Genomic DNA, 57671 nt, shown 5'->3' with positions numbered 1-57671 from the left:
CTGGGAAGGGGAACTTTCTCGCGACAGGATCCGGATACAAACCACAAATACAAACCGTTTGTGGTACACAAAAAAAACTCCAAAAACAAATGTTCAAATCAAACAAAAACGGACAGGGGCGTCTAAAGACGGCACTCCTGGACAGCCTAAAACTGGGTCTAATCGCCCTCATCGTGGCGGTACCATTCGTGGTGCAACGCCAAGGTTCTGTTGAAGGCGCTCCCTCGTCCACTTTGAACTTTCAAGCACGACTACTGGGCTCCTCTGGGGCTATCGTTCCAGACGGAACTTATAACATTGAATTCAAACTGTATAATGTCGCAACTGATGCGAACAGCCCCAAGGATCAAGGGGCTTGTACTTATGGTAGCGGTACGCCCGATCCGAACTGTCTATGGACAGAGACCAGGACGGGTGGCAACAAAGTTACGGTCAAGAGTGGCTACTTGAGTGTTTACCTGGGAAGTGTCACTGGATTCCCGTCTACTATTAAGTGGAACGAGCAGCACTGGTTGACTATGAATATCGGCGGTGCGGGATCTCCTACCTGGGATGGTGAGATGAGTCCGCGTATCAGATTGACGGCACTTCCGTATGCCTTCCAGGCTAGTGAGCTTGCACAGACAAGTGGAGCAAATAGGGGAACACTAAAGTTTAGCAGCCTGGCGAATAGTCCGCAGATTACACTGCCCGATGCTTCCGGGGAGGTATGTTTGGACAGTGGTAACTGTGGGTATGGGGACGGCGATATTCTAAACGGTGGTCAGGCTGGCCCGATTGTCGTTGGAACAAACGACAACACGAGTTTCTTTCTTGAGACAAACAATGTTAACAGAATAGAAATACAAGGTGATGGGGACGTGGCCTTTGATGCAAATACGCTTTTTGTTGACGCGGTGAATGGACGAGTGGGGATAGGAACGGTCACCCCGGGTGTTATGCTCGAGGTTGCTGGTGATGGAGATTTCAATGGCCACGTTGCCATTGGAGATTTCGCTACCCCTAGTGCTCAGCAGGGACTGATTGTAGCAGAGCTCTTTGCGCCAGGGGACAATTGTACCCCCACCACGAGCTCTTTCGAGTGTGCAGGTATACGCAGTGGTGCTATATCGGTAAATGCGGGCGGTACTAACAAGTCCTTAGCTGGCGTTGTGGGTTCGGTTGCCACGGGTGCAGGCTCATTTACATTAGACAGGGCTGCAGCTCTAGTGGCCTCTAATAGTATTGTTGGTTCGGGGACAAGCATTACTAATCAGTACGGTTTATACGTAGAGAATATGACCTCTGCCGCAACCAACGACTACGGCGTGTACATTCAAGGAGCTGACACCTACGCGCTATTTGTAGATGACGGAGCCACCAGGCTGGATGGCACTCTGGAGGTGGGTACACTTGGGACTACTGATACGGTAACTTACCTGTGTCGCAATAGCTTGAAACAGTTGGCAGTGTGTAATACGACTGGCAACGGTGCGGCCTTTACTCAGGGCGGTAATGCCTTTGGCGCCACGGCTGTACTGGGTACGACCGATGCTCAGGCGCTTAACTTGGTCACGGGCGGAGCTGGCAATATTCGATTGGCTATTAGTAGTACTGGTTCGACTACCGTAACTGGTGGATCGTCGGGTGTGGCACTGACCGTAAATAACGCAACCAGTACGGGGAATATTCTTAACTTGCAAGACAATGGCACGAACGTATTTACGGTGGCCGACGGAGGGGCGGTCACGGCAACCGGAAACATGTCGATCCAGGGTAATACTACTATTGGCGATGCTTCTGGCGATACCTTAACAATTCACACTAGTCAGGTTACTACTCCTAATAACCTCGACTTTGTAGGCAGTGAAAGTGTTTTGTTTATCGGTACCTCTAACCGAAGAGTAGGTATAGGTACAAATGCACCAGGTGCCAAGCTGCACTTAGTGCAAAACGCCGATGGAATAGATGCTGGGCTACGGGTGAAAGATGGGAACAGCAGCCGTGCCATTAACCTGTATTACGATGCGGCAAGTGCGCCATTTGTCAATATAGCCGGTAACTACAAGGTAGGCCATATTGACAACAGTAGCACTGATGGTGGCCAGCTGGCTGCCAGTAGGCTCCTTACCCTAAAGTCGTTTAATGAATCAACACTTGGTGGCATTGCCTTTGATTTGAATGGTAGCGAGATGGCTCGGTTCCATAGTAACGGCAATTTTGGAATCGGTGATGCTACCCCTACCTACGCACTGACTGTGGGTAATGGGGATCTATTCGGGGTCGACAGTCTGGGACGCGTCTTCCTTAATGCTCCTGGTCTGGCTGATAATAACAGTGTAGTGTGTCGCAACAGCGCCAATCAACTAGCTGCATGTAATTCAACATTTGCTACAACAGCTACTGCCTTTGTACAGGGTGGAAACGACTTTGGCGCCAATGCGGTGCTTGGCACGAATGGCGCTGGGCAGACATTGAGTTTCGAGACTGCTGGTACCACTCGACTTACCTTAGATACAAGTGGAAACGCGACTCTTACCGGAAACCTTACGGTGCAGGGAACGGGCACGAGTACTTTCGCGGGCAATTTGGCTGTGGATACTGATGCACTATATGTGAATACTGCTAAGAATCAGGTTGGGATCGGTACTGCAACTACTGACGCCATCGTTCATGCTCGGAACACTGCTCTCACTGGTACTGGTACGATAACCAGTACGGGTGCTACAACTACTGTGACGGGATCTGGTACCGCTTTCACGACCGAACTCACCATAGGTGATACTATCATTGCAAATGGCCAAGCTCGAACGATTCTAACCATACCAAGTAATACATCCTTAACAGTGACCGCTGACTTTAACCCTGATGTGAGTGGTGGATCGAGCTTCACTTACAAAAAATCCCTGTTGCGGCTCGCAGATTCAGGGGGGAGTGATCTTGCAACTATAGATAGCCTAGGTTCGATGGAGCTTATCGCCAGCACCCGTGACTTAACCAATTACGCGGAATCTGCGATTAAGGTTGAAAGTACCATCAATAAGAGTACTCCTGGTAGTTTTTACGCGTTTGATTTTCGCTCGACTATGAATATAAATGTTGATGCATCGGTACTTGGAACCGACTTCCTGTTCCGTGATTGGAGTACACGCAATATAAATACGACAGCCGCTATCTTAACCGACAGTGGTGGACACGCAAGCTTTTCATCGACTCCGGCAGTTAATGGCACTGGTAACTTCAATTCTACAATTGCAAGCATAACGGGCCTCCAGTCAGGATTTGCCCTCAGCAAATCTGGTACGGGAACGCTCACGGCAACTAATGTGTATGGCGCAATAAGCTCTGGTACGGTAAACGCTAACACCATACTGTCAAATCGCTACGGCTTCAAGGTTGATAATGTGGCTGGCGCTGGAACGGTTACGAATCAATACGGTTTGCATATAGGTGATCTGACCAAGGGTGCAACTAGTAATTACGGCATTTACATCCAGGGCGCCAGTACCAACGCAATCTGGGTGGATTCTGGAATAACCCGGCTTGACGGTACGCTTGACGTACAGAGTGGTACCATAACCAATACGGTGGGGGCTCTGTCGGTAACAAGTGCAACTACAACTGCCATGACGTTAGACTCGGGTACGACAGGGGCTGTCAACGTAGGTACAGGTGGAAATGCCAAGTCGGTTACTATCGGTAACAATACCGGTAATACGTCGGTCTCTATCATTTGCGGAACGGGTACTTGCGGCATAGGTAATAATGGCACGGATCATAGTACAACTCTTGGGTCGACTACCGGGACATCGGCTACCACTATTCAAGGCGGAACGGGCGGTGCGATCATTAATACGGGCGGTACGACTCGTGCTACCTTTGATACGAGTAATAATTTATACATGGGTAACGGGGTGACTGCTGCTGCACCTAACGCGTTTGCTATCCGCGGTACAGGTAGCTCGACCACAGCTGTCGCCGGCGGAGCCTTAACGCTTCAGGGCGGCAACGCAACCGTAGGCAACGCTAACGGCGGTAACTTGATTTTGAATGGTGGCACAGGCTTTGGTACAGGGGTTAAAGGACTCGTTGTAATAGATACACCAACCATCAGTACTGCGAGTGCACAGAACTGCTCGAGCAACTGTGCAGTTACCCAGGCTAACGTTGACGGCAATGGTGCGGTATTAATAAACGCGACCAATCCAGGTTTGACAGCTACGCTTGGTGACCCAACCATAACTACGGCAGGCCGCATAATGTACGTGACGAATGTGGGCGCAAATGACTTCACTCTCTCCGTCAACGGCGGGGGTACTGGCAATACCATAGCTATGAAGCCCAATACTACCGCTACTATGATCTGGAATGGTTCAGACTGGACTGCTGCGGGCGCCTCAAGCTCCACCGACCTTCAGTCTGCCTACAACAATACTTTGACCTCTGCGGGTGGAGCCGAGCTGGTGCTGAATGCTCCAGGGGGCAGTGCTGACGGCTTGACGATACGCAACAATGCCACGAGTCCTATCAGCGGTGGAATATTCGAGGTACAATCATCGATCGGAACTAACCTTTTCAGTGTTAATAACTTTGGTACCGAACTTGCGGCTAACGGTGGTTCCGAGACCTTGGGTACCTTTGGAACAAACTGGACGGCTGCTCCGGCTGGTGGCACTGTAACGCGAACGACTACTGCTGGCCAGTTTGTCACCGGCTTGGCGGGCATGCAGGTGGTCACCACCACTACAAATCATGGTGTTCGTAACAACTTGAGCGCAAACCCTGTAGCCGGTACTACCTATCAAGTTTCGTTTACGGCAAAACTATCATCAGGAACATTTACGACTCTAGACGTTCAATACTCTCGAGATGGCGGGACCGATCTGGAACCATGTACGAGCTATAGCACACAGACACTCTCTACCTCTGTGTGGACAAAGATTACTTGCACGATTACCACTGATGGCACAACCGCAATAAACCCCGACCTCATCATCAGGCAAACAGATGGAATTGGTAGGACTTTCTGGATTGATAACCTTAGCTTTATGCGCAATGACGGCACCACCCAACCATCTAATGTACAGATTGGCGGCGGAATTAACGGTGGTCAGGTTACGCTCTTCACGCTTGATCGTTCTACGGCGCCACCTGTGGCGAATGGTGATACAACCTACCTTGGGTCTATGTACTATGACACGACAACCGGACGTATCCAGTGTTACGAATCTGATGGGTGGGGTGCTTGCGGTTCGGCCCCAGACAACATCGTTACCCTGACGCCAGAGTATACCGGTGCCGTACTGAACGGGTCTGGCATCGGTACTATGACGGCTGACTTCTGCGGTAATGGCGGTGGCCTGAGCGCCAATACTAGCTTCTGTGCCTCTGGTGAAGCGCGCAACTACTACCGTTGGACAAGTCCGCAGGCAACCGATCAGACTTATAGTATCTACGTAACGTACAAGCTACCAACAACCTTCAAGACATTTGCGAGTGATAGTACTATTCGACTTACCGCATATAAAGACCATGCCACTAACGCGCAGGCGAGCCTTGAGGTGTACAGAAAGAATGTATCTGGCGGTTCTATTAGCCAGTGCGGTGGTACGACCACTGTAACGACAGGGACGAGCGCCTGGAACACGACAACTTTGGGGGGGGCTGGCGAGACAACATGCGGCTGGGTTGGAGGTGACTACGTTATCTTTAAAGTAAGCACCATGGCCAAAAGTAATGCCAATGTCTACATCGAGAATCTCGACTTTACCTACTACAACCAGTAGCTAGTTCAAAAGATTCTTATTCCTTTAAATCAGGGGTGGTTTAGCGTACAATTATAACCATTAGGAATAAGGGTTTCCAAGAGGGGATGAGGAATATAAAAAGCGCCAAATCCAGACGCCGTCGCTTGGCTAAGCGCGCGCCTAAGCATCTTCGTTTAGGTGTCTGGCTGCATGACCGCAAGGTTTTATCCCGTGCTGGTAGTTTGTCCCTCGCCGTCTTCTTTGCGGGAATGGTGTTTTTGCGGACCATCCAGGTATTTATTGAGTCGGGAAGCTACGAATTATCACCAAAAGCTGCTGCATTAGTCGGCAATCCATATGCACCCCTGGGAGACAGCCTGAAGATTGACGCCAAGCAGGGTACCTACGAATATAACCAAGGCTATAAACCCGGTGAACTTGGTGGGACCAATGGTTCTCCCAGATTTAGTGCGACGTTTAATCTTGATCCCAGTAAAGGTACTACGGTAAGCGACCCCGTTACACGGACCTCTGTTACCTTCAAACCCAAGTTTGGCATGCTCCAGCCGAAGCAAGATCAAAACAGACTGATATATCCACTCACAGCCAAGAACGCTACTAAGGTCGTCTCCCTGAAGACGGTTGGCTTCAAGGAAGATATCATTATCAACAAGTTTCAGGGCGATACGCTGGAGTTCAAGTATGACCTAGAGCTGCCAGATGGAACGGAGTTACGACTGGAGTCAAACGGATCGCTAGCTGTTTATGGGGCTGATTATAACCTGCTGGGTGATGTGAGCGTGGGAAGCGACAGCGATAAGCAATTACTGGACAAGGCTCGACAAAATGCCGTGAAGCGCAATCTGTTATTTACATTTCCAGCACCATATATCAAGGAAGCTGGCGAGCGAGTGGTGAGCGACAAGAAAGCTTGGTTTACGCTGGAGGGGAAGGAACTCACGGTGCATGCTACGGGACTCACGGATGCGACCTATCCGCTCACGATTGACCCGAGCGTCTATATAGAGACCGCAGCTAAGTTGATGAAGGGTAATAACGAAACAAACGTCGACTTTGATATAGACAAAGAGCTCATCCAGAAGAGCCAAACAACTGGTGCGCGCATCGATGCCTGGGAGGAAAACCTGGACATGACGGAAGGCAACTGGGATAGTGGCACAGCCGCGGCAGGTGGATATATCTATCGTGCTGGTGGCAGAACGGGAGTAACAAAGCCTTGGATAGTTAGTAGCCAGTCTTCTACCCAGGCTACGAATAGCGCAACGTTTACGATGAATATGCCCTCTGTCCGCCCGGCGGGTGATCTGTACGTAGCTATGCTTTGCCACGACGGCACCGGATCCCCTACGGCGCCGGCCGGTTGGACCGCCTTTAGCGCCACCGATACAGACGAGTTTGGCGGCTGGTATAGGATTGGTACCGACCAAGGGGGTGGCAATGAGGCGGCCTCGTATAACTGGACCGGCATTACCGAGCAATGGACCGGGGTAATTATGCGAGTGAAAGGCTTTAACTCAGGGGATCCTATTGCGGGTACTCCAGGGACAACTAATACCAGTGGCGCGGTGTCTTTCCCGGCTACAACCCCAGACAATAATGCCACCCTTGTTATCAGGGGAGCGGGCGTTGATGACGACCCGCCTAGTACCAGAGGATGGGTTCCCAGCGCTCATACCAAAATATACTCTGGTACCAGTAGCGCTGATGCGGAGAGTTGTGGCTTTGCGGCTGCCAGCCTTAACGTACCACCGGCTAGCGGTGTCTCTACTGGTGCAGCGGCTACTGCTGATACTTCCATGAACGGCACCTATGGTGCACTCTCGGTGGCTATCAATCCGACTACAGTTACGCCCGCTACCCAGAGTAGCGTTTACTGGGCAAAGTTTAATTCGTCAACACTCGCTATCGAAAGTCCCAACCCTGGCAATGGAGTATGTTCTGAATGGTGTACTAACAGTGCCTATGATCTACCAGAGGCACGTCGAGGATTTTCTATGGTTGCCTACAATGGCTATCTCTATGTCATCGGCGGAATCGATGGCAGCGGTAACCGTGAAGCCACAGTGTTGATTGCAAAGATAGGCGCAAATGGCGAACCCCAACTATGGCATCCGTCCGGAGGTACGGCAGCCTACTGGTACTCAGACACCGGATTGAGCAGTGGCACAGGCAGGTCATACCTTGCCGCAGTAGCGTATAACAACCGCATGTATATCGTTGGTGGGGCGACTGGCGCTGCTGCGACCGGAACGACGACAATGGAGTATGCCGACATCAATCCCACCGGTACACTTGGTAGCTGGTCGAGCGGTACTGCCTTGCCGTCGGCTCGTTATAGGCACACGGCGCACATATATAATGATGTGCTCTATCTGATCGGTGGGGATAGTGGCGGAACCCAACAAAGTACGGTGCACTATAGCAAGCTAAACAGTAATGGCAGTATGAATAGCTGGGTTTCAACCTCTGGCTTTACGACTGCCCGGAGTACCTGGGGCGGCAGCTTCTCGACTATATGGGGCGGCTACATATATATTGCCGGGGGTTGTACGGCTACAACGGGCGCTTCTAACTATTACTGCAACGCCGTGGCTAGTGATACTCAGCTTGCAAGCATCAATGCCGACGGATCACTTTCTGAGTGGGGCAGTATAACCAACCTCCATAACCAGAGAACGGGCTTCAGTCTAGTCGCATGGCAAAACGGACTATACAGGCTAGGGGGCTGTATAACCCAGAATGCCTCTACGGGTGAATGTACAGTGACGCTTGCCGATGTCGATTACGGTGTGATAAATCCAGCCGGAGAGGTTTCAACCGTGAACCTGTCAGCTGCAGCCGGGGCAGGTACTTGTGCCGGAGGCACGCCGTATAACTGTAACCTTCCAGATCCGGGGGACGATCCCGATGAAGGGGGAGAGCTACTCTCTATGAGTGTGATCCTCAACGGATATCTCTATAACATCGGGGGGTGTATTGACCTAGACTGCTCCGGAGTGAGTGATGACCATGGTGATGGTGACGACTCCGATGCCAGTGGTAACATATCGTATGTTGCCATCAATTCGAACGGACAGCTCAGCGCTCCCGGTTCGTGTGCCGGTTCAAGCTATGGGGCTTGGTGTATTGACTCAACAAATAGAGTAAATGGTACAACGGGTGTGGCAGCGGCTGGAGTCACAACCTTTAACGGCCGCATATATATAGTGGGCGGCCTCACCGGAGCTGATACATCTACAAACATCTACCACAACGCCGTCAATGCCGACGGCAGTCTGGATGGTGCCTGGGAATCTGTAGATATGACAACAGCTGGTATCGCAGAGGACGTGGCATATACCTATGTCTACGCACGAGCCAACCCTGGCTCTGCCGGTACTAACCCGGGTAATCTGTTCATCTTCGGTGGTTGTGGAAATGGTATTGGGGCAGGGCTTAGCTGTGAGGCGGTGGCCGGAACGGATAGATATGAAAGCGAGGTCTACAAGTGTAATATCACTACTACCGGAAGTGTGTCAGGCTGCACAACAACTGGACAGTTGCAGATTGATTCCGAGCCAGGAACTGGAGGCAACCAGGGGCTGGGTATTCACTCTGGTACTGTCAACGCAAACTACATCTACCTTATCGGTGGATATAGCGACCTCGAGGCTGACAAAGACGATGTGATGATCGCCAAGTTCGACAATAGTAATAACGTTGTTGATGCCGATGGCGAAACGGTGACCGATAATATATGGGACATCTCGCCGAATAAGCTGTCTGTTGGGCGTCGGCGTGGCTTTAGTTTTGGGTATAACGGACACATTTACTCGGTGGGTGGGTATGACGAAGGTTCCGGAGTTATTCCCTTTATTGAATGGGCCAAAATGAATGTAAGCGATGGAACCATTGATTCCTTCGAGACCTCCACAGTGGTTATTAACCAGAGGTGGGGTCTTAGTATGGCTGTTTCTAATTCGTATGCGTACGTGCTGGGCGGGTGTGACGCAGGAGCAAGCCCCAGTAGCTGTACGAGTTTCGAGCCCGCCGTCCAAACATTCCAGCTGTACAACAACGATAGCGGAGCAGTTAATAACTATACCCTTCAGTCGGATCAAGATTTCTCTACGGTAGCTGACAGAATAGGCTCAGCCGCTGCTGTCCTTGATGGGCGGCTCTATGTGGCCGGTGGCTGCACCGCTGTTGCTTGTGGCACCGTGACGGATGATGTGCAAGTTGCCTCAATCAGTGCTTCTGATGGAACGGTTGGCACCTGGGCTAGTACTACGGACACCACTATGCCTGCGGCTCGAGCTTGGGGTAAGTTAGAGGCGGCCGGAGGTACGCTTTATTATATGGGCGGCCAGGATGGCGCAGGCGATGAGAAGCTAGAGGTCTACTACGGTGTCACTGCCAGTGGTAATGTAGCTTCTTGGTTACAGGCAACCCAGGGTTTGCCGGGGGATAGGACGCAGCATGGCGCTGCGGTATGGAACAACAGATTGTACGTAGTTGGTGGGTTCAACGACAGTGCTGCAGCTACGAGTACCGTGTATGTGAGCCCAGTACTTAACTCAGGGGGCAATATTACATCTGCATGGTCTACGGGCTCCACTGCATTCAACGTGGCCCGAACGGGCGCGGCCGTGACGGCCTATGCCAACAACCTCTATCTATTCGGTGGGTTTGACGGTACGAACTACTTGAGCGATGCCCAGTTTTCTAAGATTGACGGGGCTACTGGAAACGTCGGCAGCTGGACGTATACGACTAGCTTGCCGGGACCACTGAGAGATGGCCAAGCTCTGTCGGCGAATGGGTATATCTATGTTATTGGTGGGAGATCGGCTGCAACCACTTGCGCTCCAAACACGCTTATAACACCAGTAAGTGCTAACACTACTATTCCTACGGGCAATAATCCCACGGGCATCGGGGAATGGTACGAGACTAATGTCAGATACACTGGCGACAGATACGGAGCGGCTGTAGCCATGGATAAGGGGAGGATCTTTACCATGGGAGGAGGCTGTTCGGCGGTTGTTGGCTCGGGCAACCGAAACTACTACTCGACTGCTAAATCGCAGCCACAGGTTGCCATGTATTCAAGAATGATAGATACCGACACTGATGTCTTCCCCAATTCATGGCTGATGAATGGTATCGACAACTCTATAGGTGCTCGCTGGAATATGCGCTATCGCAGTATGCATGACTTGGACGCGGCGCCATACATCAACCCGACCGAAGATTGTGGTACGTCGTTAGCCATGTCCCAAATGACCACCTGGGGGCAGGAGACAGTCTTCGGTAATGTAACATTGGGCAATGTGGAACAGTACATTCCGAAAGAGAGTGGCGGAGGCAATATTAACTGTGCAAGATACTACTACTTCTTTGTGAGCATCGACGCCTCCAAAACTTTCGGATATCCAGAGGATGTAAACAGGGGTCCAACAGTGAACGACATATCGCTCTTCTTTACGAGTGACCCCAGTAAGCGACTGCGTCACGGCAAGACATTCACTGGTGGTGAACAGCAGCCCCTCGACACCCCTTGTAGGAAAGGCAGCGCTGTGGCGGGCGACCCTAACTTTAACTGTCCTCTTCCTTAAGGTGTTAGGATAAGAACACATGGCAAAGAAAGACTTTTGGCTAGACGACCCTGAATGGGAGATATTACGACGCAGGGCGGAGAAGCGTCCTGTGCCAAAGAAGCTAAAGCAACAAGCTCGCCCACAGCCTAAGCTGCGCTTGCCCAGAGAAGAGCCTCGCGCCGAAATTACGAGGCAGGTGGCAGAGAAGCAGGTGGTGGTAAACCTCCAGCTCAGGATGCCTCGGTTCAAGCTGCTGGGGATCAAGCAACGGTTTAGGCAGCTGCGCAAAAGCTGGTTGCTTATGCGTGCTCGAAACAAGCGGGCGGTGATGGCGGGGGTTGCGCTCGTCTGTCTCATGGGTGGATTCGGGGTACTCAACTTGCTGAAGGGGGGTGATCAGGCCGGCCAAGGTGGCGGCCCGGTAGTCACCGCCCAACAACAGGCCGAAACCGATTTTAACCCTCTGGTCCCATTGGAGAATCTTACTGACGCAAACGGCCAACAATCAAGACCTGATTTTAAATACGACAAAGAGAAAAAAGTTCTTGGCTATGTAGCTGAGTTTAACGGCGCTAGCCTGACGATAAGTCAGCAACCGGCTCCGGGTGATTTCAAAAGCAATCCCGCCAAGCTGATGTCCGTGGCTGAGTCTTTCAAGGCCACGACCCACCTAGATACTCAAAAGGGCACCGCCTATATAGCCAGCGACGAAAAGACAAAAGTACAGACTGCTATATTTGCAACAGACGAGGTCCTGGTCTTCGTGCGGTCAAACAAGCCGCTGGATAACGACGAGTGGCAAATGTATATAAACCAGCTGAATCCCTCAGAATAACCACTAGTACTATACGGCTAGTCTTATCCGACATATGGTTGTACCTCTGGCACAAAGAAGTTGAAAGTTTCTGCTGCTCAGGCGTCCATATTGTGCGACATGGCTATTTGGACGTTGATCCATACCGAAGGCGCCTGGTCCGAGACCCGTATAGTATGGTTTTAACAGATTAGAGCGTTTACGGAACCTGCCTGAAATGGTACCCTAAGGTATAGTGATTTGAGGGAAAAACAGAGAGTCATGGGGAAGATTATAGCAGTGCTCAACCAGAAAGGCGGGGTTGGTAAAACCACCACTGCTATTAACTTGGGCGCGTACCTTGCCAAGGCTGGTAAGAAGGTTCTGGTAGTAGATTTTGACCCACAAGGAAATGCTACCAGCGGACTTGGTTTTGCAAAAGAAAATATTGAAACCAGTAGCTATGATATTTTGTTTCGCCCCGGTGAGATTGTGACGGCTATTCAGGAAACCAAAACTCCAAACCTCAGTTTGATCGCGACCAACGCAGGCTTGGCCTCGGCAGAAGTTGAGTTGGTTGATAAGCCCGAGCGCGAGCTGATGTTGCGCAAAGCCCTAGCAAATCTAGACTTTGATTTTGTTTTGATCGATTGTCCACCCGCACTTGGGCTACTGACTGTGAATGCATTGAGTGCGGCCAATGAATTGCTCATTCCGGTTCAGGCAGAATATTATGCGTTGGAGGGACTCAGCCAATTACTCACTGTTATGCAACGTGTTCGCCAGGGGCTGAACACAAAGCTTGAACTTATGGGTGTCGTCGTTACTATGTATGACAGCCGAACAAGTTTATCGGACCAAGTGTACAAAGAGCTGCAGAAGTACTTTGGCGAAAAACTCTTCAAGACAATTATTCCACGAAATGTGCGACTTGCAGAAGCGCCAAGTTATGGCCGACCCGTCTCCGAGCATGATAAATGGTCAAAGGGAGCGCGAGCATACAAACAATTAGCCAAGGAGGTGATGGCAAGATGAGTAAAGGGCTTGGCAAAGGGTTCGATGTACTTATACCTACTGACTTCGATAATGTCATTCTGACCGATGTTAATGACCGGGTACAAAAATTACTCATTGAGGATGTCGAGCCAAACCCGGATCAGCCTCGGCGTAAGTTTGACGAAGAAGCCCTGGCAGGCCTAGCGGCATCTATCAAAAGGCATGGAGTACTGCAGCCTCTAATTGTGTCTCCTAAACAAAAGAATAAGTATGTCATAGTCGCTGGTGAGCGAAGGTGGCGTGCGGCACAGATTGCCGGACTGCGCGATGTTCCAGCAATCGTCAAGGCACGTGAGGAGTTAGAACAACTCGAAGTTGCGTTGATAGAAAACGTTCAGCGTGAAGACTTGGCTCCGCTCGAGCAAGCAGTGTCTATTGAGCGACTGCATCAGCAGTTCAACGTGACGTATCAAGAAATTGCCAATCGACTCGGTAAAGCACTGCCGACTGTTCATAATATTGTGCGACTATTACAACTGCCCAAAGATGCACGCGAAGCACTGCAGAACAACCATATTACTGAAGGACATGCGCGCTCGGTTCTGGCACTAAAAGACGACCCGGCCAAGCAGACGGAACTGCTTACTCTAATAATAAAGAATCATTGGTCGGTGCGACAGGCAGAGCAATTCGTCACGAGCGTAAAAAAAGGTGCAGACTCTGCCAAGCAAGCGGTGCGTGCTACGGTGAGTGAGACGCCAGAGACAAAGAGTCTCGGCAAGACCCTCAAGACAAAGGTAACGGTACGCCGCACAGCCAAGGGTGGGCGACTCGAGATCCACTATAAATCAGATGACGAACTGCAGAATCTGATTGGCCGCCTGAACCATTCCTGAAGCGGCTTTAGAAAACTTTGGCTTTATTGAAGGGGTAAATTCTAGCAGCGAGCTTGCCGACAATATCATTAGATGAGATTGCCCCAAAAGACCGAGAATCAAGGGAGTTTGTGCGGTTGTCGCCACATATAAACACTTCACCTTCACGGACAACAAGATCTACGTTGCCAGGTGTGAGTTTTGGCTCGGTACTATAGCCGACTGTTACATCTGGGTTAAACCCGTCCGGATGCTCCTGGTTGTATACTGTAATGACATTGTTATTAACCACTACACGCTCTCCCGGCAGTGCAATAACACGTTTAATAAGCTGCTTGTCGGACTGATCCCCGGCGTCAGCTATACCTCTCTTGACGAAGACGATGACATCACCCCGGGCTGGTATATAGTGTGAGTTCTTGATACGAGCAAAGGTACGAGATACTTTCCAGACAATCAGTCTGTCTTGATTCTCTAGGGTGTTCTGCATGCTTGGACCATCTACCTCATAAGACTGGAAGACAAAACTGGTCAAGAATATGGCTACCAGAGGGGCGGCAATAAGTATAAGAATGGTAGACAGTGCGCTCTTCCAGTTGTCCTTTTTTTGTGATGAACTAGGACCGCTTGGAGTGGCGCTATACTCAGGGTCTGGGCGCTGTGATATAGTAGAATCTTGCTGCATATTCAGATCTAAACTATAGCTCATTGGCTATATTGCAGCAAATATCGAATGCTACACAGTAACGATCCTAGAGTGCATATAGCTTGGGGTTACATAGTATAAACGTAAGAGGTATACTTAGGTAACGTACATAAAATGGACAATTTTAAACGCTACAATCCTGGATCTAGACGCCCCGGATCTACCGATGGCTTCGTTGGCTCACCAAGAGGTGGCGATCCAACACCTCCGAATTTTCGCCGATCGACCGCCTATCAGCCCAACACAAAAAGGGTGGGTAACTTTAAGGTACCGGACGGCTTTCATACGACCCGAACTGCCGGAGGTGCTGACAAACAGACTCCAGAAATGTCACTCTCTGAACCACGCCACCACGGGAGACAGCCTATGCGCGATACAGCCGGTAATATTCAACTAGACCAACGCAAGAAGTCCCATGCAAAATCGGGTAAAAAGCGCGGGCGACTGCGATCCCTGAACCCCTTCAAGCGCGAGAACTGGAATAAACGACAAGTTCTAAAAACTGCTGGGTTTATGATGGTCCTGGTTCTTATGGTCGGCGGCTATCTAGGCGGAAAGGCCTACCTGAAGGCTCGTCAGATATTCAGAGGTGGTGGTGGCGCTGCGGCGCTGCAAGAAGATGTGGATCCTTCGCGCCTGAAGGGTGAGGGTGATGGACGTGTCAATATATTGATGCTAGGCCGTGGTGGCGTGGGGCATGAGGGCGCTGATCTAACTGACACCATCATTGTGGCCAGTATTGATCCTATCCAAAAAGAAGCAGCGCTTCTTAGTATTCCCCGCGACCTATATGTGAAATCCGGTGGTGGGCACACAAAGATTAACGCCGTCTTTGCCAATGGCAAGAGTAAGTCGCTTGCCAGCACCAGCAGCAATACGCCCAATCGGAATCAGCTAGCCGATGACGCTGGATTCAAGGCAGTCGAAGATGTCGTTGTGGCAAGCATGGGCATTCCTATCCATTACCATGCAATGGTGGATTTTGAAGGCTTCAAGAAGGCGATTGATACTGTAGGGGGCGTCGATGCAACCATCAGCGCTGACAATACCGTCAAAGAGACCATGAGGATCGATGGCAAGACCTATGTGCTAAATGTACAGCAGGGCAATCAGCACTTTGATGGCCTGCGTGCCTTGGCCTATTCGCGCTCTCGTTATACGAGCGCTCGGGGTGACTTTTCGCGCTCGGAGCGGCAACGTTTGATACTGTTGGCGCTCAAAAACAAAGTTTTTAGTCTCGGCACATTTGGAAACCCCCTGAAGATAAATCAGCTCCTCAGTGACTTTGGCAACCATATCCAAGTCAATATGAACACCAATGAAGTTAAGCGTCTGTATGAGATCGGTAACACCGTAGACTCCGGCAAGGTCTCCTCTGTGGGTCTGGCTGATCCACCCAATAACTACGTGACTACGTCTATGGTTAACGGGCTGTCGGTTGTTATCCCGCGAGCAGGCGTAGACAACTACAAAGAGATCCAAGCATATGTAAGGAATCGCCTCAAAGACAGTTACCTGGCAAGCGAAAACGCCAGTGTTGTCGTGCTGAACGGCACAAATATCTCTGGTTTAGCGACCCGTACCTCTGATGACCTGAAGTCGTATGGCTACAACATCACTCAAGCAGCCGATGCGCCCACCCATGACTACCAGAAGACGGTGATCGTAGATCTGCGTAACGGAGCCAAAAAGTACACCAAAAACTACCTGGAAAAACGATTCGGAGTCACCGCAGTTGGCAGCTTGCCCGATCCTAATATTAACCCTGGTACCGCAGACTTTGTTATAATACTGGGTCAGAACGAACAAACCCGTTTGGGAAACTAGATAGACATATATGCTGAGGTATTTTTCGCCCAAAACCCTGAGGCCAAAGAGCGGGTTTTCACATCTCGCTCACCTGGGACTCACGATACTCTTGCCGTTGCTTATTTATATTTTGGTGCGTATTGATTTTGCACTATTAGCCGCCGTGCTGATTATCTTAAGTAAGTGGCGTATGTTTGCGGTGAGGCCTCGTTACTGGCCTGCAAATATTCGTGCTAACGGTGTAGATATTATGGTTGGATTGTCCATAGTGGCATTTATGGCTGCGACCTCTGTTGGTTTGTGGCAGCTGTTGTGGGCGGTTGCATACGGTGGGTGGCTGATATTTCTCAAACCAGGATCTACGACACTTCGCGTGTCATTCCAGGCCACGGTTGCCCAGCTTGTAGGGCTGATGGCGTTGTTCCTGACTTGGGGTGATGCGGCAGCTTATATATTAGTTCTCGTGAGCTGGCTCATCTGCTATCTCTGCGCTCGGCACTTCTTCACCAGTTTTGATGAACCGTATAGTGCGCTCTACGCTCATACCTGGGCATATTTTGCCGCTGCGCTAACCTGGGTGCTGAGCCACTGGTTGCTGTTTTACGGAGTACTATCACAGGTATCCCTCCTACTGACAGTTATTGGGTATGGATTGGCTACGCTATACTACTTGGAGCAGAATGATCGTCTGAGTATTCTACTCAGAAGGCAGTTTGTCTTTATCATGGTGGCTATCGTTGTTATCGTGCTCATCTTCTCTGACTGGGGTGACAAGGCGATCTAGCTTACACTCAGCTAATTATCAGAAAAGGGGGTTATGATGAATATCAATATGAAGCGTCCTAATTTTTCAGTGCTCACTGAGGCCCGAACGAGGGTCGCTGCCCTCGGCACCGTGTTCCTGATCCTTGTAAGTGCTGCCGCCGGGTTTGTTGGTGGCTGGGCCGGGTCGCGGGCCAACCAAAAAGGCAGTTTTGACACCTCGACGAGCAAGCAGATCATCTCGAGCGAGAGCGAGCTTATTAGCAGCATTGCCAAAGACGCCGGACCAAGCGTTGTATCGGTAAATGTAATGGGCAAGGCAAATCGCCAAAGTTTCTTTGGAATACAATCCGTTGAACGGCAAAGTGCAGGCACTGGATTTATCGTAAGTGGTGATGTTATCGTGACGAATCGTCATGTGGTGAGCGATGTTAATGGACAAGTAAGTGTAACGCTCGACGACGGAACGGAGCTGACCGAGGTAGAGGTTATCGGGCGGACAAGCCAAGGCGACCCACTCGATGTTGCCTTTTTACGGGTAAAAGATACCAAAGGCAAGACCCTCAAACCCCTAAAACGAGGCGATTCAAGCAAGATGGAAGTAGGTGGTAAAGTGGTTGCTATTGGGAACGCACTTGGACAGTTCCAAAATAGTGTTACCACGGGCATTATCTCTGGCTACGGACGCAGTGTGGTGGCCGGTGACGAGACGGGCTCGAGCACAGAAACCCTGCAGAACTTATTCCAAACAGACGCTGCAATTAACCAGGGTAACTCCGGTGGGCCGCTGGTGAACGTAAGCGGTGAGGTGATTGGCATCAATACTGCTATAGCTGGCGAAGGGGCGGAGAACATTGGGTTTGCTATCCCTATCAACGATGTATCTGCACTCATAGATAGCGTACTAGCAAAGGGCAAACTGGAGCGTCCTTATATAGGCGTTCGCTATATATCGCTGACCGACGATTACGCATACGAGTTTAGCCTACCCGTCAAAAGAGGCGCATACGTTGCCCCCAATAGTGACGGCGAGACATCTATCTTGCCAGACAGTCCAGCATCAAAAGCTGGCTTGAAAGAAAAAGATGTTATTACCAAGGTTAACGGCGAAGACGTAAACGAGAAAAATAGCCTGACATCATTAGTTGGTAAGCATAAAGTGGGTGATGAAGTCACACTGAATATTTTCCGGGACGGCAAAGATCAGCAAATAAAGGTTACGCTGGAGGCTGCCCCGCAACAGTAGGGGCGTCCGGAGAGTATGCTACGCCTTGTCGATGGCCGCCCTCAAACACTTGAATAAAATCATCTTCGATCGTTTGGCGGAATCCAAACCGCGCACCAATAAGGGCTAGCTGTCTGTGTTGGGGTGGCAGTGACTCAGTAAGAATGTATGCTGGTCTTTGTGAAAGTTCTGCGGCTTGTTCAAATAGCTTTCGGTATGGGTCCAGCCCGTCAGGTCCTCCGAAGATGGCCAGTTTGGGCTCGTGCATAGCCGCCTGGTTAACCTGATGACTGTCAGGTACATAGGGAAGATTGGCGAGGGTTATTACCAGTTCTCGTATTTCAGTTCCCAGTGGTTGCAGTAAGTCGCCTTGCCTGAAGTCTATGTCTACCCGGTACTTGTCGGCGTTGGCTTGGGCAACCACAAGACAGCCGGGGTCAATATCTATGGCTGTTACGGTGGCTTTAGGGAGTTCCAGCTTGGCGGTGATAGCAAGCGCCCCAGAGCCCGTGCCAACGTCTACAATTTGCAGAGGATTATCGCCAATAGGTAGCTTTTTAAGGACGTCAATCATGGTTTCTGATTCGGGTCGGGGCTCTAGTACTCGGCGGTCAATCAAAAATTCTCGTCCGTAAAACTCTGTTTTGCCGCGAATATAAGCGAGCGGTACATGGTTGGCCCGTTCACCGACAAGCTTCTCGAGCCGCTTTTGTGTTTCTTCGGTGACGGGGACATCCATATGCGCCAGTACCCAGGCTCTGTTTTGTTTCATCTCATCAGCTAGAAGTACTTGGCTATCAAGTCGGGCTGTCGTGATGCCGGCGGTTTCAAGCTTTTCTATTGCGTAGTGGAGCCAAATGGCAGTGGTCATTTATTTTTTACCCCAAATTGTTGAAGATTAGTGTAGCACATATACTTAACTTTCACTGTTAATAAGCTGGCGTTCGTAGTCATGAAGTTGTGCGATGATGTCGTCGATATCGCCGCTCAGAGCACCTGGTATATTGCTACGAGAGTAGCCTATACGGTGGTCAGTAATGCGATCTTGGGGAAAGTTATAGGTACGAATCTTCTCCGAACGATCCCCGGACCCGATCAGTTTTTTGCGTGCATCCGATAATTCTTTTTGCTCATCTTCGATTTTCATTTGCAGTAGTCGGGCGCGCAATACCCCCAGGGCTTTTTCTTTATTCTTGATCTGGGACTTCTCGTCCTGGCAGGTCACTACCAGCCCGGTTGGCAGGTGAGTAATGCGGACCGCTGAGTCGGTGGTATTTACGCTCTGCCCGCCATGTCCACTGCTGCGATACACATCAATACGCAAGTCACCAGGGCTGATTTCTATGTCTGTTTCTTCGGCCTCTGGCAGGACCGAGACTGTGACGGTGCTGGTATGAATGCGTCCCTGGGATTCTGTGGTCGGAACACGCTGCACTCTGTGAACGCCAGCTTCAAACTTCAGGTTGCGGTAGGCATCTGTGCCACGAACTGCAAAGATTATCTCTTTGAAGCCGCCGACTTCATTTGGGCTGTCACTCAGTAGGTCTGTTTTATATTTGCGCGTCTCGCACCACCGCATATACATGCGATACAACTCACCTGCGAACAGGCTGGACTCATCGCCACCTGCGGCAGCCCGGATCTCTACTATAACGTCCCGCTGATCGTTAGGGTCTTTGGGGGTGAGGGCTTCCGTGAGACGGGTCTCGTTAACGACCAGAGCAGCTTCGGTGCTCTGGAGCTCTTCTTGCGCAAGCTCTGCTAGTTCGTCATCGCCGTTGATTAACTCAGACGCTTGCTTGTGGGCTGCTTCTAACTTCTTTCGTTCATCAAAGAGGCCAGTGATACGCTCCAGCTCGGCCTGCCGCTTTGCAAGCTTGGGGTATTCTTTCGAAGAAAAGATAGCAGGATCCTGCAATTTTGCTTGCAGGCTTTGCAGTTCTTCTCGCAAATGCAGTTCTTTTTCTTCCATGAGACATCCTTAGTATATATATTACTTCGCGCAAAGAAATCTTTCATCCTATAAGATTGGATTTCTTTGGCTCTGTATACACTTTTGCTGACCGCAAAATTGTAAAACTACCCTCCAGAAACACTAGAAGGTGGTTACGGGGCAGCGTTACTTGCTGGTTTTGCGCTTCAGGGTGCCGATTTTTTGAGTCTCGTCGGCCTTTGGCGTTTTAGCACGCGACTTGCCAGCAGCTTTCTTCATTGCATCTGCGCGGGCTTTGGCGGCCTCTTGGCGTGCCTTGAATTTGTCTACGCGACCTTCGATATCTACCAGCTTCTCTTGGCCAGTAAAGAAGGGGTGAGAAGCGCTAGAGATATGCACTTTGACAAGTGGATATTCGATCCCATCAAGTTTGATGGTTTCGTCGGTAGCAACAGTCGACTTGGTTAGGAAAGTCGTGCTGTTGTTAAGGTCTTGGAAAACTACGAAGCGGTAGTTTGCTGGATGTAGATCTTTTTTCATAATAATTTTCCTTAGCTCCTTAGTGGGTGTGGCTGGTTAGCAGCGAGCCGGGGCTGCAGTCAGCATTAAACGTGATTACTTTATCGCAAATGGGAAGTATTGTCAATCTGTTACGTATCTGTTATCATTGATCCTGATATTAAATCAAACAGTCTGGGAGATCATCCTCCTGTGCGACACCTTGTGAGGACCGCACGGGCACCCAGACGAGGATAAAGGATAAGGAGATACCTATCATGGCTACGGTTGATGTAGACATTAAAAAACTTTTAGAGGCAGGTGCGCATTTTGGGCACAAGTCTAGCCGCTGGCACCCCAAGATGGCGCCTTATATTCACAGTAAGCGTGGGGGTACGCACATTATTGACCTGACGCAAACAGTTAGTGCGCTCGAAGAGGCTCTGGCATTTATTGAAAAGCTGGCATCAGAAGGCAAGCAGGTCTTGCTCGTTGGTACCAAGCGCCAGGCCCACGATATTGTTAAGAAGCTGGCCGAAGACACCAACCAACCTTTTGTTGTAGAGCGTTGGCTGGGTGGCATGCTGACTAACCGTAATACCATTGGTGGCCGGGTCAAACACCTGAAGGACCTTGAAGCAAAGATGGAAAGTGGCCAGTTGGCTGCCAAGTATAACAAGCTCGAGATTCAGCGTTTCCAGGAAGAGATCGATGAAATGAACCACATGTACGGTGGTATCAAGAATCTTGCTGCTCGATTAGGCGCTGTTTTTGTAACTGATGTAACTCACGACATGAACGCTGTTCGTGAAGCCCGCAAGCTTAACGTTCCTGTAATTGCGTTGGTGGACACCAATGCTGATCCAAGTCTTGCGGACTACGCCATACCGTGCAACGACGACGCCATAAAGACAATTCAGTTGATTGCTGATTATGTGCAGGCTGCTCTGGAGGCCGGCAAATCCGCACATGCGAACAAAGCCGAGAAGGCAGCTGATAAAGAGAGCGTTGAAAAATAATGGCAGACATTACAATCGATGAAATCAAAAGATTACGCGAGCTTACTGGCGTAGGGATCACTGACGCAAAAGCTGCATTGGTCGAGGTGGACGGTAATTTTGACGCCGCACTTGCGGCAATGCGCAAAAAGGGACTTACCAAGGCGGAAAAGCGTGGCGAAAGAGAAGCGCGCGCCGGTATTATCGGTACCTATAACCACGACAGCCGCATAGGAGTGCTTCTTGAGGTAAATTGCGAAACAGACTTCGTTGCTCGCAACGAGCTCTTTACTACTCTAGTAAAAGACCTAGCCATGCATATTGCTGCTAGCAGCCCTGAATTTGTAAGCGCAGATAGTGTGTCGGCTGGTGCCAAAGACTCTAAGCGTGCCGAATTCACCGAAAAGGCAAAAGCAGAAGGCAAGCCAGAAAATATGATCGATAACATCGTAGAAGGTATGCTGAAGAAACACTTTGCCGAGCGCTGTTTGCTTGATCAGCCTTATGTTAAGAATCCGGATCAGTCCGTTGGCGACTACGTCAAAGAACATATTGCTAAGCTTGGTGAGAATATTATTATCCGACGGTTTAGCCGAATGGCGTTAGGCGAAGTTTCTGAGTAGAATAGAAGCGTAAGTCAAGGAGCCTCTTAGATGAATCCAGACCAAATTGTTGCCACCGCAACACAAAAGTTCCACACGGCGGTGAGCCACTTCCAGGAAGAACTTAAGAAAGTCAGAACAGGGCGGGCCCATCCGAGCATGCTCGATGGTGTCACTATCCAGGCATATGGTACGCCAATGCCCTTAGTGCAAGTAGCTAATGTCACAGCTCCCGAGGCGCAGCTGCTTCAGATTACTCCTTTTGACCCTAATAACCTGCAGGCAATTTCCAGTGCCATTCGTGACAATCCGTCGCTGGGCATGAATCCGATGGATGATGGTCGAGTCGTTCGCGTTCCTATTCCTCCCCTCACAGAGGATCGTCGTCGCGAATACGCCAAGCTGCTAGGCGGCAAGGTAGAGGACTGCATGGTGGCTTTGCGCAATGTGCGGCATGAGGCTATTCGCACCATTGATCAGGCCAAGAAAGACAAAGACGTGAGCGAAGACGAGGCAAAGCGCCTGGAAAAACAGGTGGACGATGCCATGAACAAAGCTAAGTCAGATGCCGAAGTGGCCGCCAAAGCCAAAGAATCGGATATCATGACGGTTTAAAAAGCCAATTTGACACATATGACTAACCCAAGTTACATACCAAATCACGTTGGGTTTGTATTGGACGGCAATCGTCGATGGGCTAAGGAAAACGGCCTACCAGTACTCGAAGGGCACAGAAGAGGCCACACAGCCCTAAAAGCTATTTCGAAGGCTGCGTTCGATAGGGGCGTAAAGTATGTCTCGGTTTTTGTATTCTCTACGGAAAATTGGCACCGCACTGCCGATGAGGTCGAGCACTTGATGGGATTGGCATCCCATTTCTTGGATAGGGACCTGAAAGACCTCCAAAAAGAAAATATTCGGCTAGCCTGGCTTGGCAGCAAAGATCGCATTGGTAAAAAACTACTGAACGGTATTCAGAAGGCCGTACGCGAAACACAGGATAATACCGGGGGTACACTGGCGCTCTGCTTTAATTATGGAGGCCAGCAAGAAATCTTGGATGCTACCCGTGCTTTGATAACAGCGGGCAAAAAAGCAGAAGAGATTACCAAGGAGGTTTTTGAGCAGGCACTCTACGCTCCAGCCGTCCCTCCGGTTGACCTGCTGATTCGTACGTCTGGCGAGCAACGATTGAGTGGTTTTATGTTGTATCGGTCGGCTTATGCCGAGCTTTGCTTTGTCGACAAATTTTGGCCAGACTTTAGCGAACAAGATCTGGATAGGGTTCTGGCCGAATATAGCGACCGCGAACGACGCATCGGACGCTAGAAGCATAAGGCAAAAAACTATATACTAGTCACACATGTCTATATTCTTACTTGTAATTGGGTTGTTCCTGTTTGTTGGGCTGGTGGTAATTCATGAGATCGGTCACTTTGTGATGGCCCGCCGTGGCGGGGTTAAGGTGGAAGAATTTGGCATTGGCTTTCCGCCGCGCGCCAAAGTACTGACCAAAAAGCACGGTACCGAATATACGCTCAACTGGCTGCCCTTGGGCGGATTTGTGCGCCTGAAGGGCGAGCATGATGCCGATAAAGAGCCGGGTAGTTTTGGTGCAGCTCGTCTAAATACCAAGATATATATTATGGTAGCAGGGGTGGTCATGAATTTGGCAACCGCCTTTGTAGTGCTGACTATTGTGGCGGTCGCTGGCATGCCGCAACTGCTCGATAACCAATTCACCGTGGCGCGTGACACTAAGGTCACCCAACAAAAGCTGCTTGTGGCTACTGTCGAAGCCGACTCACCGGCCCAAAAGGCGGGCTTGCAGGAGAGGGATCAGCTCTTATTTATCCGTCAGGGTGACACCGTCCGAGAGCTTTCGTCAGGAGAACCCTTGCCTGATCTGACTCAGCAATTTGCAGGTAAAGAAGTGCAGATTACCTATGTCAGGGACGGCAAGACAACCACTGCATCCACGGTCTTGCGGACAAAAGACGAGGTAGAGTCGAGCAAGAAATCAGACGAACCCAAAGGATACCTGGGCGTGTCACCTTCGGAATACGTCTTGCGGCGGTCAACATGGTCGGCACCAATTGTAGCCGGGGGATTGATAAAACAATTTACCGTAGAAACCTTCAAGGGCCTGGGCAGTGCCTTGGGCAACCTCTTTAAGGGAGAGACCGGCAAGGCAAGCGAGCAAGTGAGCGGCCCGGTCGGCATTTTCTTTATATTGCGTAACGGCAGTCTTATGGGATATCAATTTGTGCTGCTCATTATCGCTATCATCTCGCTGACGCTCGCAATTATGAATATCCTACCCATACCGGCCCTAGATGGCGGACGGCTCTTTGTGACGTTGATATATCACGGCTTGCGTAAGCCGCTGTCGCAGCGAACCGAAGACTTTATCCATGGCACGGGATTTGCGGTCCTCATGCTCTTATTCTTGCTGATCACGGTTGTCGACGTAAAACGGTTCTTCTAGGTATGGAGCAGGTGACAGAAAAGCAACCGGGCGACCCAGGCCGAAGGGTTCATTGGGGTCCTATAGCCGCTGTGTTTGTGACAGTGGCTGTCTATTTCGCGGCCCAAATCTGCGCCGGAGTCTTTATTGCACTATACCCAGGCATGCGGGGGTGGACGGCGGCACAGCGGGACCAGTGGGTTACTAATTCTGTAGATGCACAATTTATAGCTGTGGTTATTACAGAAGCTGTCAGCGTGTGGCTTATCTGGAAGTTTCTGAAAAGCCGCAAGTCCGGTTGGGCTGATATCGGGCTTATTCGTCCTCGGGCGCAAGATGTCTGGACGGCTGCCAAGGGATATGTGTTCTATTTTGTCTGTTTCTTGGGCCTGAGTATGTTCTTCGAGCGGTTCGTGAATGCGGTGGACGTGGGGCAGGAGCAGCAAATAGGCTTTGGCAAGGCGGGTAATACGCTGCCCGAGCTGGGGCTGATATTTATCAGTTTGGTTATCTTGCCGCCGCTGGTTGAAGAAATAATCTGCAGGGGGTTCCTCTACACCGGCTTACGATCTCGTTTGCCCTTGGCTATTGCGGCGCTCATAACCAGTATTCTCTTTGCCGCGGCCCACCTGCAGTTTGGTACCGGCAGCCAGCTGCTGTGGATCGCAGCCGCGGATACGCTCGTCTTGTCGCTGGTCTTGGTGTATGTGCGCCAAAAGGCTGGCAGCCTGTGGCCGGCTATTTATATCCATATGTTCAAGAACCTAGCAGCCTTCTCGGTGCTGTTTATCTTCCATGTTAGCTAGGACAAGGGTGGACTTTTTTGCTACAATGTCGTCAACATGCACAAACAGCACCTCCTCTGTACTTATCAGTGCCCCATGCCGGCCCCTCGGCCGTAAATTTTCTTTGCTCAGATTTTATAGTGTTTAACAGGGAGATGAATAGATGAGACTATCAGTGTTATTTACCAAGACGCGCAAAAACGTCCCGGCAGATGAGAAGGCTAAAAATGCCCAACTGCTTATCCGGGCTGGTTATATCCACAAAGAAATGGCTGGAGCGTACAGTTACTTGCCACTTGGTTTGATGGTTATCGAGAATATCAAACAGATCGTACGCGAAGAGATGGACGTCATAGGAGGGCAGGAGCTACTCATGACCAGCTTACAGCCGAAGGCGACCTGGGAAGTGACTGATCGCTGGAATGACGAGATTGTTGATATTTGGTTTAAATCTAAGCTGAAGGATGGGAGCGAAGTTGGGTTTGGGTGGTCACACGAAGAGCCCATTATAGAGATGATCAAGCAGCATCTTGGCAGCTATCGGGACCTGCCCATTACTGTCTATCAATTCCAAACCAAGTTGCGCAATGAGCTGCGCGCCAAGAGTGGTGTCATGCGTGGTCGCGAATTCCTCATGAAAGATATGTACTCGTGTAGTGTTGACGCAGAGCACCACGAAAAGTTCTACCAGGCCTCCATAGAAGCCTATATGCGCGTCTATGAAAGGCTCGGGCTTAAAGATGACACACATATCACTTTTGCCAGCGGCGGAGCTTTTACGCAGTTTAGCCACGAGTTCCAGACCGTCTGTGACGCCGGTGAAGATTATATCTTCCAGATCCCCTCAACAGGCGAGGCGTTTAACCAAGAAATCGCTCCTGCGCAAGCACCGGCCGTAAAATCTGACGAAATTCCTCTGCCTATGGAAGAGGTCGAGGGCAAAGACCTCATTGGGGTTGAGCCACTCGCCAAGTTTCTGAAGATCCCAGTAGAAAAAACCACAAAGACCATGCTCTATGTAACCGATGCCGGCAAAGTGGTAGCCGCAGCAGTGCGTGGCGGCTATGACATCAACGAAGACAAGTTAAAGGCGGTGGTGGGTGCGGCCAGTATTGCGCTTGCGGACGAGGCAACCGTGAAGCGAGTCACTGGAGCCGAAGTGGGCTATGCTGGTCTGCTTGGGCTGTCAGGGGATGTGCAGATCGTTGTAGATGAGTCGTGTCAGGATAGGGCTAATTTCGAGATGGGGGCAAACCACACGCACCATCACAGTATCAACGTGAACTGGGGACGTGATCTGCCCGAGCCAGACACCTACCATGACATCAAGGTGGCTCGTCAGGGTGATAGGCATCCAGATACCGGAGAGGTGTATTCTGTACAGAAGACTGCAGAGGTGGGTAATATCTTCAACTTTGGTACCCAAAAAAGCGAAGACATGAATTTTACCTTCACTAACGAGGCAGGCGAGAAGCAATTCGTGCACCTGGGTTCCTATGGCATTGGTGTCTCACGACTCATGGGGGTTGTGGCAGAGAAGTTTTCTGATGAAAGAGGGCTTATATGGCCGGAAAATGTCGCTCCTGCAAGGGTATCCATCGTTCGCATTGGAAATGAGGCAGATGTCGTAAAGACAGCGGATGAGATATATAATCGCTTGACTGAGGCCAGGGTTGCGGTACTATATGATGACCGCGACATGCGTCCGGGCGAGAAATTTGCAGATGCAGACCTGATGGGCATCCCATATAGGATAGTGGTCAGTAAGAAAACGGTAGAAGCCAGCCAGCACGAACTCAAAGCGCGTACTGAAGAACACGCACGCACTATGGGTATCGATGAACTGGTCCAGGCGCTGACCAAGAAGTAATTATTTGTTACAATAATATTAACCGTGGGACAGAGAATCAGACCATCTGAAAGGAGAGCATCTTAGTATGAAAAAACAATTTTACCTAACCAACGAGGGCGTAACTGAACTACAGGCCGAGCTAGCGGAATTAACCGCTCAGCGTGGTCCTATTGCCGAACGTATCAAAACTGCCCGAGAGTTTGGTGACCTGAGCGAAAATGCCGAGTATAGTTCTGCTAGACAAGAGCAAGAACGAGTAGAGAGCAGAATTGCCGAGGTTGAGAATATTTTGCAAAATGTAGAAATCATTAAAAAACCCAAAGGGGACAGCAAAGTCCAGCTGGGTTCAATGGTTCAGCTTGCCAGCAATGGTCGCACCAAAGAGTTCCAAGTGGTTGGAACAGTAGAAGCCGATCCTTTGAATGGGAAGATATCAGACGAGTCACCTATCGGTCGTGCCCTACTGGGCAAAAAAGAAGGTGAAGAAGTAGAGATCAAAACCCCTGCCGAAACAGCCTTTTACAAGATTGTAGACATTGCCTAGTTAGAGCCTGTCAAGGTTTCCAATTTTGCCTCAAACCCACCCCTTCCGGCGCCAATTCGCTCTGGCTCGTCAGCCGTAACGTAACTACGGTTACGCCAGACGGGGTCCCTGCGAAACCTGTTTCATGGGGGAAAGACAATCCAGAACGAATTGTCACTCGAAATAGGACGAGCTTGGAATCAAAAGCGAGATCTTGAACAGGTTCTTAGCGATTGGTAACACGTTTGTAGCAGACATTAGAGCGGAAGTTGCGTGCTGCCCAAGTATCAACGCAGTCTCTTCTGATGCTTGCCCAGGTAAGCTTACCAACTTTGCCGTCTACTGGTCCGGAGTGGGCGCTGGGGTCTGAGTCGTTTTGCTTGAGTCGCTGGTATTCTTGCACGGTTTTGCGGGTGAGGGGTCCATACTTTTTATCAATTGCTAATGTCGTCCATGCGCGAGGCACCTTGTTGCTATCGCCATTTGCACCCATCAGGAATTTATACTGGTTCAAAAATCGCTGAACGCGTTCTGCGCAGTTGTCTTTCTTGAAGGGACGTCGCTGTTCAACGAGAACTTTCTGTGTGCAGGCCTCGAAGGCAGGATCTACAACATACGTAGTAGAGGCTGCGTTGGCTTTGTACGTCATGGGCCCGGCGATAATTCCAAGACTTACTGCAACAAGTGCTGCTACTTTTAGTCCTTGCTTCATATGGATAACCCTCCTTATATTTGATTTGGTGATTAATTATTATCATAAAGCATTAAAAGCACAAGGTTAAATCCTGCATTATACTAAGGTACTATGGAACAGGCATTATTTGCGGCTGGTTGCTTCTGGGGTGTGCAATACTATTTTGACCAGGTACCAGGCGTCGTAAAAACTACAGCTGGCTATACGGGTGGGAATACCAAAAACCCTGCTTACGAGCAGGTCCTCACACATACAACGGGCCACGCAGAAGCGGTATTGATTGAGTTTGACCCGAAGGTGGTAAGTTATGAGACGCTCGTAAGGCAGTTCTTCTACATGCACGATCCCACGCAACTAAATAGGCAAGGGCCAGACATTGGTGATAGTTATCGTAGTGCTCTTTTTGTCATGGATGACCACCAGCGGACCATAGCCACAGTCCTTCGTGACGAGTCAGGGCGGGCGTTCGACAAGCCCATCGTGACCGAAATAACAGCCGCCTCAGAATTCTATCCAGCAGAGGAATATCACCAAAAGTTTGCCGAGAAAACAGGGCACGGCATGTGCCACGTACCCTATAAGGCCCTGTCGTAGCCAGGGGAGAGCAGCCGGAGCTTGAATTTATTTCGAGCGCCGCGCGTTGAGAGGGGATATTCCCTCTCAAAATTCTGGTATACTCCTTTACATGGCTACAACTACAAAGAAATCTACCAAGGCAAAAACCAAAACTACCAAAGCTGCAGCGACTAAAAAGCCCGCAACAAAGAAAGCTACAAGGTCAGTATCCGCAAGCGTGGTAACAACAACCTCAAAATCAGCGCCAAGTATGCTGAGTCTACGCAAATGGCATATTGTATCAGCAGTTGCGTTTGTACTGCTTGCCCTACTGGCGGGAGTTATGATGGGTTCAAGCAGTTACCAAACTACTGTTGGTCTCTGGGCTCGTGACGATCTGGCAAGCATAGACACTACTGTATTCGCACCAGCCGTGCACGTGCTATACGACATCGAGGTGCGATGGCTCGTAGTCGCAACCATGCTGGTATCTGCTGTGTTGCCTCTGCTGTATATCACAAAACTGGAGCAAGCCTACAGCACCTACGTGCGTAATACGCGGATGGTTCCATACCGATGGCTGGATCTAGGTGTTACGGCGGCCCTGATGGTAGAGACTATTGCGCTTTTGAGTGGCGTTCAGGATCTATTCGTACTGAAGCTTATGGGCGGTCTGATGCTCGTAACTTGTTTGCTTGGTCTGGTTGCAGAGCGCCAAAATAATGCCAGCGATAGGCCTGTTTGGAGTGCTTACGCGGTGAGTTTGTTCAGCGGGGTATTGCCTTGGGTGCTGCTGGCAGCTTATGCTGTGTCGACCGTAGTCTATGGAGCTGTTCGCTCGCCATGGTACGTATACGCTCTCTATGCCTCAAGCTTGGCTGGGTTTAGTCTTATTGCCTGGAATCAACGCCAACAATTCAAGAAGAGTGGTACAAGCGCCAGCTACACGGTAGTAGAGCGCAACTACGCCGTCATAGGTGTGCTGACAAAGGTAGCTTTTGCTGCAATCTTGATAGCCGGTATTCGCTAGTCGGTCAACGGTCGCAGGCTCGCTATGCCAGAGGCAGATACATTACACCGTTTCTACGTACAGAATGTCGAACTCAAGCATGATTTCTGGTTACATGATCAGGATTTGTTGGAGCGATGGCATGCTGCTGAAATTAAGGCTGGCGAGCAGGTTATTCTGTTCGATGGACAGCAACATGAGCGTTTATATCGCATCGAAAAGCTAGAAAAAACAGAAGCGCGCCTTCTGTATGTAACTGACTTTGAGCGTAGGCTGCCTAAGCGGCAGGTGTATCTGCTGTGGTCACTACGAGACAGCAAGAGAAACGATGAACTGCTTCGCAAGGCTACTGCCCTGGGAGTGAGTCACTTCGTGCCGTTGCTAGTAGGCGGGGCGGAAAAAGTCGACTTTAGCCACCAAGAAGCAATGAAGAGTGTACGGCGTGAAGCCGAAGCATCTGGGCGAAGCGATGTACCTACGGTGCGTGAACCTATGCGTGTTGCAACCGCCCTGGACCAGCTAGGGGATAAAGTAGAGCTGTATATGTATAAGCCGGAACAGTCGGAGGGCACGCCCCAAAAACTCGCCAGCCGCTGTGGTGTCTTGATAGCGCCCGAGGGCGGGTGGTCGGACGCCGAGAAACAACTTTTTGCGCAGAAAAACCTCAGGCATTTAATGGTATCTGAAAACGCCCTTTCGCCAGAAGCCGCAGGCCTCGCGTTGGCCAGAAAACTGCTACAATAAAGTTCTGATGAATTACTGGAGGGAACGTAGCCAGCCATATCGGCCTGGCCAGAAAACACCATTCAAGGTCAGTCGCAGCAAGATTGAGCTCTATATGCAGTGTCCACGCTGTTTCTGGCTGGATACACGGCTCAAAATAACCCGCCCCAACACCCCGCCGTTCAATATCAACAAAGCCATAGATGAGCTGCTCAAAAAAGAATTCGACAGCTATCGCACTAAAAGTGAGCCGCATCCAATAATGGTCGAGTTCGGGGTCAAGGCAGTACCATTTACGCACGACAACCTAGATCAATGGCGGGAAAATTTTGTGGGGGTGGTTTCGATCCATGAGCCGACTAACCTGCATGTGTTTGGGGCTATTGATGACGCGTGGGTAGATGACGAGGGAAAACTGATAGTTGTCGACTACAAGGCGACCGCCAAAGACAGGGAAGTGAGCATAGATTCTGATTGGCAGATAAGCTACAAGCGTCAACTAGAGGTCTACCAATGGCTGCTGCGCCAAAACGGCTTCGAGGTAAACGATACCGGATACTTTGTCTACGCAAACGGACGAATAGATCTGGACGGATTTTATGACAAGGTAGAATTCAAGACAAAAATCATTCCCTATATCGGGAACGCCGCGTGGGTTGAGCCCACGCTCGAGAAGATGAAACAGTGCATGGAGGGCGACATGCCGCCCGTAGGATCGGCCGCGATGGGTGGCGAGTGTGACTACTGCGCCTATGCCCGCGCTCGTGCGCAACTGACACTAGCGGCTATCAAGCAGCGTCAGAAGAAATAGTCCCGGTAACGGGTCAGGGCATTGCTTCGTGCTGGGTGGGGGTGTGATTTTCTGGGGAATGATTATTCATTTGGAGCATCAAAATGACACCGCCTCCAATAAGCGCCAGAGCAACGGTGATTACTGCAAGTGCTATTAACTGACGAGTGCGATGATTGGCCTGCTTCGCCTCTATCGAGCCCATTGAATACACTGCATTTATCGGAGGTGGTGCGGCTGGTTGCGGGGTAACAACTGGCGTTGGATTGGCTGGGGGTACAGAGGGAACAAGCGCTTCTGTTGGCGGGTTTGATAGAAGTGGCCGGGGCTGAATAGGCTCTGGCGCAGGAGCGTCGTGGACAGGAATTGCGGCCGGCGGCGTCTGCGGAGCCTGCTGGTTTTGTGGTTCATTAGGGTTCATAAGATACCTCTCCATTAAACCATAAACAGAAATAAAACATGGATAAGAGTGAGCTTTGGGGTGGGCTACGTGTACTCAGATTGCAAGCTGGCATCAATAGGAAAATGCGAAAGTCCTATATAATAGGCGACATGCTAGATATACAGTTTATCCGGGACAATGCTGAACTTGTCCAAGAGAAGTCCAAGCAAAAAGGCTATGACATCGACGTCCAGCAACTGCTGGGGTTTGATAAGAGCCGCAGAGAACTACTGCAGCAAGTAGAAGATCTTCGCCATCGTCGCAATGAGCTGTCGGAAAGTACAAAAGGTCAGCGTCCATCCGATACGCAGATTGCCGAAGGCAAGGCCGTGAGGGACCAACTAACCGACCTAGAGCATCAGCTACATGCCGTAGAAGAAGAGTTTTTTGTACTGCTTAAAGCGGTGCCAAATATGCCACTCGATACTGTACCGGTTGGAGCTACAGAAGAAGAAAATGTAGTAACTAAGGTTGTAGGTGAACCACCTCACTTTGAATTTGAGCCAAAAAACCATGCACAAATCGCCGAAGCCAAGGGGTGGCTCGATAAAGAAAGAGCTGCAAAGATTGCTGGGGCCCGTTTTGTGTATACCAAAGGTGACCTGGTGCGATTAGAGTTTGCCCTATGGCAATTTGGTATGGATGTGCTAGGCAACGAAGAGATCTTGCAGCAGATAGCAAAAGACAATGACCTCACTGTTAGCACCAAACCATTTATCCCAGTTTTGCCCCCGGCAGTTGCCAAGAAGTCGGTGTTTGAGGCTACGGGACGGCTCAACCGAGAAGAGCAGACATACAAAATAGAAGACGAAGATCTGTGGCTCAATGCAAGCGCTGAACATACTATCTCGCCCATGTACCTAAACGAGGTTTTGCTTGAAGCAGAGCTGCCTATTCGATATGTTGGGTATACGACCGCTTTCCGTAGGGAATCTGGCACGTATGGCAAAGATACGGAAGGCATCTTCAGGCTACACCAATTCAATAAGCTAGAGATGGAGAGCTTCACCACGGCCGAGACATCACTGGATGAACATTTGTTTATGGTGGCTATCCAGGAATATCTTATGGCGCAGTTGGGGCTGCCGTATCACGTGCTAGAGAAGTGTACTGCCGATATCGGTCGTCCGAATGCCAAGGGTGTAGATATCGAGGCCTGGCTACCTGGCCAAAACGCATACCGCGAAACTCACACAGCCGACTATATAACCGACTATCAGGCAAGGGCCATGAAGACACGAGTCCGTCGTCAAGATGGCACAGTGGAACTAGTCCACACCAATGATGCAACCGTATTCTCGCAGCGGCCGCTTATTGCCATTCTCGAAAATAACCAGCAGCAAGATGGGAGTATACTAGTACCAGAGGTACTTAGGCCTTACATGGGCGGAAGAGAGGTTATCTAGGTTCCCCTGAAGAACATTCAAAAAAGTGAGGAGGCGACATGATTCAGAAGCTCGAAATTACCGGCGTTCATATGGACGTGGACAAGAAACTGCACGACTATGTCACCAAGAAAATCGGTAAACTTGACCACTATATGTCGCGTCATGTCCGAGAAAGCGCACACGCAGAAGTGTTTCTAAAAGAGGCCAAGATCAAGACCAAAAAAGAGCTGACCTGCGAAGTGGTGCTGCACCTGCCTAAAGATACGCTGGCCACAAAAGAAACAACCATGAACATTTTTGCGGCAGTTGATATCGTAGAGGCCAAATTGAAGAATCAGCTCAAAAAATACAAAGAAACCCGAAGTAATTTACGCATCCACAGGCGCGTCCTTGCAAGGCTGCGTCGGGCACCCCAGAATTCACTTTAGAATACGCATAAAAAGACATGGCATGAGCCACCCCTTGTGCTGTACAATAGTGCCATTGAATCCATTTTTTGTCTTGCTCTGTTCAACGGTGGCACGAGGCTGTAGAAAACATGAGATGGATTCATCCTGCAACGGCCGAAAATCAGAGAGGGAGGTTTAAGTGAAGAAAGTCCTCAAGCGGGTTCTTGGTGACCCACAAGTGCGAACACTGAAGCGGTTAAAGAAGCGCGTCCACGAAATAAACGCGTTGACTGACACGTACAAAAAAATGTCGGATGCTCAGCTAAAGGCGCAAACCGATAAGTATAAAAAGCGACTCGCCAAGGAATCGCTCGACAAATTATTACCAGAAGCCTTTGCGGCTGTCCGCGAGGCAGCTGGCCGTACGCTCGGTCAGCGTCATTTTGATGTGCAGCTGATTGGTGGCATGGCGCTGCACGAAGGCAGTATTGCGGAAATGAAGACAGGTGAGGGCAAGACGCTTGTCGCGACCCTGCCATTATATTTAAATGCCCTGGCGGGTAAGGGCGCTCACCTTGTAACCGTTAACGACTATCTAGCCCGAATAGGTGCAGGATGGATGGGCCCAGTCTATGGTTTTCTGGGCATGAGCGTCGGCGTCATTATCCCTGACCAGTCCTACATATATGACCCCAACTTTACTGATAACGAGCATGACGACGAACGCTTCCGCCACCTCAAGCCATGCACGCGTCAGGAGGCTTACGCCGCCGACATCACGTACGGTACCAATAACGAATATGGATTTGATTATCTGCGTGACAACATGGTCCGCGAAGTCGACCAGCTGCGCCAACGTGACCTTCATTTTGCAATCGTTGACGAGGCAGATTCGATCCTTATTGATGAGGCTCGTACGCCACTGATCATATCTGCTCCATCTGTAACCAGCGGTAGTTCTTATGCGCAGTTCTCTAAAGTTGTTCGTCAGCTCAAGCGTGACGAAGATTACGAAGTTGACGAAAAGCACAAACAGCTGGCATTAACCGACGAGGGAATCGACCACGTAGAGAAAATCTTAGGTGTCAAAAATCTTTACGGTACTGACAACATTCGTACAATTTATCACCTAGACCAGGCGCTGCGAGCCCAAGCGCTCTTTAAGCGTGACAAAGATTACGTGGTATCGAGCGACGGCGAAGTAGTTATCGTCGACGAGTTCACTGGTCGTCTGCTAAAAGGACGTCGATATAACGAAGGGCTGCACCAGGCAATCGAAGCCAAGGAGGGCGTAGAAGTACAGGAAGAGTCCATGACACTTGCTACTATTTCTTTCCAGAACTATTTCCGTCTATATGAAAAACTGTCTGGCATGACCGGTACAGCCCTAACAGAAGCAGAAGAGTTTCATCAGATCTACAAGCTTGATGTAGTAGAGATACCGTCTAACCAGCCAGTGGTACGCAAGGATCTTATTGATCGTATTTACCGATCAGAAGCTGGCAAGTTCAGCGCTATCGTAGGTCACATTGCAGAACTACACGAAAAAGGACAACCCGTCTTAGTTGGTACTGCCACCATCGAAAAGAACGAAGCCCTCGAGCAGGCGCTAACCAAAGCTAAGATTCCGCACCAGATGCTGAACGCCAAGAACAACGAGCGCGAAGCTGCTATTGTTGCAAAGGCCGGCCAGAAGGGCGCCGTTACATTGGCAACCAACATTGCTGGACGTGGTACTGACATTGTTCTGGGCGAGGGTGTAAAAGACCTTGGTGGACTGTTCGTAATTGGTACCGAGCGTAACGAGTCCCGCCGTGTCGATAACCAGCTACGTGGCCGAGCCGGGCGCCAGGGTGATCCGGGAGCGAGCCAATTTTTTGTGAGTACAGAGGACGACCTCATGCGTATCTTTGGTGGTGAGCGCATTGCTGGCATCATGAATCGGCTGGGAGTCGACGACGAGACACCTATAGAAAACAGGGTGATCAGCAAGAGTCTTGAAGGAGCCCAGAAGAAGGTAGAGGGGTACAACTTCGACGCCCGCAAAAATGTGGTGCAGTACGACGATGTCATGAACCGTCACCGCAAAGCTACCTATATCATGCGCCGGGAGATCCTAAAGCAAGCCGACGTCAAGAAGCGTATCAGGGTGTTCATAGAGGAAGAGGCCAAGGCTTTGGCGGGTTCACCTATGCTGCTGAGTGATACCTTCGAGACGCTTGTTACCGAGGTATTCCCACTCGACGAGAAGACGCTAGACACACTGTTTGACGCGCCATCTGACCAGTTTGGCAAGGTGCTGCAGGCAAAAGCACTCGAACTGTACGAAGGACGCGAGACTGCATTTACCGACGAGATCATGCGCAAGGTTGAGCGTGACATCTATCTACAAGTACTGGATAACCTATGGATGCAGCACCTCGAAAGCATGGACCACTTGCGTGAGGGAATTCACTGGATCAGTGTGGGACAGCGTGACCCGTTGGTGGAGTATCGTCGTCAGGCTCAGCGCATGTTCGAAGAAATGCAACAGACCCTGCGTCATGATGTCCTCAGGGCCTTGTTCCATGCCGAACCAGCCGAACTAGACAGGGCTATCGAGACCGAGCTCACCAAAGCAGCCCGCGGATCGGTTGATAATGCCGACAAAATCCTAAAGGCCGAAGAATACGTAGAGGCTGACTTTGTCCCGCACAAAGCCGAGCTAGAAGCTCAGAAACAAACCACCGTGAAACGCAAAAAGGCCCGAAAGGCCGAACGACAGCGTAAAACAAAAGCTAAAAGCCGAAAGCGTAAATAGAATTGAAGCACACCGTACATGAGATAAGTCTACTAAATGGCATTAAGGGCTTATTTATCCATTGTCCAGATGCCAGTGTGATGTCCTTCGAGTTAAATTTCAGGGCTGGTGAATACCTGGTAAAAAAGGAAAAGTGGGAAACGCCTCACCTCATGGAGCATGTACTGCTGGGCGCAAATGAACTGCTTCCAAAATCACGTTTGTTCCAGGCAGAGTTCGAGAAAAATGGTGCCTACAACAATGCCAGTACCGGTAGCTATGACATAACCTACGAGGCCGAATGTGCAGACTTTGAGTGGGATCGGATTGTCGATTTGCTGCTGATTGCGATTACCAAACCACTATTCCTAGAGGAAGAGTTCGAAGCTGAGTTTGGTAATGTACGCGAGGAGCTGACGGCCCGATCAAACAACCACTTCCGACACCTCAGTCTCGGGCTTCGGCAGGCCTATGGCTTTAAGGTTATGACCGACCAACAGCGCCTGCAGCTCATGGAAAATGTCAAGATTGATGATATTCGTCGCCACTACTACAACACGCACACTTCCAAGAATCTGCGCTTTGTGATAGCAGGCAACCTGCCGCCAGACCGACGCAAGCTCTTGCAGACGCTTCTAGAAAATGTTGAACTGCCCCTGGGAGATGCCCGACTTGAGCTGCCGCACGAACAGCCTGTAACCCTCAAAAAGCCGTTGTATATTCATAATGATACTGTCGAAAATGTCTATTTCTATGTAGACACCTTTATGCAGCGACGGATGGAAGAGACCGAGGTAGATGCACTGAGCCTTATCAACATGATGCTGACCGAGACACTGTATTCGAGAATCTTAGGCACGGCCCGAGAGCGAGGTTTGGTGTACGGCATGAGTTCGGGATTCGGCCAAACAAAAGACAGCAGCAACTGGTGGTTTGGCGCGCAGGTTATGCCCAAGAACGCTACAGCCCTATTTGATATCATCGAGCGTGAACTGCAGTTAGTGTTTGAGGCACAGGTCGCCGACAAAGACGTTACGAGCGCCAAGCAATATGCTCTTGGACGCTACCAACGAAGCGGCCAGACTGTTGGGGGTACCGCTGGTGGTTACAGCGGGCGTTACTTCTTCGATGAAGCCGTAGACGATTACTACAAAATACCAGAACGCATAGAAGCTGTTACCAAAGAACGCATAGTACAGGTTTCGCGTCAGATGTTTGACGAAAAAGTATGGGGTATGGGCGCGCTCGGCAGTTGCGGCGAAGATTTTGCGCAGACACTGCAGCAGCAGGTACGCCCGTTGTGGCAGCAGCCGAAAGTAAAAGTGTAATGCTTCTGCCATGGAGCAGTTACTAAAGCACTCCAAAGAATTACAGGCAGACATTCGTACTGCCTGTCAGAAGCTTCGTATCTCTGAACAAGCTGTCGAACTCGCCAAGCTTCAGGAAAGGGCTAGCACTCCTGACTTCTGGGCAGACAGTGCGCAGGCGCAAGATATCATGAAGCAGATTGCTGGGTTAGAGAATCGTACCAAGCCATGGCTTGAACTGCGCCAACTAGTAGATGACTTGGTTGATTTGCTGAACCTAAAAGACGAAAGCTTAACACCGGATATCCAGAAACAATTTGAAGAGGCGGGGCGTACTTTTGGCGCACTGAAAAAGCAGCTTAGATTTTCGGGAGTGTTTGATGGCAATAATGCACTGCTGAGTATTCATGCCGGGGCAGGCGGTACCGACGCCCAAGATTGGGCGCAGATGTTGCTGCGCATGTATGTTCGGTGGGCCGAGGGGCATGACTATGGGGTCCAAGTTATTGATGAGTCGGCTGGTGACGAAGCAGGTATAAAAAGTACTACCCTGGAAATCACCGGTGACTTTGTGTATGGACGGCTCAAAGGAGAGCACGGCGTGCACCGTCTGGTGCGCCTGAGCCCCTTTAACGCAGACAACTTGCGACAGACTAGTTTTGCCAAAGTGGAAATACTGCCGGAAATAGACCGACCCGACGATGTTCACATAGATGAGAAAGAGCTAAAAATAGACGTTTTTCGCAGCGGTGGTCACGGTGGCCAGAGCGTTAACACCACTGATTCGGCGGTGCGCATTACTCACATACCGACGAACATTGTAGTGGTGATCCAAAACGAACGTTCTCAGTTGCAGAACAAAGAGACGGCTATGACAATCTTACGTTCGCGCTTGGCACACCTGAAAATGGAGCAACACGCCGAAAAGCTGAGTGAATTAAAAGGTCCTAACCAGTCAGCCGAGTGGGGTAACCAGATCCGAAGCTACGTATTGCACCCGTACAAACAAGTAAAAGACTTGCGGACTCGGCACGAGACCAGCGATCCGGACGCAGTGCTGGATGGTAAGCTAGACTCGTTCATCGACACCTACCTCGAACACCAACTAGGTGCTAAATCTTCATAAAGAAAAAGCGATGCATATACCTGTATAGAGGGGAGTGGGGTGGTCTAGCCGACCGTCCATATACAAATGCATCGCTGATCCTGAGGCTTTTTAGTGCCGAAAAGGGCTGGTTCGGTTAAGAGACCACCTCTTTACCTTGACGGCACCCTGGTTGTTCTGGGTACTACACGGGGTTGTGGCGAGAGCGGGCGGTGTCTACGCCAGCATGATGAGGACCACGATGAAGCAGGCGACGGCGCCCGCCGCGTACTTCAGGGTCACTGACTTGCTGGCTTCGATGGTGGTCGCCTCCTTGGAGAGACCGGGAATGTCCCACACGCCCAGCTCGTTGACGGCCTTCGCGACGCAGAACCACATCAAGGCGAAGATTGCCAAAAACAACAAAACACCCATGGTGCTACCTTTCGATCACCTCAGGAACGACTCTCGGTTGAGAAATCGACGAACATATTATAGAACGAAAATATAAAAAGCACAAGCAGGTACAAAGCCATAGCTCTGTCTGTTATACTGTGTAAGCAAATGATTCTTCTTGATAGGGTAACCAAGGTATATAACCGTAGTAACACCGCACTCGACCGTATCTCGCTGCATGTCGAGCCTAAAGAGTTCGTTATTATTATTGGGACCTCGGGAGCGGGGAAGTCTACACTTCTCAAGCTCCTGACCAGAGAAGAAAAACCAACCAGTGGCAAGATTGTCATCGGTGGGCTGGATTACGACAAGCTCAAAGACAGAGACATACCATTGCTGCGCCGCAAGATTGGCGTGGTGTTTCAGGACTTCAAGCTACTGCCAAATAAGACCGTATTCGAGAACGTGGCCTTTGCACTAGAAATAGTAGGCTTTGGTAACAAAGAGATAAACCACACTGTACCCAGAGTGCTAGATATTGTGGGCTTAAAGGGCAAAGAGCAGCGTATGCCAGCCGAACTTTCGGGTGGTGAGCGCCAGCGTGTTGCTATCGCGCGGGCCATTGTCCGGCAACCCAAGATTCTGATTGCAGACGAGCCTACTGGCAACCTCGACCCCAAGCACGCCTGGGACGTTATAAAAGTCCTGGAAAAGATTAACCGTTACGGCACGACCGTGCTGCTGACCACCCACAACCAAGATATCGTGAACAAACTCAAGCGTCGTGTGGTGACTATAAAAGACGGTCGTATTGTCAGCGACCGTGCTAACGCCGAGTACAACAAAGGATTGACACAGTGAGGGTAGGGTAGAAATGAACCACTGGATGTTCACTCAGTTCCGTATCATCAAGGCCGGTTTGCAGAACTTTGTACGCAATGCCACACTTGCTATTGCCGCTATGGCGGTCATGGTCATTACGCTGACTATTATTTTATTTTCGATCATTGCCAACGCTACTTTCAGCAATACCATCCAGCAAATCACCGACAAAATAGACATATCTGTATATCTGAAAGACTCTGTTACGGCCGATCAGCGCAACAAGCTGATCAGTGACATCAAGGCTTTCCAGAACGTCCGTGAAGTTACCTACGTTTCAAAAGAACAGGCACTGGAAGTCTACAAGGCGGCCAACAAAGAGAATATAGATTTGCTACTAGCAATCTCTCAGACCGACAACCCGCTGCCAGCTAGCCTACAGGTCAAACCGAGAGACCCCAACAAGATAGAAGACATCAAGACATACCTGGAAAAGCCAGATATAAAAGAGCTGCAATCGGACGAAACATCTTATTCGGGCGACCGCAAGGAGGCTATAGACAAAATATCCAGCGCTACACGGTTCTTGCGACAAGCGGGTGTTGCCAGCATCATTGTCTTTACGGTGGTGTCCATTCTGATTATCTTTAATACAATACGCATGGCTATCTTTAACCGCCGCGACGAACTGCAGATTATGCGTCTGCTTGGTGCTAGCACTTGGTTTATACGTGGCCCATTTGTGGTAGAGACCGTGTTGTATGGTATTTTCTCGGCAATCATATCTGTAGTTATTTGTAACTCCATATTTGTCATCTCGTCGTCGGCATTCGAAGCTAGCTCTTTGGGCGTATTAGATATCAGGTATGCGAGCGACTACTTTGCCGACAGGTTCTGGATCATTTTGACCCTACAGCTTGGCATTGGTATACTTATCGGTGCCGCTTCATCAGTTATTGCTACGCGGCGCTATCTGAAGTTCAAGACTTCGAAATAAAAAACAGTACTTTGAAATGCATTAACATCTAACAAAGAGGGTAGAAGTTTGCGCTGACACATCCGTGTTGCGCCAGGCTCTCTAAGGATAAGCGGGTTGAAATTATTAACCAGGTATGGTATGATAAATCTGACAATGATAAAACAAAAAATCAAAAATACCGGAACTCATCTCAGAATAAGTTCTAGTACCATAAGTCATAGGCATCGTCTTATTGCGGCAGTCTGTATGCTGGTATTTGGTGCCAGTTTTTTGTTGACACCTTTAGTGACTGCCGATCGATTCGACGAACAGATTAGATCACTTAGCCAAGACTCTGCCACACGGGTACAGTCTCGGGCGCAGCTGGGAGCTGAGGCAGCGACCCTACAGGACGTTATTAATCGAATGCAGGGCGAAATCAACAGCCTGCAAGCTCAGATAAACGAGAACCAGCGCAAGAGCGACGAGCTGCAAAAACAGATCGTTACTGCCGAGGCAGAGCTAGCCAAACAAAAGAACTTATTGGGCGAAAATATCAAGGCGATGTATCTAGAAGGCGACATCACTACGCTAGAAATGCTAGCTTCCAGCAAGGATTTGAGCGAGTTTGTCGACAAAGAGCAGTATCGCAATAGCGTCAAAGACAAGATAAAAGACACCCTTGATAAAGTAAACGCACTCAAACTGCAGCTGAAGAGCCAGCGCGAAACCCTAGAGCAGATGATCGGCGACCAGAAGGTCATGCAGTCCAAAGTAGCTGCTCAGCAGGCCGAGCAAAATCGTTTGCTTGGGCTAAACCAAGGCCAGCAGGCCGAGCTGAACGCACAGATTAAGAACAATAATGCACAGGTTGCAGAGCTACGTAAGCAGCAGGGCGTTGAAAACGCTCGTCTCTTTGGCGGACGTGTGCCAACCGGTATTCCCGGCGGCGGTGGCTATCCCGGCGGCTGGGCCTTTGCACCGATCGACTCCATTGTAGATTCTTGGGGTATGTATAACCGCGAATGTGTCAGTTATACCGCCTGGAAAGTCTGGAGCACTGGACGATACATGCCATACTGGGGCGGAATTGGCAATGCGAACCAATGGGACGAGAACGCTCGAAACGCCGGTATACCAGCGGACAGCAGTGCTCGAGCCGGTGATGTCGCTATTAGCAACCGTGGCACCTACGGCCATGCTATGTATGTCGAGCACGTCTATGGCGATGGTACTATCTACGTTAGCCAGTACAACGCAGGCCTCGACGGCTATTATTCAGAGGCTCGTATCTCGGCCAATGGCCTCGTCTTTATTCACTTCTAAAAGAGTCTAAGGGTATTCTCAGCCGAAGTTCCTAGACTTGTGAGATAATGAGGTAAAGTGAATTTATCTGGAGGGGATCTTTGAGACAGAATACTATAGAGCATGTAAAAAATAAGAAAATGCTCTTTGCGAGAACACTGGCAATTTTGCTCATAGTTGTCGTTGCTTTTTATATCGGAATTGGAGTCGGTAGCGGCACTATTGCTTTTGGCAGTGACAGACTGTTTCGGAAGAGTGTCTCCAAGGGATTGCCCGCTGACCTTGACTATAGCAGCGTGGAACAAATGTATGATGTTCTGCGGAAAGAGTTTGATGGTCAGCTAGACTCCGACAAGCTGGTGGACGGCCTTCTGCAGGGAATGGCGAAAGCCAGCGGCGATAAATACACCGAATATCTGAATGCCGAAGAAGCAAAGGAATTCGACGAGGACCTAAATGGCAACTTCAGTGGTATTGGTGCAGAACTGAGCAAGGACAAGAACGCCGTTGTCATTGTCGCGCCAATCGCTGGCTACCCAGCAGAAAAAGCTGGCCTAAAGCCCAAGGACATTATTGCCGAAATAAATGGTGAGTCAGCCTATGATATTGGTGTCAGCGAGGCGGTCAACAAAATACGTGGGCCAGCTGGTACAAACGTAAAGCTAAAGATTATTCGCGAGAATAGCCAAGAGCTGAGTTTTGATATCACCCGTCAGACAATCACTGTTCCAAGCATAGAATTTAGCGTGCAAGAAGGAAATATCGGCTACATGAAGATCAGCCGGTTCGCGGATGATACGGACGAGCTCGCGCAGCAAGCCGCTACAGAGTTTAAGCAGAAGAATGTAAAGGGCGTGATTGTAGACCTGCGTAGCGATCCTGGTGGACTGCTTGACGCCTCAGTGGAAGTGGCCAGTCAATGGCTGCCCAAGGGCAAGACAGTATTGCAAGAAAAGCGGGACGGCGTTACTATTCGCGACTACAAGTCCAAGGGGTACGCAATGCTTCAGGGTGTACCGACCGTGGTGTTGATCGATGAGGGAAGTGCGAGCGCAAGCGAGATCTTGGCTGGTGCCCTAAAAGACAACGGTGCGGCAACCTTGATGGGTACAAAGTCATTTGGCAAAGGTTCGGTGCAGCAGCTGGAGCATCTGCGCGATGGCGGTGTGCTAAAAGTTACTATTGCTCGCTGGTATACTCCTGGCGGCAAAAACATCGACAAAGAGGGTATTGAACCAGACCAAAAAGTAGAACGCACAGCGGATGACGTCAAGGCCGGCAAAGACCCTCAGAAAGATGCCGCCCTGAATTCTCTACGGCGTTAGAAGTAGTTTGTACATCATTTGTATTCTTTTGTAGACGCTTGTGGTAGTATCAAGAAATAACAAACAGGGAGTCGTTATAGGTATGACAAAAAAAGCGACTAAGTTCGTATTTGTAACAGGTGGTGTTCTTTCCGGACTCGGCAAGGGCATAACCGCCGCCTCAATCGGCAATCTCCTGAAGGCTCGTGGACTCAGTGTAAATCTCCAAAAATGCGACCCGTATCTGAATGTAGATGCGGGTACTTTAAATCCGCGTGAACATGGGGAATGTTTTGTAACAAAAGACGGCGCAGAAACTGACCTAGACCTAGGGCACTACGAACGATTTATTGACGAAGAGCTGTCGACGACGAGTAGCCTTATGAGCGGCAAAGTCTTGCTAAAGGTTATTCAGGACGAGCGAGCCGGCAAGTACGAGGGCGAGGACGTGCAAATCATTCCTCACCTAACCGGCGCTATCCAGGATTATATTGACAAGGCGGGCGAAGACTTTGATGTGCATATTGTAGAGATTGGCGGTACAGTTGGAGACTACGAATCCCTCAGTTTCATAGAAGCTATTCGCGAGTTTGGCATACGTGCTGGTCAGGAGAACTGCCTGTATGTACACGTGGTCTATATGCCGTACCTTGGGGCTAGCAATGAGTTCAAGACTAAGCCTGCGCAGAACTCTGTGCGGGATCTGAGAGGGCTAGGTATTGCACCGGACATTCTGGTAGCGCGCAGTGAAAATCCATCTCCAGAGAACGTGAAAAACAAACTGAGTTTATTCTGTGGAGTAGGCAAAGAAGCAATTGCGCTTCTTCCAAACGCCCCCAGCATTTATGGGGTACCGATAGAGCTTGAAGATACGGGCATTGCAGATGTTATTGCGGACAGGCTGGGCCTAAGGGTCTCGAAACCAGATCTGAAAGACTGGCGTGATATGGTAAAACGAACAACTGCCAAGTTCGACAAACACGTGACAGTCGGAGTGGTGGCAAAGTACATGGACAATACCGATACCTACATGTCGGTTTTTGAGGCATTGCGTTCGGCTGCATGGTGGAATGACACCAATATTCATATCAAGTGGGTCGACGCCGAAGCCCTGCAGGATTCAACTGTTGATATGGCGGCAGCCTTACATGACCTGGACGGCATTGTCGTGCCGGGCGGATTTGGCATCCGTGGGCTAGAAGGCAAGATAAAGGCAGCTCAGTATGCCCTGAAATCCAAAATACCTTACCTAGGGCTTTGCCTAGGAATGCAGATGGCAGTTGTAGCAGCGGCCCGCAACGCGGGTCTTCATGATGCATCTTCTGCCGAATTAGACTCGGACAGCACCAACCTGGTTATACATACTATGGCCGGGCAGGAAGGCCTGGAGAATACCGGGGGCACTATGCGGCTTGGTAACTATGACTGCGAGATCAAACCCGGTAGTTTGGCCGCTAAAGCATACGGGACAACCAAGATCGTGGAGCGTCACCGTCATCGTTACGAGGCCAACAATGCCTATCGTGATCAGTATGAAAGCTGGGGGATTAAGCCAGTGGGTATCAATCCTCAGAATGACCTGGTAGAAATAATAGAGGGCGTAGACCACCCGTTCCTGATGGCTAGTCAGTTTCACCCAGAATTCAAATCTCGCCCCAATCGGGCCCACCCAATGTTCGATGGTTTTATAAAAGCAACCTTGAAAAAGGCATAGTTAAGGGGTAGCATGAGCGATATGGATCAACAAACCTCAGCACCCGCACCAGCCCCGGCTCATCCTAAAAAGATTTTGCTTGTCGAGGATGACGACACGCTTGCAAAAGTTTATAAAGTTCGTCTTGAATCAGAAGGTTTTGACACCCGTCGTGTCCCCAATGGCGAAGAAGCGCTGGCTGCCGCTCTGGATTACAAGCCAGACTTGATCATTCTAGATGTTATGATGCCCAAAGTCAGCGGCTTTGACGTATTAGATATCCTGCGCAATACCCCAGAGACCACCAATATCAAGGTCATCATGCTCACCGCACTCAGCCAGGAGTCTGACCGCCAGCGTGCAGAAGGCATGGGCGTAGATGACTATCTGGTAAAATCTCAAGTTGTTATTGCCGACGTGGTGGCACGCATAAAGCACCATCTTGGTATCCCGGTATAACAGTAGTCAGGCATTGATTATTTTCTAGAAATATGCTATTGTTGTATTATATAATATGACAACAAACACCTTAAATGAAACAGTAGTATCCGGCGACGAGTCACAGTTTACGCCTGCCTGGGATGACGAAGCTTTGCCCGATTCCGCTAGCGAAGTAGGACTGATACACCAGGCTTTAGATCGATTTCGTGATGCGCCTGCTGGCGCAGGGCCATATACCGAAATACATCTAGTTGAAGGGGATCCTATAGTGGTAGTTTCACCTAGGGATCTTCGCTCTTATGGCGCAACCGTGGGAGGTCATCACTCACTTATGGATGAGATGAGGAGCTATGACGAGCGGTATCACTACCCGGAGCTAATTGACTTTGCTAATAAACATGGTCTGACCACTGAAACTGTGAAAGCAAAAGGCTGGGCTGTCAAAAGAGAGGACGGTGGTTTTGATCTGCGCGTCGATGCGGTCCGAGACCAAAGATACGACAGTTCGACCACCTGGATAGGTGGCCTGAAAGAGAAGGCAACTGCTGCTGGTTTTCAAGAAGTCTTTTTGACTGATATGGCTCGCAGGTCCCCAGCTCGCGAAAGGGTAGAGGCGCGCGATCCAGTATTGGACGTGAAAATTGACACGACGTGGCTGGCCAGCGACGAAGTGCCAGACAGGGCTTACTCGGAGGCCAATGTGCTTCGCGGCGTGGTTCGGGGGTTTGAGGTTGAAGAAGCATGGGTATTGGACAAGAATGCGGGGGCTTATATCCCAGAAAAGCGCTTAGCTATCGATGCGGTCCAGGCAAGAGTTAACCTTCATATGTATATATATGAGGCTATTCAGGCAAACGAAGGCGGGTATTGCGACATTGAGTGGAATGGCAAGCGGCTGAAGGTCGATGCCAAGTATGACATAGAGCGCGATCGCCGGACGGCACAACTTGCAATCTTTTTCCCGCAGGATTACGGCGAGGACGGCGAAGAACTACAGAATGCTATCGCAGGTGCGTTTGCACGCGAGTTTATGCACGGGTATCGATATGCCGATGAATTGAATGTAGTAGTCAGCAAGAGCAGGTCAACAATAGATGACAGTTACATGTTGACGGCAAGTGACGTTCCGGACGATTACTAATTATTCGACGGTGACTTCAGTGCGCTTAACGGAGCGGCCGCTAAAGAGGCGGACACGGCGCGACTGAAATTTTATGATGCCATCTTTGGCCGCGTGGATAGTGTAATTGCGGCTGACAAAAGCACCTTTACCGGCGCGCTTAGAAAGACCGGTTTGGCGAACAATAACCTGACCAGTTTTTACCTTTTGGCCACCAAAGAGCTTAACGCCAAGGCGTTGCCCAGGACTGTCGTGTACATTCTTTGAACTACCACCAGCTTTAACTTTTGACATAATTACTTCCTTATTAGTACTACAAGCTCACGGGCAACGATCTGATCGTCACGATAGTAGAGGAGATCCTTGCTACTCACATGAGCAAAACTTACACGAGTATACCCTAATCTCTCGAGAGAATCAAGTATTGGCAGGTGCTGAAAGCCCGACCTAGTTTTCCAGGCGGGGACGGCAATACACATGCGAAAGCCTGGTTTGGTTTGACTGGCTACATTTTTGAGAAACTTTTTATGGATAGTATCTACGTCTTGCATGACTTCTTTGAGTGTCGAGGGCTTCGGTGGTCCGGAAAATGGTCGGCCCAAATACGTCTCGCAGGCTATGGTGTCGAACCCTTGCCATGTGTCTTGTGCTGCATCTGCTACTTCCAGATGGTACGCACGCTCCTCTAGGTTGTCCGCAAATTTGTCAAAGAGCCACTCAAGATTCTCTTTAGAATAGGCGACCATTCGGCTATCTAGATCTGTGCCATAGGCATCGTACCCTGCAAGCAGAGCCTCTTGGAGTATTACGCCAGTCCCGCAGAAGGGGTCAAGCACGGCTATGCCATAGGATTTTTGCACGTATTGCTGGTGTTCTTCGCCCCACGGCTGTCCACCGCGGTTATCTGCAAGATTTATGATAATCTGTGCCAGCTTGGGCGGTAGCATGCCCACTCTTGCGTCACGCTTGGGACGGGCCTGATCGCGGGCAGCGTAGGCTTCGATATCCTGAACTGCAAAAGTTTGGGCCAAAACAGTCTGGTCGCCGTCTTTTATAAGTACCAGTTCTATGCCAGTGGGGCCTGTCAGCTGATTGTGGAGTACCTGGGCACTATTGAGCTCGTTCATGACATTGGGAACGACACGAACTGATCGTCCCGCCTGTTTCACGACTTTTTTAAGTGTCAGGCCAGTGGCGTTTTGGCGCTTGATAGATACTTTGAAGCCATAGCTACTCAGTCCCAGGCGAATCTTTCCTTCGGGGATCACGGGTACATGTTTGGGCAGGGCCATCACCAAGTACGCCTCTATCTTTTCCCAGTCTGTAAAGGGAAGAAAGGTAAGGAGCTTGGCGGCCTTCATAGTGCCTCCCAGCCGGCTCATGGGGAAATCTGCTGGCTCAATGCCAACAAGTGCTGCACCTGGCAGGGGCTGAATCTTGTCTGCCCCGCAGATACTCTCTAACTCGGCAAGACCAAGGGTGGGCTGGCGCCCCAAAATGGCTACGGTATCACTCATAAGTTATAAGTATAGATGAACCAACAATGCTATGCACGCGGGCACTCTATGCGATGATCCGCTATAATACTATCGAATGACCGATAAACTTCGTTCGCGGAGATGGAAAACCGCGTTAAATATCTTTACTATAGTGGCGCTCGTGGGACTCACTTACGCGGTTCGGCGCCAACTTGCCGAGACCTATAAAAATTTTGGTGAGGTAGAGCTGTGGTATCTTCTGCTCATACCGCTCACGCAGACACTCAACTACTTTGCGCAGGCAAAACTGTACCAAGGGCTGTTTCGGGCTGTTGGCACCAGGTTTCGTACGCGCTCTATGATGCGCTTGGCGCTGGAACTGAACTTTGTAAACACCGTCTTTCCCAGTGGGGGCGTAAGTGGCTTTTCGTATATCAATATACGGCTGCGTGATGAAAATATATCGACAGCCAAGGCCACGCTGGTGCAGATATTCCGTTTTATTCTGATATTTGTCTCGGTGCAAATATTGTTGTTTGTGGGGCTATGCGCACTGGCTATAGGCGGCAAGGCCAACGACTTTGCTATTTTGATAGCCGGCATTCTCAGTACGCTTATCTTGGTGCTGACTTTTGTGGCCGCTTTTATTGTTGGCAGTAAGTCACGTATCAATACGTTTTTTGTTTTTCTGACAAAACTTATTAACGGCGTTATTCATATCTTTCGGCCAAAGCACCCCGAAACCATCAGTGTGACGCGGGCTAAAAAAGCCTTTACCGAGCTGCACGAGAACTACATGCAAATTAGGCGTGATATTACGGCCCTCAACCGGCCTTTGTGGTGGGCGCTCCTGAGCGTTGTGGCAGAGCTTATGACCATTTACGCCGTGTACGTTGCCTTTGGCCAGTGGGTGAATATCGGAGCGGTTATTTTGGCCTACGCTGTGGCCAATTTTGCTGGACTTATTTCTATATTGCCTGGCGGCATTGGTATATATGAGGCACTCATGACTGCGGTGTTGGCAGCGGGTGGTATACCGGCAGCCTTAAGCCTGCCAGTGACGGTGATGTACCGTATTCTCAGCATGGCCGTACAGCTGATTCCCGGCTATTTCTTTTATCATCGCACCTTGCACGCTCAGCCCCAGATAGAAGACCATTTAGAGCGTGATACTGATGAGCTCTGACCTTGTCCTGACGGTCTCGGATTTTGTAGCTGTCTTTAACCAGACGATTGAATATGCCTATCCGATAGTTACGATAGTGGGCGAGCTGGCGAACTTTCGCGTCAGTAAGAACAGATGGGTATATTTTGACTTAAAAGACGAGAACGCCAACGTAAAATTTTTTGGTACGGTGTACCAGCTGTCAGGACCGCTAGAGGATGGATTAATGATACAGGTAACTGGCACGCCTCGACTCCATCCGCTTTATGGGTTTAGCATTACGGTTCAATCCTTGCAGCCTGTGGGTGAGGGATCACTGCGCCGGGCAGCAGCCTTACTAGAAGCAAAGCTACGAACCGAAGGCTTGTTTGACGACAGCCGTAAGCGGTCGCTACCGTATCCGCCAAAGCGGGTCGGTCTGATAACTTCTGGCGAATCCGCTGCCTACCATGACTTTATCAAGATCATGCAGGAACGCTGGGGCGGGGTAGATATAGAGCTGGCAGATGTGCAGGTGCAGGGCGAAGTGGCGCCTGGGCAGATCGTTGCCGCACTGGATTACTTCAATACACACGAGAACCCGGCAGACGTGATAGTGATCACTCGTGGTGGCGGTAGTGCAGAAGATCTAGCTGCATTTAGCACAGAGCAGGTTACGCGGGCAGTAGCCGGCAGCCGGGTTGTGACCTTGGTTGCCATTGGGCACGAGGTAGACATGAGTCTGGCGGAGCTGGCGGCTGATCAGCGGGCAAGTACGCCATCCAACGCGGCACAATTGCTGGTGCCAGACAAGCGGCACGTGCTGCAGCAATTGAACGACGCACAGGTCACGCTGGGTACTTATCTGCAGCGAAACGTCAGTGATGCGCAGCAGCTTCTGAAGGACAGCGTGGGCAACCTGACTACGCTTGTCGGACAGCTCTTGGTTGACGAGCGGCAGCTGCTTACCCTCAGGCAGCAAGTGTTGAGTGCGCTGAGCCCGATGGCTGCACTGCAACGTGGGTATGTGCTGGTGCGGGTAGGTAATAAAACACTTAGCTCTGTTAAGCAGCTCAAAAAAGATCAAACAGTTTCTGTGCAATTCAAAGATGGCCAGGCAGGGGCGACTATAACGAGCATAGTCCTCGAATGATGAGCTATAATAGGCACAAATGGCACAGGCTAAGATAGATTACAAGGCGCTCAGTATAGAGCTGGAAGATACCCTGGCCAAGCTACAGACCGGCGGTCTGGACGTTGACGAGGCTGTGGCTCTGTACGAGCGTGGCATGAAGATTACAAAAGAACTAGAAACATATCTGAAGCAAGCAGAAAATAAGGTGGCAAAAATAAAAGCCAATTGGGAGGCTGGAAGCGTATGATGTTGGTGCTATATCTGGTGGTTGCATGGGTCATATTACTGTTTGGGTTTGTTATATTTTTCGGGGCACCTTATCTGCCTACGCTCAAGCCGCAAAAACAAGCGGCACTAGAGCTCCTGGGGCTCGAAAAGGGCCAGACGCTCCTAGAGCTAGGCAGCGGTGATGGCACTATGCTGTTGGCCGCCGCCGAACAAGGGCTGCGAGTAATTGGTTACGAGCTTAACCCGCTCCTGGTATTGGTCAGTTATATTCGTACCTACAAATACCGCAGTCATGTAAAGATTATATGGGGTAATTATTGGTCCCATGTGTGGCCCCGGGCAGACGGAATATACGTATTTCTGTTAGACAGATATATGAAAAAGTTGGATAAAAAGATTATTCAGAACTATCCCGAACAACAAGTCAAACTTGCCAGCTTTACTTTTAAGGTACCAGGCAAAGAAGCGACAAAAGATAAAAAAGGGGTGTATCTGTATATCTACGACAACACTAATACCCCTAAAGAGCAGCTTGCGTAGGCTAGGGGTTCTGAGTTAGCATTAGTTATATGAATCCGCAGTCTCCATACCCGCAGCAGCCGGGGTTACCGCCTAGTGGCGGCCAGCTGCCGTATCCTGGCCAGCAGCCAGGTATGGCCGCGTCTCGAAGACGAAGGCATTTTAACTGGCTGATTATTCCTGTTGTGGTGCTTTTCCTGTTGTCGTGTGGGACCGGGGCATTTGCTATATGGGCTTCCAGCGAGAGACTGGACTACAAAAATAATTCAGACCAAAAAGCCGCTGCCGCAGTGACTATCGCCAAAAAAGAGGTAGAAACCACCAAAGAAAAAGAATTTGCCGAGCGTGAAAAGAATCCCTTTAAGGACTACAAGGGTCCTACTGTCTATGGCTCGGTTGAAATGCTATACCCCAAGACCTGGGCGGCTTATATAGACGAGGCGGGTCGTTCTGGGGGTTTGATCGTTGGCCATTTTCATCCAGACTTCGTGCCTGGCCTGTCGTCTGGCACAGCCTTTGCTCTCAAGCTAGAGGTATTGCAACAGCCCTATAACGGAGTTTTGAACGGCTACGATTCTGCTGCAAAAAAGGGAACCGTGCAGGTGCAGCCGTTTTCGCTAGCCAAGGTACCGAGTGTTCTTGGCACGCGGGTGAACGGCGAGATAGAGAAAGGCGTGAATGGCAGTGCCGTTTTGTTGCCGCTGCGCGACAAGACTATCCGTGTTTCTACACTGTCACAGACATTTATAAATGATTTTAACAATATCATTTTGCCAAATTTGTCCTTTGTGCCATAAGTATAGCAACCCCTGTCCAAATCTCACTCCCGGTCCAGCGCCTCGGCGGCCAGAATCTCCCAGCCTTCGCTCAACGTATCTATGGATATGCCTCACTCAGTCTAGAAAATTCTGACTCACCGAGGCATCTGTTCCGGAAGTAATTTTTAGACAGGGGTTGCTATAGACACCTCTTTTGGGTATATAATCCAAAGTACTCAAGGAGGGTTTATTCTTTGGCAGATGAGCGTTTACTAAGGGCGCTGGCTGAACAGCTGAAAGTGCCCTTATTGCAAATCGCCCGCCGGGCAGAATTAGGTGTGTCGTCTGCTGACGCCGCACATTTGTCGCATGTTCAGTTTGTTGCGGAGACAGCGTTGTCTTATGTCGACGCCTTTTTGCTGAGCGCTGATCGACAGACCCAGGCGTTGCTAAAACTAGAGCCGGTATCGGTATCTTCGGTGCTGACCGACACGGCGCACCAGCTGGAGCAGTTTGCCAAGGACCACAACTGCGATGTCGAGGTTCGGCTGAGCGGCAAGTACGGCCCGGTCATGGCCCACAACGAAAGTCTGCAGTCGGCACTGTTGCTGCTGGGGTACAGCCTTATTGAGGCACAGACTCCTCAGGACAAACGGCACCAGGTGATTCTGGCGGCCCACAGAAGCAGCACGGGCCTGGTAACGGGCGTATTCGACAACCAGGCGGGTCTGAGCACTGATGTCTTTCGGTGGGGCCGGGCGCTGTATGGTGACGTGCGTCAGCCGCTGCCTAGTGCCAGCAGTGGTGCTGGCGCGGGTATCTTTATTGCCGACACCTTGCTTCGGTCTATGTCGGCACCTTTGCGTGTGGCGCGCCACAACAGCTTAACGGGCCTGGCCGCGACTTTGCACCCTAGCAGCCAGCTGCAGCTGGTATCGTGAGAGTTTTGCTGCTAGAGCCAGACGCCGTGCTAGCCACCATATATACGGCGGCGCTAGAAGCGGCTGGCCATGTAGTGCGGGGGTGCCACAGCGCACAGGCGGCTATTTTTGCGGCCGATAAGTTCCAGCCCCAGGCGGTGATTCTGGAGCTGCAACTGCCCGGGCATTCTGGCGTCGAGTTTTTATACGAATATCGGTCTTATCCAGAGTGGCAAACTATCCCCGTCATAGCCCATACCTGGGTACCAATGGGCGGCCTCGATTTGGACGCGCCAGTGGCTCGGCAGCTCGGCATAACGCGGCACTTGTATAAACCTGCCACATCGCTGCGAGAACTTGTACAAGCGGTTAACAGCACCGCATGAAAAATCAACTGACCACCAGCGGCATCGTGCTTACTCGAACCGACTTCCAGGAGGCTGATCGGATCTTAACTATTCTGAGTCCTGATCACGGCAAGCTGAAAGTCATTGCCAAGGGAGTGCGACGTCCACGGTCAAAACTGGCTGGCGGCATAGAGCTTTTGAGCGTCAGTGATATAACCGTACTGCCGGGAAGGGGAGAGATCGGTAGTTTGGTGTCGTCGCGCTTGATAACGCACTACGGCGCTATCGTGCAGGACATTGTCCGGACCATGCTGGCCTATGACTTTTTGCGCCGGATCAACCGCGTAACAGAAGACGCAGCAGGCGAAGAATATTTCTTGATCTTGCAGCGAACCCTGGCTGGACTGAACGACGCCGGCCTGTCGCCTGAGCTGGTGGACCTGTGGTTTTGTATGCAGCTACTGAACGTTACTGGTCATATGCCCAACCTGCAGACTGACTCAAGTGGTCGCCAGCTGGAGGCAGGCCAGGCTTACTTGTTCGACTTTGAATCTATGAGCTTTCGCCAGCAGGAGGGCGGGCCATTCACGGCCAACCACATAAAATTGTTACGACTTGGGTATGCCGCAGAAGACCCACTGGTGCTGCGGCAGGTGGCTGACGCACAGAAATGTGTGGTTGATGACCTCAAGCTGGCTCAGAATCTACTCCGCCAGCAAATTCGAATATAGCCCTCGGCGCGAGCTGTACACCTCTGATCCAATCAGATATAATCACCATCAATATGAGTGATGTAAAAATGGATGACATTGTTTCGCTATGTAAGCGGCGTGGGTTTGTATTTCAGGCCAGCGAAATTTATGGTGGTTTGGCTGGATTCTGGGACTATGGGCCTTTGGGCGTAGAGTTGGCCAATAATATCAAGCAAGCGTGGTGGAACGCTATGGTCCGCGAGAGCGACAACATATTTGGTGTGGACGGTGCGATTATCCAGAACCCTAAGCTATGGGAGGCAAGTGGTCACATCGCGGGATTTACCGATCCGCTCGTGGACTGTAAAAACTGTGGTGCACGTCACCGGGCTGATCATCTTGCTGGCACAGACTCTACTAACCTGGATGAACTCAAAGAGCTGCTGAAAGACAAGGCGTGCCCAACCTGTGGAAAGAAGGAACTGACCGAGCCGCGTTTCTACAACATGATGATGAAAACGTGGGTAGGTCCTATCGAGGACGATTCATCAGTAGCCTATTTGCGCCCGGAGACGGCTGGTTCGATTTTTACCAACTACGAAAACGTACGCGAGACCATGCGCGCCAAGCTGCCGTTTGGTGTGGCCCAAATTGGAAAGGCCTTCCGAAACGAGATAAGCCCGCGTGATTTTATCTTTCGTGTCCGCGAGCTCGAACAAATGGAAATGCAGTATTTCATTCGTCCTGCCGATCAAAAAGATGTCTACGAGCAGTGGCGTGATTTTGCCTGGAAGTTTTTGACAGAGCGACTTGGTATAGAAGAATCTAATCTGGACTGGCATGAACACGGCGAGGACGAACGAGCTCACTATGCCGCAGCGGCCCATGACATTTACTTTAAGTTTCCGCAGGGCTTCAAAGAGCTGTGGGGCACCCATAACCGTACAGATTTTGACCTAGGAAATCACATGCGGGTCAGCGGCAAAGACTTGCAGTATTTCGACGACGCGACCAAGGAACGTTTTACCCCTTACGTTATCGAATCATCCGTGGGTGTGGGGCGCATGTTCCTGGCTGTGTTGGTAGATGCCTATCACGAAGAAGAAATTAACGGCGAAAAGCGCATTGTCCTCAAACTAGATCCCAAGCTAGCCCCCTACAAAGTTGCAGTCAGCCCACTCCTAAAGAACAAACCAGAACTGGTAGAAAAAGCTCAGGAAGTCTACAAGAGCCTAAAGAAAGAAATCGGCAACGTCATGTGGGACGACAACGGCAACATAGGTAAACGGTATCGCCGCCAAGACGAGATCGGCACCCCATACTGTGTAACCATCGACTTCGACACCCTAGAAGACAACACCGTAACCGTCCGCAACCGCGACACCACCAAGCAGGAGCGCATTAGCTACAACGAGCTACATGAAACATTACTTAATAAAGAAGCTTAGCTTTCCGCCCTTCAAGCCGGTTTTAAAAATTCAAGTTGTAGGTGGCTCACGGCCACGTGTTACTGTTGTTCATGAGAGGACTAATCAAACATTTCTACTTAAGTTCTCTCGGCACAACTCTCGCGAGGTGTTTAGCGAATTGATCGCGTCTAAACTGGCACAGATCGCAAAAGTTCGTTGCCAAGAAGTAACTATAAAAGAGATACCCCCCAATATCATAAAAGTTGTTAAGCAGCACCTTGGCAACAAGGAAGAATTATTACCGATTGCCACACTTGCGAGAAATATATTCCCGAAAGACTATGAGATTACTTACGGCCAGAGGATTGTAAATACACCATCCGATTCACTCACATTAGAGGAAATAGAAAAGCGCATACGAGCACGTTATTATTCGCCTGAAGATATATTAGATAGTTTTGCGGAAATGATTGTATTTGACGCCTGGATTGGTAACATGGACCGGCATCATGAGAACTGGGGAGTATCTGAGCATTTTACCATACGTAAGGGTCAGCGTGCGATTGACCCAAGTGTCCTAGTAAGTAAGCGACATTTTTCGCCCCTCTATGATCACGGTAGCAGTCTATTATTCGAGCTTAGTGATGATGACATTGAGCGCTACCTCGGAGATCGACAGCAATTTAAGAAAAGATATATACTAGGCAAAAAATACACCTTGATTAGGGATTCTGCTGGTGAAGATAAAAATATATTTGAGATTATTTGGTCACATATAGAGAGAAATACCGAGTGGGGGCGTAGATTACAATGTCTTTCGATTGCTGCAGAAATAATCAAGATGCCTCACCACCCCTTAATTGACTACAGCGACAAGAGAAGGGAATTACTGTATTATTCTCTAGTAACAAGACAACAAATTCTCGAGGGAATTTTAGATGGCGAAATTTCATTTTAGACTGAAGAATAAGCTTACCAATGAAGAGTATGGCGACATGTATTTTAATGGTAAGTTTATTTTTTGCTTAGACGAAAAAATTGACTTAGATTTGTGGAATAGAATCGGGCTTATTCCTGTTGATGATAATCGAGAGCAAGAGAGTTTAGACCTCTTCTTTTACATAAACTCTAGACTTCCTATTGAGTTGAGAGGTGCTTCTAAGAGCAAGAAAATAGATTACATTAAAGAAAATGGGCTTGAAGTAGCTTCAGATAATTTTATCTTCAGTTTCAAAAGTTAGATAGCGGTTGTTAAGGACTACTTCCCATACATATTATGACTTAGTTTGCGCCAGCCGCCGGCTCGGTTGTTGGCTATTACGGCTTTGAGGAGGTTTAGGAGGGCAGGCTCGTTGATGGGGTCGCCCTGGTAGATCTGGATGCCTCGACCGGTTTTGTTGCCCTGACCGGCGTTTATGATGCCCTGTGGATCCGGTGCGATAGGGTCGTAAATAAAGACGTTTACGTGGTCTTTGGTGCCCATGAGGGCAATGATGTTGCCCTGGAGCGTAAAGTACGGGTAAATGCGCCGTTTGATCTCTTCCTGCACCTCTGGGTCGGCTTGGTGTACCAGGTCGCGGACCTTTTTACAGATGGCTTACTGCCAGTCGGGCAGGGAATTTATGTAACTGTCTACGCGTGGATTGGTCTGATTTTTACTCATACGATAATAGTAGCAGTATCGCAATGGCC

52 protein-coding genes and 1 pseudogene are annotated in these 57671 nt (G+C 50.1%); 43 read left to right on the top strand and 10 right to left on the bottom strand.

Annotated elements, in window-relative coordinates:
* The first annotated feature begins 89 nt into the window (after nt 1-89).
* The 5 genes from VK694_07265 (at nt 90) to VK694_07245 (ending at nt 14011) form a co-directional block, all read left to right on the top strand.
* Nucleotides 90-5765 (top strand): carbohydrate binding domain-containing protein, encoded by a 5676-nt coding sequence (locus tag VK694_07265; protein HTE58517.1) that lies wholly within the window; start codon nt 90-92, stop codon nt 5763-5765.
* A gap of 86 nt (nt 5766-5851) precedes the next feature.
* Entirely contained in the window at nt 5852-11344 is a 5493-nt protein-coding gene (locus tag VK694_07260) for a hypothetical protein (GenBank protein ID HTE58516.1), read from the top strand.
* Between the two features lie 19 nt (nt 11345-11363).
* The gene (locus VK694_07255) at nt 11364-12161 is read left to right on the top strand and encodes a hypothetical protein (GenBank protein ID HTE58515.1); all 798 of its coding nucleotides are present in this window, start codon (nt 11364-11366) and stop codon (nt 12159-12161) included.
* 240 nt (nt 12162-12401) lie between these two features.
* Nucleotides 12402-13154 (top strand): ParA family protein, encoded by a 753-nt coding sequence (locus VK694_07250; protein ID HTE58514.1) that lies wholly within the window; start codon nt 12402-12404, stop codon nt 13152-13154.
* On the top strand, nt 13151-14011 hold the full coding sequence (locus VK694_07245; protein ID HTE58513.1) for a ParB/RepB/Spo0J family partition protein: 861 nt from the start codon (nt 13151-13153) through the stop codon (nt 14009-14011). The genes VK694_07250 and VK694_07245 overlap by 4 nt, the downstream gene beginning before the upstream one ends.
* A gap of 7 nt (nt 14012-14018) precedes the next feature.
* Here VK694_07245 and lepB read toward each other — a convergent pair whose 3' ends face one another.
* On the bottom strand, nt 14019-14699 hold the full coding sequence (gene lepB, locus VK694_07240) for a signal peptidase I (GenBank protein HTE58512.1): 681 nt from the start codon (nt 14697-14699) through the stop codon (nt 14019-14021).
* A gap of 111 nt (nt 14700-14810) precedes the next feature.
* Here lepB and VK694_07235 point away from each other — a divergent pair, with 111 nt between their 5' ends.
* From VK694_07235 to VK694_07225, 3 genes are all read left to right on the top strand, one after another.
* Nucleotides 14811-16523, top strand: coding sequence for an LCP family protein (locus VK694_07235; GenBank protein HTE58511.1), 1713 nt, complete (start codon nt 14811-14813; stop codon nt 16521-16523).
* Nucleotides 16524-16638: 115 nt separating this feature from the next.
* Nucleotides 16639-17289 carry a hypothetical protein gene (locus VK694_07230; GenBank protein HTE58510.1) on the top strand — a complete coding sequence of 217 codons (651 nt, stop codon included), beginning with the start codon at nt 16639-16641 and terminating at the stop codon, nt 17287-17289.
* A 48-nt stretch (nt 17290-17337) separates the two neighbouring features.
* On the top strand, nt 17338-18513 hold the full coding sequence (locus VK694_07225; GenBank protein HTE58509.1) for a trypsin-like peptidase domain-containing protein: 1176 nt from the start codon (nt 17338-17340) through the stop codon (nt 18511-18513).
* Here VK694_07225 and VK694_07220 read toward each other — a convergent pair.
* The 3 genes and pseudogenes from VK694_07220 to VK694_07210 all read right to left on the bottom strand — a co-directional run bounded on the left by VK694_07220 (nt 18485) and on the right by VK694_07210 (nt 20965).
* Nucleotides 18485-19363 carry a HemK/PrmC family methyltransferase gene (locus VK694_07220; GenBank protein ID HTE58508.1) on the bottom strand — a complete coding sequence of 293 codons (879 nt, stop codon included), beginning with the start codon at nt 19361-19363 and terminating at the stop codon, nt 18485-18487. The genes VK694_07225 and VK694_07220 overlap by 29 nt on opposite strands.
* Before the next feature lie 45 nt (nt 19364-19408).
* On the bottom strand, nt 19409-20464 hold the full coding sequence (gene prfA, locus VK694_07215; GenBank protein HTE58507.1) for a peptide chain release factor 1: 1056 nt from the start codon (nt 20462-20464) through the stop codon (nt 19409-19411).
* Between the two features lie 270 nt (nt 20465-20734).
* A pseudogene (locus VK694_07210) lies at nt 20735-20965 on the bottom strand (type B 50S ribosomal protein L31).
* A gap of 236 nt (nt 20966-21201) precedes the next feature.
* On the opposite strand from VK694_07210, the gene rpsB reads away from it, so the two are divergent.
* The 8 genes from rpsB to greA all read left to right on the top strand — a co-directional run bounded on the left by rpsB (nt 21202) and on the right by greA (nt 28171).
* Nucleotides 21202-21942 (top strand): 30S ribosomal protein S2, encoded by a 741-nt coding sequence (gene rpsB / locus VK694_07205; GenBank protein HTE58506.1) that lies wholly within the window; start codon nt 21202-21204, stop codon nt 21940-21942.
* Nucleotides 21942-22544 (top strand): translation elongation factor Ts, encoded by a 603-nt coding sequence (locus VK694_07200; protein HTE58505.1) that lies wholly within the window; start codon nt 21942-21944, stop codon nt 22542-22544. Before rpsB ends, VK694_07200 begins: the two co-directional genes overlap by 1 nt.
* A gap of 30 nt (nt 22545-22574) precedes the next feature.
* Nucleotides 22575-23138, top strand: coding sequence for a ribosome recycling factor (gene frr / locus VK694_07195; GenBank protein HTE58504.1), 564 nt, complete (start codon nt 22575-22577; stop codon nt 23136-23138).
* An 18-nt stretch (nt 23139-23156) separates the two neighbouring features.
* Entirely contained in the window at nt 23157-23852 is a 696-nt protein-coding gene (gene uppS / locus VK694_07190) for a polyprenyl diphosphate synthase (GenBank protein HTE58503.1), read from the top strand.
* A 34-nt stretch (nt 23853-23886) separates the two neighbouring features.
* Complete coding sequence (locus VK694_07185) at nt 23887-25011, top strand: M50 family metallopeptidase (GenBank protein ID HTE58502.1); 1125 nt, start codon at nt 23887-23889, stop codon at nt 25009-25011.
* Between the two features lie 2 nt (nt 25012-25013).
* Nucleotides 25014-25796, top strand: coding sequence for a type II CAAX endopeptidase family protein (locus tag VK694_07180; protein HTE58501.1), 783 nt, complete (start codon nt 25014-25016; stop codon nt 25794-25796).
* 142 nt (nt 25797-25938) lie between these two features.
* Nucleotides 25939-27645: a proline--tRNA ligase gene (gene proS / locus VK694_07175; protein HTE58500.1), complete on the top strand. Its 1707-nt coding sequence runs from the start codon at nt 25939-25941 to the stop codon at nt 27643-27645.
* A 67-nt stretch (nt 27646-27712) separates the two neighbouring features.
* On the top strand, nt 27713-28171 hold the full coding sequence (gene greA / locus VK694_07170; protein HTE58499.1) for a transcription elongation factor GreA: 459 nt from the start codon (nt 27713-27715) through the stop codon (nt 28169-28171).
* Between the two features lie 205 nt (nt 28172-28376).
* On the opposite strand, the gene VK694_07165 is transcribed toward greA, so the two are convergent.
* Nucleotides 28377-28862: a peptidoglycan-binding domain-containing protein gene (locus VK694_07165; GenBank protein ID HTE58498.1), complete on the bottom strand. Its 486-nt coding sequence runs from the start codon at nt 28860-28862 to the stop codon at nt 28377-28379.
* A 93-nt stretch (nt 28863-28955) separates the two neighbouring features.
* Here VK694_07165 and msrA point away from each other — a divergent pair, with 93 nt between their 5' ends.
* The 4 genes from msrA (at nt 28956) to VK694_07145 (ending at nt 31942) form a co-directional block, all read left to right on the top strand.
* The gene (gene msrA, locus VK694_07160; protein ID HTE58497.1) at nt 28956-29438 is read left to right on the top strand and encodes a peptide-methionine (S)-S-oxide reductase MsrA; all 483 of its coding nucleotides are present in this window, start codon (nt 28956-28958) and stop codon (nt 29436-29438) included.
* A 91-nt stretch (nt 29439-29529) separates the two neighbouring features.
* Nucleotides 29530-30429, top strand: coding sequence for a heliorhodopsin HeR (gene heR / locus VK694_07155; protein ID HTE58496.1), 900 nt, complete (start codon nt 29530-29532; stop codon nt 30427-30429).
* 24 nt (nt 30430-30453) lie between these two features.
* Complete coding sequence (locus tag VK694_07150; protein HTE58495.1) at nt 30454-31152, top strand: RsmE family RNA methyltransferase; 699 nt, start codon at nt 30454-30456, stop codon at nt 31150-31152.
* A gap of 7 nt (nt 31153-31159) precedes the next feature.
* On the top strand, nt 31160-31942 hold the full coding sequence (locus VK694_07145; protein HTE58494.1) for a PD-(D/E)XK nuclease family protein: 783 nt from the start codon (nt 31160-31162) through the stop codon (nt 31940-31942).
* 13 nt (nt 31943-31955) lie between these two features.
* Here VK694_07145 and VK694_07140 read toward each other — a convergent pair whose 3' ends face one another.
* The gene (locus VK694_07140; GenBank protein ID HTE58493.1) at nt 31956-32342 is read right to left on the bottom strand and encodes a hypothetical protein; all 387 of its coding nucleotides are present in this window, start codon (nt 32340-32342) and stop codon (nt 31956-31958) included.
* Between the two features lie 131 nt (nt 32343-32473).
* Between VK694_07140 and serS the strand changes: the two genes are divergently transcribed.
* The 5 genes from serS to prfB all read left to right on the top strand — a co-directional run bounded on the left by serS (nt 32474) and on the right by prfB (nt 39352).
* On the top strand, nt 32474-33769 hold the full coding sequence (gene serS, locus VK694_07135; GenBank protein HTE58492.1) for a serine--tRNA ligase: 1296 nt from the start codon (nt 32474-32476) through the stop codon (nt 33767-33769).
* Nucleotides 33770-33807: 38 nt separating this feature from the next.
* Nucleotides 33808-34179 carry a ribosome-associated translation inhibitor RaiA gene (gene raiA / locus VK694_07130; protein ID HTE58491.1) on the top strand — a complete coding sequence of 124 codons (372 nt, stop codon included), beginning with the start codon at nt 33808-33810 and terminating at the stop codon, nt 34177-34179.
* 160 nt (nt 34180-34339) lie between these two features.
* Entirely contained in the window at nt 34340-36940 is a 2601-nt protein-coding gene (gene secA / locus VK694_07125; GenBank protein ID HTE58490.1) for a preprotein translocase subunit SecA, read from the top strand.
* Between the two features lie 2 nt (nt 36941-36942).
* Nucleotides 36943-38247, top strand: a complete 1305-nt coding sequence (locus VK694_07120) for an insulinase family protein (protein ID HTE58489.1) — start codon at nt 36943-36945, stop codon at nt 38245-38247.
* Between the two features lie 10 nt (nt 38248-38257).
* Complete coding sequence (prfB, locus tag VK694_07115; protein HTE58488.1) at nt 38258-39352, top strand: peptide chain release factor 2; 1095 nt, start codon at nt 38258-38260, stop codon at nt 39350-39352.
* A gap of 195 nt (nt 39353-39547) precedes the next feature.
* Here prfB and VK694_07110 read toward each other — a convergent pair whose 3' ends face one another.
* Complete coding sequence (locus tag VK694_07110) at nt 39548-39745, bottom strand: hypothetical protein (GenBank protein ID HTE58487.1); 198 nt, start codon at nt 39743-39745, stop codon at nt 39548-39550.
* A 129-nt stretch (nt 39746-39874) separates the two neighbouring features.
* On the opposite strand from VK694_07110, the gene ftsE reads away from it, so the two are divergent.
* The 7 genes from ftsE (at nt 39875) to VK694_07075 (ending at nt 47370) form a co-directional block, all read left to right on the top strand.
* Entirely contained in the window at nt 39875-40567 is a 693-nt protein-coding gene (gene ftsE / locus VK694_07105; protein ID HTE58486.1) for a cell division ATP-binding protein FtsE, read from the top strand.
* A gap of 13 nt (nt 40568-40580) precedes the next feature.
* The gene (locus tag VK694_07100) at nt 40581-41525 is read left to right on the top strand and encodes a permease-like cell division protein FtsX (protein ID HTE58485.1); all 945 of its coding nucleotides are present in this window, start codon (nt 40581-40583) and stop codon (nt 41523-41525) included.
* Between the two features lie 135 nt (nt 41526-41660).
* On the top strand, nt 41661-42812 hold the full coding sequence (locus tag VK694_07095; protein ID HTE58484.1) for a CHAP domain-containing protein: 1152 nt from the start codon (nt 41661-41663) through the stop codon (nt 42810-42812).
* A gap of 119 nt (nt 42813-42931) precedes the next feature.
* On the top strand, nt 42932-44116 hold the full coding sequence (locus VK694_07090; GenBank protein HTE58483.1) for a S41 family peptidase: 1185 nt from the start codon (nt 42932-42934) through the stop codon (nt 44114-44116).
* Between the two features lie 82 nt (nt 44117-44198).
* Complete coding sequence (locus tag VK694_07085; GenBank protein ID HTE58482.1) at nt 44199-45809, top strand: CTP synthase; 1611 nt, start codon at nt 44199-44201, stop codon at nt 45807-45809.
* Nucleotides 45810-45830: 21 nt separating this feature from the next.
* Nucleotides 45831-46247 (top strand): response regulator, encoded by a 417-nt coding sequence (locus VK694_07080; GenBank protein HTE58481.1) that lies wholly within the window; start codon nt 45831-45833, stop codon nt 46245-46247.
* A 55-nt stretch (nt 46248-46302) separates the two neighbouring features.
* Nucleotides 46303-47370, top strand: coding sequence for a hypothetical protein (locus tag VK694_07075; protein ID HTE58480.1), 1068 nt, complete (start codon nt 46303-46305; stop codon nt 47368-47370).
* Here VK694_07075 and VK694_07070 read toward each other — a convergent pair whose 3' ends face one another.
* Together VK694_07070 and VK694_07065 are read right to left on the bottom strand one after the other, a co-directional pair.
* Entirely contained in the window at nt 47371-47643 is a 273-nt protein-coding gene (locus VK694_07070; GenBank protein ID HTE58479.1) for a 50S ribosomal protein L27, read from the bottom strand.
* A gap of 2 nt (nt 47644-47645) precedes the next feature.
* Complete coding sequence (locus VK694_07065; GenBank protein HTE58478.1) at nt 47646-48866, bottom strand: methyltransferase domain-containing protein; 1221 nt, start codon at nt 48864-48866, stop codon at nt 47646-47648.
* Nucleotides 48867-48942: 76 nt separating this feature from the next.
* Between VK694_07065 and VK694_07060 the strand changes: the two genes are divergently transcribed.
* From VK694_07060 to VK694_07010, 11 genes are all read left to right on the top strand, one after another.
* The gene (locus VK694_07060) at nt 48943-50013 is read left to right on the top strand and encodes a lysylphosphatidylglycerol synthase transmembrane domain-containing protein (GenBank protein HTE58477.1); all 1071 of its coding nucleotides are present in this window, start codon (nt 48943-48945) and stop codon (nt 50011-50013) included.
* Nucleotides 50003-51124 carry an exodeoxyribonuclease VII large subunit gene (gene xseA, locus VK694_07055; GenBank protein HTE58476.1) on the top strand — a complete coding sequence of 374 codons (1122 nt, stop codon included), beginning with the start codon at nt 50003-50005 and terminating at the stop codon, nt 51122-51124. The genes VK694_07060 and xseA overlap by 11 nt, the downstream gene beginning before the upstream one ends.
* A 19-nt stretch (nt 51125-51143) precedes the next feature.
* The gene (xseB, locus tag VK694_07050; protein ID HTE58475.1) at nt 51144-51353 is read left to right on the top strand and encodes an exodeoxyribonuclease VII small subunit; all 210 of its coding nucleotides are present in this window, start codon (nt 51144-51146) and stop codon (nt 51351-51353) included.
* Nucleotides 51350-51874: a hypothetical protein gene (locus VK694_07045; GenBank protein ID HTE58474.1), complete on the top strand. Its 525-nt coding sequence runs from the start codon at nt 51350-51352 to the stop codon at nt 51872-51874. Before xseB ends, VK694_07045 begins: the two co-directional genes overlap by 4 nt.
* 29 nt (nt 51875-51903) lie before the next feature.
* The gene (locus tag VK694_07040) at nt 51904-52650 is read left to right on the top strand and encodes a hypothetical protein (protein HTE58473.1); all 747 of its coding nucleotides are present in this window, start codon (nt 51904-51906) and stop codon (nt 52648-52650) included.
* A gap of 215 nt (nt 52651-52865) precedes the next feature.
* Nucleotides 52866-53552, top strand: coding sequence for a hypothetical protein (locus tag VK694_07035; GenBank protein ID HTE58472.1), 687 nt, complete (start codon nt 52866-52868; stop codon nt 53550-53552).
* Entirely contained in the window at nt 53549-53917 is a 369-nt protein-coding gene (locus tag VK694_07030; protein HTE58471.1) for a response regulator, read from the top strand. Before VK694_07035 ends, VK694_07030 begins: the two co-directional genes overlap by 4 nt.
* A complete protein-coding gene (gene recO, locus VK694_07025; GenBank protein ID HTE58470.1) occupies nt 53914-54609 on the top strand; it encodes a DNA repair protein RecO in 696 nt (231 codons plus the stop codon). Before VK694_07030 ends, recO begins: the two co-directional genes overlap by 4 nt.
* Before the next feature lie 53 nt (nt 54610-54662).
* Nucleotides 54663-56018: a glycine--tRNA ligase gene (locus tag VK694_07020; protein HTE58469.1), complete on the top strand. Its 1356-nt coding sequence runs from the start codon at nt 54663-54665 to the stop codon at nt 56016-56018.
* The gene (locus tag VK694_07015; protein HTE58468.1) at nt 55990-56937 is read left to right on the top strand and encodes a hypothetical protein; all 948 of its coding nucleotides are present in this window, start codon (nt 55990-55992) and stop codon (nt 56935-56937) included. The genes VK694_07020 and VK694_07015 overlap by 29 nt, the downstream gene beginning before the upstream one ends.
* Nucleotides 56918-57220 carry a hypothetical protein gene (locus VK694_07010; protein ID HTE58467.1) on the top strand — a complete coding sequence of 101 codons (303 nt, stop codon included), beginning with the start codon at nt 56918-56920 and terminating at the stop codon, nt 57218-57220. The genes VK694_07015 and VK694_07010 overlap by 20 nt, the downstream gene beginning before the upstream one ends.
* 17 nt (nt 57221-57237) lie before the next feature.
* Here VK694_07010 and VK694_07005 read toward each other — a convergent pair whose 3' ends face one another.
* Nucleotides 57238-57573, bottom strand: coding sequence for a DUF1801 domain-containing protein (locus tag VK694_07005; GenBank protein ID HTE58466.1), 336 nt, complete (start codon nt 57571-57573; stop codon nt 57238-57240).
* Nucleotides 57574-57671: the final 98 nt, after the last annotated feature.

The organism is Verrucomicrobiia bacterium, assembly GCA_035489575.1.
Taxonomy (GTDB): Bacteria; Patescibacteriota; Saccharimonadia; order Saccharimonadales; family JAGQNK01; genus DATHJY01.
This window is presented reverse-complemented; position numbering and strand designations above follow the sequence as displayed.

What these genes read in the sequence shown, in the direction of transcription:
- VK694_07265 (HTE58517.1), top strand. Translation starts at nt 90, where the DNA reads ATGTTCAAATCAAACAAAAACGGACAGGGGCGTCTAAAGACGGCACTC.
- VK694_07260 (HTE58516.1), top strand. Translation starts at nt 5,852, where the DNA reads ATGAGGAATATAAAAAGCGCCAAATCCAGACGCCGTCGCTTGGCTAAG.
- VK694_07255 (HTE58515.1), top strand. Translation starts at nt 11,364, where the DNA reads ATGGCAAAGAAAGACTTTTGGCTAGACGACCCTGAATGGGAGATATTA.
- VK694_07250 (HTE58514.1), top strand. Translation starts at nt 12,402, where the DNA reads ATGGGGAAGATTATAGCAGTGCTCAACCAGAAAGGCGGGGTTGGTAAA.
- VK694_07245 (HTE58513.1), top strand. Translation starts at nt 13,151, where the DNA reads ATGAGTAAAGGGCTTGGCAAAGGGTTCGATGTACTTATACCTACTGAC.
- lepB (HTE58512.1), bottom strand. Translation starts at nt 14,699, where the DNA reads ATGAGCTATAGTTTAGATCTGAATATGCAGCAAGATTCTACTATATCA.
- VK694_07235 (HTE58511.1), top strand. Translation starts at nt 14,811, where the DNA reads ATGGACAATTTTAAACGCTACAATCCTGGATCTAGACGCCCCGGATCT.
- VK694_07225 (HTE58509.1), top strand. Translation starts at nt 17,338, where the DNA reads ATGAAGCGTCCTAATTTTTCAGTGCTCACTGAGGCCCGAACGAGGGTC.
- VK694_07220 (HTE58508.1), bottom strand. Translation starts at nt 19,363, where the DNA reads ATGACCACTGCCATTTGGCTCCACTACGCAATAGAAAAGCTTGAAACC.
- prfA (HTE58507.1), bottom strand. Translation starts at nt 20,464, where the DNA reads ATGGAAGAAAAAGAACTGCATTTGCGAGAAGAACTGCAAAGCCTGCAA.
- rpsB (HTE58506.1), top strand. Translation starts at nt 21,202, where the DNA reads ATGGCTACGGTTGATGTAGACATTAAAAAACTTTTAGAGGCAGGTGCG.
- VK694_07200 (HTE58505.1), top strand. Translation starts at nt 21,942, where the DNA reads ATGGCAGACATTACAATCGATGAAATCAAAAGATTACGCGAGCTTACT.
- frr (HTE58504.1), top strand. Translation starts at nt 22,575, where the DNA reads ATGAATCCAGACCAAATTGTTGCCACCGCAACACAAAAGTTCCACACG.
- uppS (HTE58503.1), top strand. Translation starts at nt 23,157, where the DNA reads ATGACTAACCCAAGTTACATACCAAATCACGTTGGGTTTGTATTGGAC.
- VK694_07185 (HTE58502.1), top strand. Translation starts at nt 23,887, where the DNA reads ATGTCTATATTCTTACTTGTAATTGGGTTGTTCCTGTTTGTTGGGCTG.
- VK694_07180 (HTE58501.1), top strand. Translation starts at nt 25,014, where the DNA reads ATGGAGCAGGTGACAGAAAAGCAACCGGGCGACCCAGGCCGAAGGGTT.
- proS (HTE58500.1), top strand. Translation starts at nt 25,939, where the DNA reads ATGAGACTATCAGTGTTATTTACCAAGACGCGCAAAAACGTCCCGGCA.
- greA (HTE58499.1), top strand. Translation starts at nt 27,713, where the DNA reads ATGAAAAAACAATTTTACCTAACCAACGAGGGCGTAACTGAACTACAG.
- VK694_07165 (HTE58498.1), bottom strand. Translation starts at nt 28,862, where the DNA reads ATGAAGCAAGGACTAAAAGTAGCAGCACTTGTTGCAGTAAGTCTTGGA.
- msrA (HTE58497.1), top strand. Translation starts at nt 28,956, where the DNA reads ATGGAACAGGCATTATTTGCGGCTGGTTGCTTCTGGGGTGTGCAATAC.
- heR (HTE58496.1), top strand. Translation starts at nt 29,530, where the DNA reads ATGGCTACAACTACAAAGAAATCTACCAAGGCAAAAACCAAAACTACC.
- VK694_07150 (HTE58495.1), top strand. Translation starts at nt 30,454, where the DNA reads ATGCCAGAGGCAGATACATTACACCGTTTCTACGTACAGAATGTCGAA.
- VK694_07145 (HTE58494.1), top strand. Translation starts at nt 31,160, where the DNA reads ATGAATTACTGGAGGGAACGTAGCCAGCCATATCGGCCTGGCCAGAAA.
- VK694_07140 (HTE58493.1), bottom strand. Translation starts at nt 32,342, where the DNA reads ATGAACCCTAATGAACCACAAAACCAGCAGGCTCCGCAGACGCCGCCG.
- serS (HTE58492.1), top strand. Translation starts at nt 32,474, where the DNA reads ATGCTAGATATACAGTTTATCCGGGACAATGCTGAACTTGTCCAAGAG.
- raiA (HTE58491.1), top strand. Translation starts at nt 33,808, where the DNA reads ATGATTCAGAAGCTCGAAATTACCGGCGTTCATATGGACGTGGACAAG.
- prfB (HTE58488.1), top strand. Translation starts at nt 38,258, where the DNA reads ATGGAGCAGTTACTAAAGCACTCCAAAGAATTACAGGCAGACATTCGT.
- VK694_07110 (HTE58487.1), bottom strand. Translation starts at nt 39,745, where the DNA reads ATGGGTGTTTTGTTGTTTTTGGCAATCTTCGCCTTGATGTGGTTCTGC.
- ftsE (HTE58486.1), top strand. Translation starts at nt 39,875, where the DNA reads ATGATTCTTCTTGATAGGGTAACCAAGGTATATAACCGTAGTAACACC.
- VK694_07100 (HTE58485.1), top strand. Translation starts at nt 40,581, where the DNA reads ATGAACCACTGGATGTTCACTCAGTTCCGTATCATCAAGGCCGGTTTG.
- VK694_07095 (HTE58484.1), top strand. Translation starts at nt 41,661, where the DNA reads ATGATAAAACAAAAAATCAAAAATACCGGAACTCATCTCAGAATAAGT.
- VK694_07090 (HTE58483.1), top strand. Translation starts at nt 42,932, where the DNA reads ATGCTCTTTGCGAGAACACTGGCAATTTTGCTCATAGTTGTCGTTGCT.
- VK694_07085 (HTE58482.1), top strand. Translation starts at nt 44,199, where the DNA reads ATGACAAAAAAAGCGACTAAGTTCGTATTTGTAACAGGTGGTGTTCTT.
- VK694_07080 (HTE58481.1), top strand. Translation starts at nt 45,831, where the DNA reads ATGGATCAACAAACCTCAGCACCCGCACCAGCCCCGGCTCATCCTAAA.
- VK694_07075 (HTE58480.1), top strand. Translation starts at nt 46,303, where the DNA reads ATGACAACAAACACCTTAAATGAAACAGTAGTATCCGGCGACGAGTCA.
- VK694_07070 (HTE58479.1), bottom strand. Translation starts at nt 47,643, where the DNA reads ATGTCAAAAGTTAAAGCTGGTGGTAGTTCAAAGAATGTACACGACAGT.
- VK694_07065 (HTE58478.1), bottom strand. Translation starts at nt 48,866, where the DNA reads ATGAGTGATACCGTAGCCATTTTGGGGCGCCAGCCCACCCTTGGTCTT.
- VK694_07060 (HTE58477.1), top strand. Translation starts at nt 48,943, where the DNA reads ATGACCGATAAACTTCGTTCGCGGAGATGGAAAACCGCGTTAAATATC.
- xseA (HTE58476.1), top strand. Translation starts at nt 50,003, where the DNA reads ATGAGCTCTGACCTTGTCCTGACGGTCTCGGATTTTGTAGCTGTCTTT.
- xseB (HTE58475.1), top strand. Translation starts at nt 51,144, where the DNA reads ATGGCACAGGCTAAGATAGATTACAAGGCGCTCAGTATAGAGCTGGAA.
- VK694_07045 (HTE58474.1), top strand. Translation starts at nt 51,350, where the DNA reads ATGATGTTGGTGCTATATCTGGTGGTTGCATGGGTCATATTACTGTTT.
- VK694_07040 (HTE58473.1), top strand. Translation starts at nt 51,904, where the DNA reads ATGAATCCGCAGTCTCCATACCCGCAGCAGCCGGGGTTACCGCCTAGT.
- recO (HTE58470.1), top strand. Translation starts at nt 53,914, where the DNA reads ATGAAAAATCAACTGACCACCAGCGGCATCGTGCTTACTCGAACCGAC.
- VK694_07020 (HTE58469.1), top strand. Translation starts at nt 54,663, where the DNA reads ATGAGTGATGTAAAAATGGATGACATTGTTTCGCTATGTAAGCGGCGT.
- VK694_07015 (HTE58468.1), top strand. Translation starts at nt 55,990, where the DNA reads ATGAAACATTACTTAATAAAGAAGCTTAGCTTTCCGCCCTTCAAGCCG.
- VK694_07010 (HTE58467.1), top strand. Translation starts at nt 56,918, where the DNA reads ATGGCGAAATTTCATTTTAGACTGAAGAATAAGCTTACCAATGAAGAG.